The organism is Chryseobacterium sp. NRRL B-14798 (assembly GCF_050470705.1).
Taxonomy (GTDB): domain Bacteria; phylum Bacteroidota; class Bacteroidia; order Flavobacteriales; family Weeksellaceae; genus Chryseobacterium; species Chryseobacterium cupriresistens.
Map to the genome: position 1 here is coordinate 4,951,029 of NZ_JBFLUL010000005.1, position 57,671 is coordinate 5,008,699.

The 57,671-nt window shown below is 37.5% G+C and carries 48 protein-coding genes (2 of these 48 cut by a window edge); 27 read left to right on the forward strand and 21 right to left on the reverse strand.

Annotated features, from left to right (window positions below; genetic code table 11):
* The 3 genes from AB1278_RS22690 to AB1278_RS22700 form a co-directional block, all read right to left on the reverse strand.
* Window positions 1-950 carry the 5' portion of a SusD/RagB family nutrient-binding outer membrane lipoprotein gene (locus AB1278_RS22690; protein WP_277693771.1) on the reverse strand. Its footprint begins 676 nt before the window's first position, so only the first 950 of its 1,626 coding nucleotides appear in the window; it begins with the start codon at window positions 948-950; its stop codon lies off the left edge, out of view.
* Window positions 951-967: 17 nt separating this feature from the next.
* A complete protein-coding gene (locus AB1278_RS22695) occupies window positions 968-3,934 on the reverse strand; it encodes a SusC/RagA family TonB-linked outer membrane protein (protein WP_429817155.1) in 2,967 nt (988 codons plus the stop codon).
* Between the two features lie 386 nt (window positions 3,935-4,320).
* The gene (locus AB1278_RS22700) at window positions 4,321-5,199 is read right to left on the reverse strand and encodes an AraC family transcriptional regulator (RefSeq protein WP_202841803.1); all 879 of its coding nucleotides are present in this window, start codon (window positions 5,197-5,199) and stop codon (window positions 4,321-4,323) included.
* 201 nt (window positions 5,200-5,400) lie between these two features.
* Between AB1278_RS22700 and AB1278_RS22705 the strand changes: the two genes are divergently transcribed.
* From AB1278_RS22705 to fabF, 5 genes are all read left to right on the forward strand, one after another.
* Complete coding sequence (locus tag AB1278_RS22705) at window positions 5,401-6,267, forward strand: helix-turn-helix domain-containing protein (protein ID WP_411414180.1); 867 nt, start codon at window positions 5,401-5,403, stop codon at window positions 6,265-6,267.
* An 88-nt stretch (window positions 6,268-6,355) separates the two neighbouring features.
* On the forward strand, window positions 6,356-6,775 hold the full coding sequence (locus AB1278_RS22710) for an OsmC family protein (protein WP_429817159.1): 420 nt from the start codon (window positions 6,356-6,358) through the stop codon (window positions 6,773-6,775).
* A 177-nt stretch (window positions 6,776-6,952) separates the two neighbouring features.
* Window positions 6,953-7,558 (forward strand): TetR/AcrR family transcriptional regulator, encoded by a 606-nt coding sequence (locus AB1278_RS22715; protein WP_429817162.1) that lies wholly within the window; start codon window positions 6,953-6,955, stop codon window positions 7,556-7,558.
* Between the two features lie 10 nt (window positions 7,559-7,568).
* Window positions 7,569-8,837: an acetyl-CoA C-acetyltransferase gene (locus AB1278_RS22720; RefSeq protein ID WP_429817165.1), complete on the forward strand. Its 1,269-nt coding sequence runs from the start codon at window positions 7,569-7,571 to the stop codon at window positions 8,835-8,837.
* Between the two features lie 202 nt (window positions 8,838-9,039).
* On the forward strand, window positions 9,040-10,281 hold the full coding sequence (gene fabF, locus AB1278_RS22725) for a beta-ketoacyl-ACP synthase II (protein ID WP_110008354.1): 1,242 nt from the start codon (window positions 9,040-9,042) through the stop codon (window positions 10,279-10,281).
* A gap of 138 nt (window positions 10,282-10,419) precedes the next feature.
* Here fabF and AB1278_RS22730 read toward each other — a convergent pair whose 3' ends face one another.
* Genes AB1278_RS22730 through AB1278_RS22740 form a run of 3 tightly spaced genes read right to left on the reverse strand, consistent with a single transcriptional unit; the run spans window position 10,420 to window position 12,680 of the window.
* Window positions 10,420-10,899, reverse strand: a complete 480-nt coding sequence (locus tag AB1278_RS22730; RefSeq protein WP_227941155.1) for a hypothetical protein — start codon at window positions 10,897-10,899, stop codon at window positions 10,420-10,422.
* A gap of 21 nt (window positions 10,900-10,920) precedes the next feature.
* Complete coding sequence (locus tag AB1278_RS22735; protein ID WP_429817168.1) at window positions 10,921-11,340, reverse strand: Dabb family protein; 420 nt, start codon at window positions 11,338-11,340, stop codon at window positions 10,921-10,923.
* A gap of 11 nt (window positions 11,341-11,351) precedes the next feature.
* Window positions 11,352-12,680, reverse strand: a complete 1,329-nt coding sequence (locus AB1278_RS22740) for a hypothetical protein (protein ID WP_429817171.1) — start codon at window positions 12,678-12,680, stop codon at window positions 11,352-11,354.
* Window positions 12,681-12,917: 237 nt separating this feature from the next.
* Here AB1278_RS22740 and AB1278_RS22745 point away from each other — a divergent pair, with 237 nt between their 5' ends.
* Window positions 12,918-13,604, forward strand: coding sequence for a response regulator transcription factor (locus tag AB1278_RS22745; protein ID WP_110008607.1), 687 nt, complete (start codon window positions 12,918-12,920; stop codon window positions 13,602-13,604).
* The gene (locus tag AB1278_RS22750; protein ID WP_110008351.1) at window positions 13,601-14,974 is read left to right on the forward strand and encodes a HAMP domain-containing sensor histidine kinase; all 1,374 of its coding nucleotides are present in this window, start codon (window positions 13,601-13,603) and stop codon (window positions 14,972-14,974) included. Before AB1278_RS22745 ends, AB1278_RS22750 begins: the two co-directional genes overlap by 4 nt.
* 29 nt (window positions 14,975-15,003) lie before the next feature.
* On the opposite strand, the gene AB1278_RS22755 is transcribed toward AB1278_RS22750, so the two are convergent.
* Window positions 15,004-15,759, reverse strand: a complete 756-nt coding sequence (locus tag AB1278_RS22755) for a murein L,D-transpeptidase catalytic domain family protein (RefSeq protein ID WP_411414179.1) — start codon at window positions 15,757-15,759, stop codon at window positions 15,004-15,006.
* Between the two features lie 127 nt (window positions 15,760-15,886).
* Window positions 15,887-16,333 (reverse strand): peptide-methionine (R)-S-oxide reductase MsrB, encoded by a 447-nt coding sequence (gene msrB / locus AB1278_RS22760; RefSeq protein WP_238349664.1) that lies wholly within the window; start codon window positions 16,331-16,333, stop codon window positions 15,887-15,889.
* A 142-nt stretch (window positions 16,334-16,475) separates the two neighbouring features.
* Between msrB and AB1278_RS22765 the strand changes: the two genes are divergently transcribed.
* Together AB1278_RS22765 and AB1278_RS22770 are read left to right on the forward strand one after the other, a co-directional pair.
* A complete protein-coding gene (locus AB1278_RS22765; protein ID WP_429817175.1) occupies window positions 16,476-17,720 on the forward strand; it encodes a DUF445 domain-containing protein in 1,245 nt (414 codons plus the stop codon).
* Between the two features lie 27 nt (window positions 17,721-17,747).
* Window positions 17,748-18,638: a hypothetical protein gene (locus AB1278_RS22770; RefSeq protein ID WP_429817178.1), complete on the forward strand. Its 891-nt coding sequence runs from the start codon at window positions 17,748-17,750 to the stop codon at window positions 18,636-18,638.
* Window positions 18,639-18,668: 30 nt separating this feature from the next.
* Here the strand turns inward: AB1278_RS22770 and AB1278_RS22775 are convergent, their stop codons facing one another.
* Entirely contained in the window at window positions 18,669-19,706 is a 1,038-nt protein-coding gene (locus tag AB1278_RS22775) for a quinone-dependent dihydroorotate dehydrogenase (RefSeq protein ID WP_429817181.1), read from the reverse strand.
* 300 nt (window positions 19,707-20,006) lie between these two features.
* Window positions 20,007-20,705, reverse strand: coding sequence for a pseudouridine synthase (locus tag AB1278_RS22780; protein WP_343640780.1), 699 nt, complete (start codon window positions 20,703-20,705; stop codon window positions 20,007-20,009).
* A gap of 285 nt (window positions 20,706-20,990) precedes the next feature.
* Here AB1278_RS22780 and AB1278_RS22785 point away from each other — a divergent pair, with 285 nt between their 5' ends.
* Both AB1278_RS22785 and AB1278_RS22790 read left to right on the forward strand, forming a co-directional pair.
* Complete coding sequence (locus tag AB1278_RS22785) at window positions 20,991-22,532, forward strand: glycine--tRNA ligase (protein ID WP_110008346.1); 1,542 nt, start codon at window positions 20,991-20,993, stop codon at window positions 22,530-22,532.
* Window positions 22,533-22,614: 82 nt separating this feature from the next.
* Window positions 22,615-24,144 carry a hypothetical protein gene (locus AB1278_RS22790; protein ID WP_202841819.1) on the forward strand — a complete coding sequence of 510 codons (1,530 nt, stop codon included), beginning with the start codon at window positions 22,615-22,617 and terminating at the stop codon, window positions 24,142-24,144.
* Window positions 24,145-24,296: 152 nt separating this feature from the next.
* Here AB1278_RS22790 and AB1278_RS22795 read toward each other — a convergent pair whose 3' ends face one another.
* Window positions 24,297-25,625 carry a M48 family metalloprotease gene (locus tag AB1278_RS22795; RefSeq protein ID WP_429817184.1) on the reverse strand — a complete coding sequence of 443 codons (1,329 nt, stop codon included), beginning with the start codon at window positions 25,623-25,625 and terminating at the stop codon, window positions 24,297-24,299.
* A 98-nt stretch (window positions 25,626-25,723) separates the two neighbouring features.
* Between AB1278_RS22795 and AB1278_RS22800 the strand changes: the two genes are divergently transcribed.
* Genes AB1278_RS22800 through AB1278_RS22810 form a run of 3 tightly spaced genes read left to right on the forward strand, consistent with a single transcriptional unit; the run spans window position 25,724 to window position 29,046 of the window.
* The gene (locus tag AB1278_RS22800; RefSeq protein WP_429817187.1) at window positions 25,724-26,854 is read left to right on the forward strand and encodes a serine hydrolase domain-containing protein; all 1,131 of its coding nucleotides are present in this window, start codon (window positions 25,724-25,726) and stop codon (window positions 26,852-26,854) included.
* Window positions 26,855-26,862: 8 nt separating this feature from the next.
* The gene (locus AB1278_RS22805; RefSeq protein ID WP_202841824.1) at window positions 26,863-27,474 is read left to right on the forward strand and encodes a YdeI/OmpD-associated family protein; all 612 of its coding nucleotides are present in this window, start codon (window positions 26,863-26,865) and stop codon (window positions 27,472-27,474) included.
* Window positions 27,475-27,486: 12 nt separating this feature from the next.
* On the forward strand, window positions 27,487-29,046 hold the full coding sequence (locus tag AB1278_RS22810) for a tetratricopeptide repeat protein (RefSeq protein WP_429817190.1): 1,560 nt from the start codon (window positions 27,487-27,489) through the stop codon (window positions 29,044-29,046).
* On the opposite strand, the gene AB1278_RS22815 is transcribed toward AB1278_RS22810, so the two are convergent.
* The 6 genes from AB1278_RS22815 to dinB all read right to left on the reverse strand — a co-directional run bounded on the left by AB1278_RS22815 (window position 29,047) and on the right by dinB (window position 36,460).
* Window positions 29,047-29,961 (reverse strand): hypothetical protein, encoded by a 915-nt coding sequence (locus tag AB1278_RS22815; protein WP_429817193.1) that lies wholly within the window; start codon window positions 29,959-29,961, stop codon window positions 29,047-29,049.
* Between the two features lie 8 nt (window positions 29,962-29,969).
* Window positions 29,970-30,782, reverse strand: a complete 813-nt coding sequence (locus AB1278_RS22820) for a hypothetical protein (protein ID WP_429817196.1) — start codon at window positions 30,780-30,782, stop codon at window positions 29,970-29,972.
* Between the two features lie 9 nt (window positions 30,783-30,791).
* The gene (locus AB1278_RS22825) at window positions 30,792-31,652 is read right to left on the reverse strand and encodes a hypothetical protein (protein WP_429817199.1); all 861 of its coding nucleotides are present in this window, start codon (window positions 31,650-31,652) and stop codon (window positions 30,792-30,794) included.
* 224 nt (window positions 31,653-31,876) lie between these two features.
* Window positions 31,877-32,152 carry a hypothetical protein gene (locus AB1278_RS22830; RefSeq protein WP_202841834.1) on the reverse strand — a complete coding sequence of 92 codons (276 nt, stop codon included), beginning with the start codon at window positions 32,150-32,152 and terminating at the stop codon, window positions 31,877-31,879.
* A gap of 86 nt (window positions 32,153-32,238) precedes the next feature.
* The gene (locus AB1278_RS22835) at window positions 32,239-35,295 is read right to left on the reverse strand and encodes a DNA polymerase III subunit alpha (RefSeq protein ID WP_429817202.1); all 3,057 of its coding nucleotides are present in this window, start codon (window positions 35,293-35,295) and stop codon (window positions 32,239-32,241) included.
* Window positions 35,296-35,311: 16 nt separating this feature from the next.
* The gene (gene dinB / locus AB1278_RS22840) at window positions 35,312-36,460 is read right to left on the reverse strand and encodes a DNA polymerase IV (protein ID WP_227941173.1); all 1,149 of its coding nucleotides are present in this window, start codon (window positions 36,458-36,460) and stop codon (window positions 35,312-35,314) included.
* A gap of 61 nt (window positions 36,461-36,521) precedes the next feature.
* Here dinB and AB1278_RS22845 point away from each other — a divergent pair, with 61 nt between their 5' ends.
* Entirely contained in the window at window positions 36,522-37,313 is a 792-nt protein-coding gene (locus tag AB1278_RS22845; RefSeq protein ID WP_429817206.1) for an XRE family transcriptional regulator, read from the forward strand.
* An 11-nt stretch (window positions 37,314-37,324) separates the two neighbouring features.
* Here AB1278_RS22845 and AB1278_RS22850 read toward each other — a convergent pair whose 3' ends face one another.
* Entirely contained in the window at window positions 37,325-38,908 is a 1,584-nt protein-coding gene (locus AB1278_RS22850; protein WP_343640819.1) for a Na+/H+ antiporter, read from the reverse strand.
* Between the two features lie 223 nt (window positions 38,909-39,131).
* Between AB1278_RS22850 and AB1278_RS22855 the strand changes: the two genes are divergently transcribed.
* The 11 genes from AB1278_RS22855 to AB1278_RS22905 all read left to right on the forward strand — a co-directional run bounded on the left by AB1278_RS22855 (window position 39,132) and on the right by AB1278_RS22905 (window position 53,371).
* Entirely contained in the window at window positions 39,132-39,632 is a 501-nt protein-coding gene (locus AB1278_RS22855; protein WP_202841850.1) for a M15 family metallopeptidase, read from the forward strand.
* Between the two features lie 191 nt (window positions 39,633-39,823).
* Window positions 39,824-40,861 (forward strand): patatin-like phospholipase family protein, encoded by a 1,038-nt coding sequence (locus AB1278_RS22860; RefSeq protein WP_110008331.1) that lies wholly within the window; start codon window positions 39,824-39,826, stop codon window positions 40,859-40,861.
* Window positions 40,862-41,095: 234 nt separating this feature from the next.
* A complete protein-coding gene (locus AB1278_RS22865; protein ID WP_167497887.1) occupies window positions 41,096-41,266 on the forward strand; it encodes a hypothetical protein in 171 nt (56 codons plus the stop codon).
* A gap of 229 nt (window positions 41,267-41,495) precedes the next feature.
* The gene (locus AB1278_RS22870) at window positions 41,496-42,254 is read left to right on the forward strand and encodes a leucine-rich repeat domain-containing protein (RefSeq protein ID WP_429817210.1); all 759 of its coding nucleotides are present in this window, start codon (window positions 41,496-41,498) and stop codon (window positions 42,252-42,254) included.
* Between the two features lie 13 nt (window positions 42,255-42,267).
* The gene (locus AB1278_RS22875) at window positions 42,268-44,451 is read left to right on the forward strand and encodes a hypothetical protein (RefSeq protein ID WP_429817213.1); all 2,184 of its coding nucleotides are present in this window, start codon (window positions 42,268-42,270) and stop codon (window positions 44,449-44,451) included.
* A gap of 6 nt (window positions 44,452-44,457) precedes the next feature.
* Complete coding sequence (locus tag AB1278_RS22880) at window positions 44,458-48,267, forward strand: hypothetical protein (RefSeq protein ID WP_429817216.1); 3,810 nt, start codon at window positions 44,458-44,460, stop codon at window positions 48,265-48,267.
* A 65-nt stretch (window positions 48,268-48,332) separates the two neighbouring features.
* Window positions 48,333-50,909 (forward strand): hypothetical protein, encoded by a 2,577-nt coding sequence (locus AB1278_RS22885; protein ID WP_202841858.1) that lies wholly within the window; start codon window positions 48,333-48,335, stop codon window positions 50,907-50,909.
* Between the two features lie 31 nt (window positions 50,910-50,940).
* Window positions 50,941-51,231: a hypothetical protein gene (locus AB1278_RS22890; RefSeq protein WP_034691694.1), complete on the forward strand. Its 291-nt coding sequence runs from the start codon at window positions 50,941-50,943 to the stop codon at window positions 51,229-51,231.
* A gap of 117 nt (window positions 51,232-51,348) precedes the next feature.
* Window positions 51,349-52,269, forward strand: a complete 921-nt coding sequence (locus AB1278_RS22895; RefSeq protein ID WP_137904446.1) for a helix-turn-helix transcriptional regulator — start codon at window positions 51,349-51,351, stop codon at window positions 52,267-52,269.
* Between the two features lie 53 nt (window positions 52,270-52,322).
* Entirely contained in the window at window positions 52,323-52,940 is a 618-nt protein-coding gene (locus tag AB1278_RS22900) for a hypothetical protein (RefSeq protein ID WP_238349667.1), read from the forward strand.
* Window positions 52,940-53,371: a nucleoside deaminase gene (locus tag AB1278_RS22905; protein ID WP_114822261.1), complete on the forward strand. Its 432-nt coding sequence runs from the start codon at window positions 52,940-52,942 to the stop codon at window positions 53,369-53,371. Before AB1278_RS22900 ends, AB1278_RS22905 begins: the two co-directional genes overlap by 1 nt.
* Before the next feature lie 68 nt (window positions 53,372-53,439).
* Here AB1278_RS22905 and AB1278_RS22910 read toward each other — a convergent pair whose 3' ends face one another.
* Window positions 53,440-53,967, reverse strand: a complete 528-nt coding sequence (locus tag AB1278_RS22910) for a GNAT family N-acetyltransferase (protein ID WP_202841861.1) — start codon at window positions 53,965-53,967, stop codon at window positions 53,440-53,442.
* Window positions 53,968-54,034: 67 nt separating this feature from the next.
* A complete protein-coding gene (locus AB1278_RS22915; protein ID WP_110009141.1) occupies window positions 54,035-54,793 on the reverse strand; it encodes a type III pantothenate kinase in 759 nt (252 codons plus the stop codon).
* 640 nt (window positions 54,794-55,433) lie between these two features.
* Here AB1278_RS22915 and AB1278_RS22920 point away from each other — a divergent pair.
* The gene (locus AB1278_RS22920; RefSeq protein ID WP_202841863.1) at window positions 55,434-55,892 is read left to right on the forward strand and encodes a hypothetical protein; all 459 of its coding nucleotides are present in this window, start codon (window positions 55,434-55,436) and stop codon (window positions 55,890-55,892) included.
* Window positions 55,893-55,965: 73 nt separating this feature from the next.
* Here the strand turns inward: AB1278_RS22920 and AB1278_RS22925 are convergent, their stop codons facing one another.
* Window positions 55,966-57,671 carry the 3' portion of a M1 family metallopeptidase gene (locus AB1278_RS22925; protein WP_202841865.1) on the reverse strand. 133 nt of this gene lie beyond the right edge of the window, so 1,706 of the gene's 1,839 nt are visible here — the last part of the coding sequence; its start codon lies off the right edge, out of view; its stop codon occupies window positions 55,966-55,968.

Below are 57,671 nucleotides of genomic sequence, written 5' to 3' on the forward strand. Positions count from 1 at the left end.
AAGCTTGGATCAGATGCAGGAATAGCATATGCCGGAAGTCTTGGGTCATTGTATCCGTTCATATATGCCATCAAAGGGGCTCCGATCAGACAATCTCCCCATGAGTAAATAATAAAACTCAATTCTGACTGTCCTACACTGATCAACGCATTATCTGCATTGTCAGTAATCAATCCTGCAGGTGAAGCTAGTGCTTCTTCTGCATATTGTTTAGATTTTGCAGGATCAGCATAGCTCATTCTCATGGCTAACCTCAGCTTTAATGAATTGGCAAATTTTGCCCATTGAGCCATATTTCCGCCATATACTAAATCTGCTTTTTTCAATGCCGATTTATCTTCTACATTCTGTGTTGCTGACATGGCAATTACTTTCTGCAAATCGTTAATAGCTGCAGTAAGATCAGCAATAAAATAGTTGTAGGCTTCCTGTTGAGAATCAAAATCAGTTACTCCATTCGGATTGGGTTTTTCATATTTGCTGTAAACTACAGGGCCATGACTGTCTGAAACTCTTGCGGCTGTAATGACTTTCAAAATCTTTTTTACAGCAAATGTTCCTGTAAAATCTACTCCTTTATAGATTTCCTTAGCCGTATTATCAATAATAAGAGAGTAATTGAAAATATCCTGTTGTCTGGCAATAATTCTGTTATTCCATCCGTCCATCATCGAATAAGTAAGATTATTTACCCCTCCATTAAATGGTGTTGCTGTACTGAACATTCCACTGTACATATCTGCACTAAGGTTAGGGTACAGCTGATAATCTGACTGTAATCCTCTCTGCATGGATTTCATGGGATCAACAACAGCGATGAAATCAGCGTAAAAATTTTCAGGACCTCCTGCTTTTTCCTGATTATACTGTTCAAAGTCATTTGTACATCCTGAAGCAGAAAATAACAGTACAGCTCCGAATGCCAATATTTTAATATGATTGATTTTCATTTTCTTAATTGTAAAAGTTAGAAGTTAGCTTTTAATGATAATCCAATAGATCGGGTAACCGGTAATCCGAATGAATCTACCCCTACTCCACCAGGTGTATTTCCTGATACCTGCTCAGGATCAAATGGTGCTTTTTTGTAGAAGAAAAATAAGTTGGTTCCTACTAAGCTTACGGTTGCGTTTCTCATATATTTAGATTGAATATCGAAAGTATATGAAATGGAAGCCTGGCGTAAACGTATTGTTGTAGCACTGTACAGATAGGCTTCATCAATACCTTTTCCAAACCCTTCTGTTGTTCCTACTGCTTTATAGTAATCTTTTGCATTGGTTAAACCCGTGTAAGCCTGTCCCGCATTTGGTGTTCCCGGTGCATATACTGCATTTGGAATAGATACACCTCCAGCATCTCTTGCATCAGCTGTAGACTGACTAACTCCATAGATATCGTTTGCTTTTTCTGTAAGGGAAAGTACCTTCCCTCCAAATTTACCATCAATAAGGAAAGAGATTCCCAGCTTACCAATATTAAAGGAGTTATTGAATCCCATAATAAACTTAGGGTTCGGATTACCCAGATAAGAAGGAGTACCTTCTGCTAATGGGATTCCTTTTTCATTCACTAAAATACGTCCCTGATCGTCTCTTTTAAACTTGATTCCGTAAAGATCACCAAAAGATCCTCCCAATTTCAGTTTGGTGTATTCCCCTCCTCCTGTTAATGAGAAAAGTTGGTTTTCTGATATAGGTAAACTTGGTGGAAACAATTCAACAATAGTATTTTTGTTAGCCGATGCATTTAATGTAGTTGTCCATCCAAATTTTTCTGAACTGAAGATCTTATATGACAATGAAGATTCAAAACCTGTATTTCGGATTTTTCCTGCGTTGATATAATATGATCCAGGAGCTATTCCTCCGAAATAAGAATCTATTTTTGTTTCTAACAATTGATTACTCGTATTGGAGTTGTAGTAAGTAATATCAAAACTTAATTTATTACTAAACATCCTTAGCTCTGTTCCAACTTCAAAAGTTTTATTAAATTCAGGTTTCGGAAACAGGTCTTTATACTTAGGATCAGTAATGAATGAACTCTTTGGAAACACAAGTGTTCCCGCATCTACACCAACAGTATATCCTTTATTATATTCAATCATAGCATTGGAAATATTGGTAGGCAACCCTAATCCTACCGTTGCATAAGATCCTCTTACTTTCCAGAAACTAATGACTTCCGGAAGTTTGAAAACAGAAGATAACACAGCATTAGCTCCTACAGATTCATAGTCAAATCCCGTTCTCCCTGTTAAGGCCAGACTGGAATCCCAGTCATTTCTAAAAGTCATGTCCACATAAAACATATTTTTATACCCTACTGTAGCACTTGCAAATACAGATTGTACCTGCTTCTTCATATTGGTATAGATATTATGATATCCATCACCAGGGGATCTTTTTTTACCCCATTCAAGATTACTCACAGTGAAAAGGTTAGGGTTTGTCAGATATGCGTTATCAATTTGTCCTATTTTATTTCTTGTTGTATTGATACTTCCTCCTAACGTAAAATCTAAAGAGAAAGACTCACTAATTTTAGGACTACCGATAAGCAACACGTCCCCATATGTTGAAGAGTTTTCATAGGTATTCTTAAGAATTCTTCCATTAATTCCTTCCTTAACAGCCAGTAAAGTAGGTGCTGAAAAAGCAGCAATATCACGCTGACTGTCTGAAATATTCCAGCTATAATTTCCTCTCACTCTTGCCGTTAACCAGGGATTGATCTGGTAAGATAATGAAAGCGCTCCATAGGTATTTTTATTGCTTACAGTAACCGGATTACGGTTTAAAATCCAATAAGGGTTCTGTGTTGGTGGGTTTCCTTTAAAACTTCCATCCGGATTAACCTCCCACCAGTTTTGAGCAGGTAAAAATCTTTCTTTATTTAAATAAGTGTAATTATCTGGACCATACTGATCAAAATCTACTCCTCTTGGCAACCAGTACAAACTCGTCAAAGGAGAAAAAGATGCTCCGGGAGTCTGTCTGTTCTTACTTTCCTGTAATGAACCGATGAAGTTGGCATCTAATGTTAACTTATCATCCAGAAACTTACTTGAATTTCTGAAAGAAACGTTATACTGATCAAAATAAGACATGGGAACCACTCCTTTGTTGGTGGTATTTCCGATTGAGAAATAACTTGTTGATCTCTCATTTCCTGACTGGAAAGAAAGGCTATTTACCCAAGTTGTTCCTGTCTGAAGGAAGTCTTTAAGATAATCTTTAGAAGATCCTTTTGCGCCCCAGCTTTCTATTGACTGTCCCGGCTGTGATCCCGATACAGAAGGGTCATAAGACAGATAACTGTGCTGCAGTTTTGGAAGACTGTATGCTCTGTCCACCGTAAGGCTGGAACTGTAAGTAATTGAGCTTTTCCCTGCACGTCCTTTTTTAGTTGTAATCAAAATAGCACCATTCCCTCCGGCAGAACCGTACAATGCAGAAGCAGAAGCTCCTTTCAGGAAGTTGATGCTTTCAATATCATCAGGATTGATGGAGCTCAATACATCCCCCGGATCCGGCATATTGGAATACTGTCCGATATCTGCTGATTTTCCTGTTCCGTTGATAATAGGAATACCATCAATCACATACAGTGGCTGTGCACTGTTGACAGACTTATCTCCTCTCATGACCACCCTTACGGAGCTACCTACACCATTGGTTCTGTTGATCTGTACATTGGAAACTTTTCCGTTGATCGAATTTAATAGATTGGGAGTTTTCACTTCTGTAAGCTCATCCCCGCCAATCTGCTGACTGGAATACGTCAAAGAGCGGGCCTGCCTTTTTATCCCCAAAGAGGTGACCACGACCTCCTCAATACTGGTTGTCTTCGTAGTATCAGCTGTTTTTTTCTCCTGTGCATTCGCAGTGAGTGAAAAAACAAACAGAACGGGTATAACTGCTTTTCTCATAAGGTATAGATTCGTTAGATTTAATTGAGAATCAATGACATTACTTTATTTTTTAATACAAAAAAAATTATTGTTCTTTCAGCAAAATTTTGCCGTTTATGTATTAAATTATTTAAAGTTTTGTTAAGATTTAATTCACATTCACAAATCTAAATTTTGTAACCAGTCTGATATAATACTATTTTATCATAAAACGATATTATTTTTTCAGCAATTAATTTTAAAAGACATTAAAACCCTATATATCAACATAATACAACACTCTCCAAACATTAAAAAAAAGAGGATTTATTCTGATATTCTGACAAAATAAAAGAAGATTTTTGCACAGAATTTTAGTGCAAAAAATAGTATGTTAAAAAGAAAAAATAAATTTTTAAAACGTATTATTCAATCTTTTTAACTCCTTTGAACTGTTCTCTAAATTCGGTTGGAGTTGTCTTTTTGATCGACTTAAATACTTTATTAAAGTTGGCGATATTATTAAAGCCAGCCTCAAAAGCAATTTCAAAAACAGTCAGATTCTTTTCCATCAACCAGCGTGCAGCATAGCTGATTCTTATCTCGTTAAGATAATTGATAAAGGTTTTTCCTGTTCTTTTTTTAATAAACCTATTGAACGTCACATTGCTCATATTCACCAATGATGCTGCATTATCCAGTGTAATTTTGTTTTCAAAATTTTTATGGACAAAATCATGAACCACTTTCATTTTATCATTATCTGCGAAAGTTTCAAGTTCAATACTATACGAAGATAAAAGTGTTTTATCCTCTGCCACAGCCAGTTCATTCAGAATCTTCATAATTTCTATGAAAGATTCAAAGCTGTTCATCTTTGAAAGATTGAGAAACGAATCTTTTAGTTTCTCGGCAGTTTCTGTAGAAAAAAGAATTCCCCGGATGGAATCTTTCATAAGATTATTGATAGGTTTCAGGATATTTTTCTCCATCAGTGACTGATTAAAGAAATCCTGATTGAATTGTATGGTAATTTCGTGGGTCTTTCTGTTCTTACATCTGTAATTAGCCCAGCAATGCGGTAAATTTGGACCTACCAACACCAATTCTATATTTCCGATCTCTCCGGTATGATCTCCCACCATTCTTTTGTAGCCCTTCCCCTTATAAACAAAATTGATTTCTATTTCCGGGTGGTAATGATATGGAAAGTCGAAGGAGGCCTTAATCCTGTCAAACACGAGAAAACTATCCTCAGGAGATAGTGGAGTTATTTCTCTCAGAATATTTTCTAATTCGCTCATACAGGCAGTTATGAAAAAAAGTTAATACTTTTAGGTTACAATACAAATCTTTGTAAAAATGATAAAATAATATCAATGTAAAAACATATTTCCAATTTATTTTTATTTCAATTTTATATATCAAACATAAGAAATCATAGGTTGGATAATTTAATACGGATCAAATCATGCTTTTTTGTATCTTTAAACTAAAGTTAAAGGATGCCGCAACAGCTTATTTTTGAAGACCACTATAAAAGACTCGGACTGGAAGTATTTTCAGAAGAAAATCTGGAAAACTTCAACGGAAATCATTTCAAAACTGATATCAAGGTGTTTTTTATTCCTCCCGGATATGAGCTTACGGTAGACTTTAATCATTATAGAACAAAGAAACCCTCTCTGTTTTTTCTGACCAACCAGCATCTAAGCATACAAAAAGGACAGGACGAATCAATCCTTCTTTTTTATAACAGAGATTTCTACTGTATCCAGATCCATGATAAGGAAGTGGCGTGTGACGGGCTTCTTTTTCATAATGTATTTGAAATTCCTTTTGTGGAACTTGACAACTCAGAAGCCATTCTTATAAAAAGTTTGTTCCAGAATATCCAGGATGAACTTGAATGGAGAGATTCTTCTGCAGAGGAAATGATCAGAACGTATGTAAAACAGATCATCATACGGGCTACCCGCAAATGGAAGAAACAAAACTTAGACAATGATACCATCAGAATTCCTGGCAGCGAACTTGATATTTTCCGGGATTTCAGCAGACACCTGGAAATTCATTTCAGAGAAAAACATAATGTCGCAGATTATGCAGAACTTCTTCACATTGCTCCAAAAACTTTAACTCATAAATTTAAAAACTTAAAGCTGGAGTCTCCCAACCAGTTTATCATTAACAGAATTTTATTAGAAGCAAAAAGATTACTATTCTATACGGATAAACCTGTAAAAGAAATTGCCTATGATCTCGGATATGAAGATCCGGCTTATTTCAACCGTCTTTTCACCAATAAAACAGGAAGCACTCCCGCAAATTTTAAAAAAAATTACTCTACGGGAAAAAAGTACAATATTTAAGTCATTTTATCTATTGAAAGATCCTTATCGCAGACATACCTTTGTAACATCAAAATCAAACAATACTAAATACAAAAAAACAAACATTATGAGACGTAACGCAACAGCCGTTTGGAACGGTACTATTAAAGAAGGAAAAGGACATTTAACGACTCAGAGTACAACTTTAAACCAGACTCAATATTCTTTCAACAGCCGTTTTGCAGACGGTGTAGGTACCAACCCTGAAGAATTGCTGGCAGCTGCCCACGCAGGATGTTTCACCATGAAACTTGATGCCGAATTATCTCAGGCAGGGTACAATCCTGAAGAATTAAAAACAACTTCTGTTATTACCCTGGATCCAAACATCGGAAAGATTACAAAATCTGAACTGACATTAACCGCTAAAGTGCCGGCAATCTCAGAAGAAGAATTCCAGAAGTTTGCGAAAATTGCAGAAGAAGGATGCCCTGTAAGCGCCGCATTCAACTTTGAAATCACATTGAATGCTACTTTGGAAAACTAATTTAAGTATTCATTCAATATCAATAGAAACGGGCTAAAGCCCGTTTTTTTAATTTAAAAGAATCCGTTGGCTTCAGCCAAAACTTAAATCCAAAACATTGAAATTAATTATTCTTTTTCAATAAAATATACCGAGTGGTATATTTTTGTATATTTGCATCATATTTAAACATTTATAATGTCGAAGGCAGAAAAAACAAAACAGCACATCATTGAGAAAACAGCAACTCTTTTTAATACCAAGGGTTATATTTCCACTTCGCTGTCAGACATTACCCAGGCAACCGGACTGACGAAAGGCAGCATTTATGGAAATTTTGAAAACAAAGATGAAGTAGCCATTGAAGTTTATAAATACAATGCCGCCGTGTTGAGTAAAACCCTCAGCCGCTCCTTTGGCAATGAATTTCCTACTTCATTGGATAAACTCCATGCATTTGTAGATTTTTACCGAAAAAACTGGACGTTTGTCTTTGCCAACGGCGGCTGTCCGCTGATGAATGCTGCTACGGAAGCTGATGACTCTTTTCCTGCTTTAAAAACTCAGGTGAAAAGGTCTTTTACACAATGGATGACAAAAATATCAACTACTATCGCTGAGGGCCAAAACAAAGGTGAAATTGATCAAAAAGTCAATGCTGAGCAATATGCTTCTCTGTTCATCATGCTTATTGAAGGCGGAATCCTGCTTTCAAAAACAATGGGTGATCAAAGTTATCTCAACCATGCCTTAGATAAGGTGGCCCAAATGATTGATCATGAACTCAATATTCTTCCATCATAAATAATACCATATGGAAACAAAAAAAGTGGCTATTGTAGGATACAACAGAATTCCTTTTGCCAGAATGAATACCGCTTATTCAGAGCAGGGAAACCAGGATCTTCTGCTTGCTTCTCTGAACGGATTAATAGACCGTTATCACTTAAAAGGAAAACGACTCGGAGAGGTTGCCGGCGGCGCAGTCATTAAACACATTTCCGAAAGCAACCTCATCAGGGAAACGGTGATGAATACAACGCTGGATCCCGCTACTCCTGCCTGTGATCTTCAGCAGGCATGTGATACAGGAATTGAAGCAGCTGTTTATATTGGGAATAAAATTGCCCTGGGTCAGATAGACTGTGGTATTGCATGCGGTGTGGAAGCCATGAGCAACATTCCTTTTGAATCTTCACCAAGGTTAAGAAAAGCACTGCTCAAAGCCAATAAAGAAAAATCAGCGTTTGGAAAAATAAAACAACTGCTAAGCCCGAAGCTGAAAGACTGGATGCCCATTCCTTATAAAGGGCAGGAACCCAAAACAGGTCTTGTGATGGGTGAACATACAGAAATCACTGCCCAATATTACAATATACCAAGAGAAGAACAGGATCAACTGGCATTAAAAAGCCATCAGAACATGGCAAAAGCTTATGATGAGGGATTTTTTGATGATATGATCACTCCAGCTTTTGGGCTGGATAAAGATAATAATCTGAGACGTGACAGCAGTATTGAAAAATTATCACAGCTGAAACCTGCTTTTGATAAGCAGAACGGAACCTTAACGGCAGGAAATTCAACTCCATTTACAGATGGTGCTTCTGCAGTTTTGCTTGCCAGCGAAGAATGGGCGATAGCCAATAACCTTCCCGTCTTAGCTTATATCACTTTTTCAGAACTGGCAGGAATAGAATATGTTGAAAATAAACAGGATTTACTTCTAGCTCCTGTTTTTGCAGCAGAGAGAATGCTTAAAAAAGCAGGCATGAATTTGTCAGACTTTGATTACTACGAAATTCATGAAGCATTTGCAGCACAGGTCCTGGCTACCATAAAAATCTGGGAAAATGATGAGCTGGCCAAAAAGTTCGGATTGGAAAAAGCGCTGGGAAAAATAGACAGAAATAAACTGAATGTAAAAGGAGGAAGCCTTGCAGCCGCCCATCCTTTTGCTGCAACCGGAGGAAGAATTATCGCAACACTGGCAAAATTACTTCATGAAAAAGGCAGTGGAAAAGGGTTTATATCCATTTGTGCAGCCCGTGGGCAGGGAGTAACGATGATTTTGGAAAAGTAATAAAAGCCTCATCCTATATTCAAAAGAGCAGATTCTTTTATTATGCAGTAAATAATATGATTGATTATTCGTCTGCAGAGAAAGAAAATTGATAATATTGCAGTGCAAAAATTAGCTGATAAAAGAAGTAATTAAAATAAAACATGGGATAAACAGGGTTTATCTTATGAAAGTCTAATCTATTAAAAAATAGTAACTACATATGAAGAGAGTTGTCATTACAGGATTAGGTGCTGTGACACCTTTGGGAAATAATGTTGAAGATTTTTGGCAAAACAGTATTAAAGGAGTCAGCGGAGCAGGACTCATTACCCATTTCGATACGGAAAAATTTAAAGTACATTTTGCCTGTGAGGTAAAAGGCTTTGATCCAAAAGTATATCTGAATCATAACGAAATCAAGAGAAGTGATCTGTTTACACAATATGCCATGTATGCTTCTGCGGAAGCGATTCAGGATTCAGGCCTGGAGCTTGAAAAAATGGATCCCTTCGACACAGGAGTCATCTGGGGAACAGGACAGGGCGGAATGTGGACTTTTGAAAAGGAAGTGATGGATTTCGCTGCAGGTGATGGAACGCCACGTTTCAATCCTTTCTTTGTACCGAAGTTTATCGCCAATATGGCTTCGGGAATGATTTCTATGAAATATGGTCTTCAGGGAATCAATTATACAACAGTTTCTGCCTGTGCTACAGGAAATACGGCATTGATGGATGCCTTCAATTATATCCGTTTGGGAAAAGCCAAAGTAATCATCAGCGGTGGTTCTGAAGCAGCTATCACTCCGGCTTCTATCGGAGGGTTCTCTATTATGAAGGCCATGTCGACAAGAAATGATGATTTTACAACGGCCAGCCGACCTTACGATGCAGACAGAGACGGATTTGTAATGGGTGAAGGTGCAGGAGCCCTGGTGCTTGAAGAATATGAACATGCTGTTGCCAGAGGAGCAAAAATTTATGCAGAATTAGCAGGAGCCGCCATGACTGCAGACGCTTACCACATGACAGCACCTCATCCTGATGGCGTTGGAGCTATAAAAGCAATGCAGCTGGCAGTGAAAGAAGCAGGAGCCAATATGGAAGATATTGATTATATTAACCCTCATGCTACTTCCACTCCATTAGGAGATATGGTTGAATTAACAGCCATCAATAAAGCATTTAAGGGAAGTAAAAACCTTGATATCAGTGCCACAAAATCCATGACCGGCCACTTATTGGGTGCTGCAGGAGCGGTGGAAGCCATTCTTTCAATCAAAGCGATTCAGAATGGAATTATTCCTCCAACGATTAATCTTCACAATATTGATGAAAGTATTCCTAAGGATATCAATATCGTTTTCGGAGAAGCGAAAGAAAAGAACATCAATTTTGCGTTGAGTAATGCCTTTGGATTCGGAGGACATAATGCCACTGTAGTATTTAAGAAATTCAGCTAATCAGATTAAATAATTGAAAATCCCTGTATGAGAACCATGCAGGGATTTTTTATTTATTTTAAAATTTAAAAAGCAGCCAAAACTGACTGCTTCAAACATAACGAATTATATACCCCTTATAAAGAGATTGACTTGTAACTATTGAGCATCCGGGATAAAAAAATCATCGGCATTTTCAGCAATCGGAATATAGAGTCTCTCCCATTCTTTGCTTTTCACCATATCCCAGCTGTGGCCGGTTCCTTTAAGGTCTTCTGCAAGAAGAACTACTCCCGGTTTAATCATAAAAGTAGAACCATCTGTTACTTTAAATCGTATATTGCCCTTGATGGTAATCACATATTGTCTTCTGGGAGCCGGATGTGCATTTTTTTCCCACTCCTCCGTTTTATTGCTCATCCAGAATGTTGTGGTATTCATATGTTTAAGAGTAGGTATTTTCCCTTTCTCAAAAGAGCATGAGCCGTCAGGATTATTAATTAATCTTATGGCAGGAATAAACTCAGTGGAGCTCTCCGCAGTAACGCTCACATGGTTGTGTTTTTTATGTTGTGCATTCATAAATCCTACAGTACTTACTACTAAAACAAGGCTTAAGCCCTTAATGATGTTTTTCATTATAAATTTAAATTTTTATTTTTAATTATAAACAGTATCGTAAACCAGCATTCTGTCAAAGAATGGTTTATATTTCTGAACCAGAGCAAGATGTTCAGGAAGTTTCCCATACGCTTCAAGCTCTTCCAGACTATCGAATTCCATAGAAGCATTATAAGTAAATGTGCTGTCTAAAACGCTTCTCGGGCTGGAAGCTGCCGGCTTTCCGTAACGGAGATTCTTCTGATAAGGAAGCTTTTTAAGGCCTTCAAAAAAGTTTTCAAATTCTTTTACTTCGGATTCTGAAAGGTCTTTTCTAAGCCAGAACAACAAATAATGGAAGTACACTTTTTTCTTTTTTTTAGGATTAAACATGGGTAAAGCAGACGCAAACATATTTCCTGAGATCAGCAGCAAAGCAGAAGCCTGGACTGAGCGGAATAAAAATTTTCTTCTTTCCATTGCCATTTATTTTAATTAAAATCTATTCTGTATTTAAGGACGAACTGCCATTTCCGGTCAGAAACTACGGCATTGTTTGAAGGGTCATTGGTATAAACAGGTCTGTTCTGAGCGTCAAAGGTTAAACGGGAAGACATTCCGTTCATCAGCAGAGATATTCCTGCATCATAGATCACAGCATTATCATGAAGCCCTTTCAGATCTGACAGCTGCATTCCTACGGCAGGCTGAAGCTGCAGGTTTTTCTTTTCTTTATCCAGATAAGGCAGGGTTCCTCCCAGTTGTACATAATACGTATTTCCGGTTCCGATAACAGGCATTGCATTTCCTGCTCCATTCAGACTCGCTTGTGTAACATCTACAGAAGTTGCAGGATTATTGGTACCTACATACCGGATATAATTGGGTCCGTAGTCGTTATGCATGGCCATCCCATAAGCGCTTATTGACGTTCCTTTTTCTTTATTCAGTGGTGCATCATAAAATAAATCTACTGCAAAGCTTTTCATATCATCATTCACTGTATTCTTACCGGAATCCAGATGCCATAATGCATTGTGAATATAATCAAACCCGGCTCCCAGACTCAGTACATTCTTCTTCCCTACATAAGTTCCTGCATTAAAGGGAGTGGAAATATTTTCCTTGTCCAAAAAAGCATATCTGAAATATCCTGAGAAGTCTTTTCCGGGGGAGTTTTTACTAAAGGAAGCTACATTCAGTTTCGGATCAGAAGTTGCCATGGTATAAGGATCAGCCACTACCAGACGGTAATCAAATCTTCCGAGCTGTCCTTTAATATAGGCACTCAATTCCCTTACGGTATAATCTGTTGCTCCCGCATTGGAGGTTGCATAAGCCGGCAGGTCGTATAACAGCGTATTCAAAGGTCCTGTAGTAAATCTTGAAAGGCCGCGCCATGTAGAACGTCCTGCCCCAAAAGCAATTTTATCATTAAAAGCGTATTCAGCATAAGCATCCAAAAGGTCAAAATAGTTACTTCCTTTTGCATTGACATTCACGTTGGTAGTTCCACCCTGCAATACAAACATCAGCTTTTCTGTTGGTTTATAAGTCATTTTTACACGAACCCTTCTAAGCGAAAGGTCAGACAGGTCTGATTTTGCTTCGTTATTGACAAGGCTTCCAGGGTTAAGCTGGGTATATCTGGCCCACAATTCTGCATATCCGCTAAAGGAAATATATCTTGAGTGATCTTCATTGAAATAATGAGTCAATCCGGGATTATTAAAATCATTTTTTTTCTGGGCTTCTAATTTCCCCATAAGTCCTAATAAGGAAAACAACGCAATTGCTGTTTTGAAAGAGGTAGTCTTCATATTTTTCTATTCTTATCTTTTGTTGATTTCAACGGGACAAAATTAGATTGCTAAAAGGCCAACAGGTATTAGAAATCTATTAGAAACCTTATAGAAAACTATTAAAAGGGGGAATGTTTTCTGATAAAAGAAAAATATAAAATACCTTTGTACAGTGCTTTGGGAATAAATGAAAGTCAGGCTTTTAAAATCAAAAAAACGCTTGAAAACCAACACCCTTATTCATCGTATTTCTTTATGAAAATTTTAATTGTAGAAGATAATTCACGCGTTTCAAGCCTTTTGAAAAGAGGGCTGGAAAGCCAGCAATATCAGGTTTATATTTCGGAAGACGCAGAAGATGCGATTGTCCTGCTGAATAAAATAACATTTGATCTGGCCATTACGGATATTATGCTCCCGAAAATGAGTGGTATTGATCTGTGCAAACTGATCAAACAGCAATATCCTGACCTCCCCATCATCATGCTTACCGCTCTTGGAACGATTGATGAAAAAATTGAAGGATTTGACGCCGGGGCAGATGACTATATGGTGAAACCTTTTGAGATTAGGGAGCTCTATGTGAGAATCAAAGCCATTCTGCAGAGAAGATCAATTAAAAATAAAGAAGCCTATCTGAACGATCTGGAATATTATGACCTGAAAATTGATAAGAAATTTAACAGGGTTTTCAGAAACGGAGTGGAAATAGAACTCACTCCCAAAGAATTTAAACTCCTGGTATTTCTGGTAAGCAATGCCGAAAGAATTCTTACCCGTGAAGAAATTGCCGAAAATGTGTGGGGAAATCATTTCGACACAGGAACCAATTATATTGATGTCTATATTGCTTATTTACGAAAAAAGATTGATAAAAATTTTGATCATAAACTGATTCATACCAAACCCGGAGTAGGATTCATTTTTGCTTCACAATTATGAAAATAGCAACCCGAACAGCACTCATTTATTCCATCCTTACGGCAGGCATCCTATTTTTGTTTGCCTACGTTCTTTATTTTGTTTCTGAAAAAAACAGAGAAGATGAATTCAATGACCGGCTGGGATACAAAGTGATCTGGCGTTCAGAATTTATATTTGATGCCAGAATCAGTGATGAAAAAATCCGTGAACTTCACCAGCGTAACCAAAAACTTCTGAATGAAGCAGACATCAGTGTTTATAACAGCAAAAAAGAGCTTACCTTCACAGATGTTCCTCCTCTCAAAAGCAATGAAAAATACCTGAACAAAATTACCCGGTCCCATAAAAACAGAATATTCTGGCAGCAGGGTGACCGTCAGTATATTGCCATGCAGTTTCCATCCAACGGAGAAAAATATTATATCATCGGAAGCGCAGTTGATGTTACGGGAAAAGCCCATATTTCTGAGTTTAAAAAAGATATTATCATCATCTACATCAGCTCCATTGTTATCATCTTTATTATAGGATTTCTTTTTTCCTATTATACGCTTAAGCCTTTAAAGGATATCATTCTCCAGATCCGTGATATTTCAGAGCACAACCTTAATAAACGGCTGGATATTCCCAAAGCAAAAGATGAGATTTATGAACTAACGGAAACTTTTAATTCTACCTTCAACAGACTTGAAAAATCCTTCAACAATCATAAGCAATTCGTCACCACTATTTCCCATGAGTTCCGGACACCTCTTTCTACCTTAATTGCTGAGCTTGAGCTTGCCAAGGAACTTAACGTGACCCTGGATGACTATAAGCTTTCTATTGACAATGCCCTGCAGGATGCGAATGATGCTTCGGAACTATCTTCTGCTCTTTTGGATTTTGCCAGAGCCAGCTATGATGTATCACAAATCAGTTTTACCAATCTACGTCTGGATGAGATTTTGGCAGAAGCCAAACTTGCATTGCTGCAGAAAAATGCCAGTTACAAAATCGGGATCAATTATATGAGCAATGCCTCAGATGATGATGAAAACAATTATGATTTTTATGGCAACCCTTACCTGCTGCAGGTTGCTTTTTCCAACTTAATAGAGAATGCCTGTAAATATTCGGCAGATAAAAGCTGTCATATCGAGATAGAAACCCAACAGGAACATATTAAAATCCATTTTATTGATCATGGGATCGGTATTTCAGAAAAGGATCTTTCAAAAATTTTTGATCTTTTTTACCGCGGTTCCAATAAGAGCTTCGAAAAAGGAAACGGAATCGGTCTTTCCATTGTAAAAAGAATTGTAGAAATACATGAAGGAAAATTGACTATCAATTCTGAAGTATCCAAAGGAAGTGTATTTACTGTAGAATTTCCCTCCAAAAATTAAAAAGCAGTCAAAAATGACTGCTTTTTAATTTATGCTTTCAACCATTCTGAGGAAGAAAGATAATTCTGATCAGGATAATAGATGAACAGACAGTTTTTGCCTTTAATCGTATTGATTATAGATTGTGTCAGTTCTCTTGGGACGGCAGGACATCCCCAGCTTCTTCCGATTCTTTTGTGCATCGCAGCAAATGCATCACTTACATAATCCGCACCATGCATTACAATTGCTCTTCTGTATGCAGCATCATTAAAGCCCTTATCCATTCCCAATAATTTCAGAGAGTATCCGTTATCACCCTGATAGGTTGCATCCGTGATATAAAATCCCAGGCTGCTCTGCAGCGAACTTTCCCTGTTAGAAAAATTCGTCGCAAATTCTTCACCGGTATTTTTTCCGTGTGCTACTAGAGAGTTGAACAGAACTTTTTTGTCTTCAAGGTCAATGATCCAAAGTCTTTTTGTGTTAGAAGACATAGAAAAATCGCAGATAGTTAATAAATGCGAGTCCTGGGTAAGCAATCCTGCTTTTTTTAAATTTTCATAGCCAGTCAATGCTTTTGAGAACACATCATAATTCAGTTCATGCCCCGGCTCAAATGCAATAGATTGGTACAGTGCTTCTGATGAAGACACTGCTGCAGTGTTCTTCTCAGATTTCGTTTCAGCTACTTTTTCAGTTTTCGTTGTTTTCACATTCTCACTTTTCGCCACCACTTTTGGGGAAATGTAGAATGAAGTCGTCACCATGTAAACAAGGCCTAATACGCTATAAAATCCTTTCATTCAATACTATATAAATCCAAATTAGTGGGGCAAAATTATAAAAACATAATTACCAAGGGGTTATAACTCTACAAAGTTTAACGCTATTTAAGAAACTTTAACGTCCTGATTTTGTGAATTAAAGTGGTTATTTTTGAGAATCCGGAACAAATTCCAGACTTATAGAATTCATACAATATCTTAATCCTGTAGGCTTCGGACCGTCATCAAAAACATGTCCCAGATGGGAATCACATCTTTTACAAAGTACCTCTACTCTATCCATACCGTACGACTGATCTCTTACATAATAGACTCCTTCTTTATCAGCTTCAAAGAAACTCGGCCAGCCGCAGCTGCTGGAAAATTTTGATGTCGAACGGAACAGATGATTTCCACATACCGCACAATAATATTCTCCTACCTCATCAAATTCGTTATATTTTCCTGTAAAAGCTCTTTCTGTTGCCGCTTCTCTGGCTATTGCGTATAGATCCGGAGCAAGGATTTTTTTCCATTCTTCATTGGAAACATTGAGTTTTGAAGTATCTGTTCTGGAGTAGTATGGATTGCTTTTTGCTTGTGTATTTTCCATAGGAGTTTTTTTAATAGGTTCATATTTCTGCGTACATGCCTGCAGAATAATTAATAGGGTTATTGAAATTAAAAATTTCATAGTAAATTTTAATTCTTTAACCACGAATGGTTTCATAACCAAATTTAGTAAATTTGAGAATATGAATGACGAAGCAAAAAGAAAACAACTTAGAAAATATAAAGCATTTGCCACCGGATTATTTATCCTGATGGCTGTTATTTTCATTGTTACCACTATTTTACAGAAGTCTGATAACTCTCACTGGATTGGCTATGTCCGGGCCTTTGCTGAAGCCGCTATGGTGGGTGCGCTTGCGGACTGGTTTGCGGTAACGGCCTTATTCCGGCATCCTCTCGGGCTTCCTATTCCCCATACCAACCTGATTGAAAACAGTAAGCAGAGACTGGGAGACAACCTTGGAAATTTCGTGGTGGGAAACTTCCTTTCACCTCAGAATATCCGCCCTTACATCCAAAAGCTTAAAGTATCCAATTTTGTGGGAGAATGGCTGGCCAAGGAAAAAAGCCAGGACATTTTGATTAAAAACCTTTCGGATATTGTTCTTGATATTCTCAATAAACTGGATGATTCTACGGTAAGCCAGTTTATCAGCAAAAAGGTTTCTGAAATGACAGATGATGTCAAGCTTAATAAAGTAGTAGGAAACGGAATCGGTTATATACTGGAAAAAAATGATCACCAGAGAATCATCACCAATCTTTCAAAACAGATCAAAGAATACATCATTGAAAACGATGAAATGATCCAGGAGAGAGTAAAAAAAGGCAGTTATTCGTTCATTCCATCTTTTGTAGATAACAAAATTGCTGATAAAATTGCCGACGGACTTTCTGATTTTTTCAAAGAAATAGAAGAAGATCCTCAGCATGAAGTAAGAGCATTGATCACTCAGAAGATTCATGAATTTTCCGTTGATCTGAAAGAAGATCCGAAATGGGATGAAGAATTTAAAACGATTAAAAACGGTCTTCTCAAAAATGATAAACTGGATGAATATTCCAATGATATCTGGGTTTCCATTAAAAAAACGTTGATGAAAGAACTTCACGAGGAGGATTCTGCTTTGAAAAAGTACCTTTCAAAAAACCTGAATGAGTTTGCCCGGAATTTAAAAACAGATGAAAACTTTCAGAACAAAATTGACCATTGGGTTCGTGTGACGGCTTATAAGTACATCCTGAAAAACACTCATCAATTCGGAAACCTCATCAGTACTACCGTTGGGAACTGGCAGGGAAAAGAGCTCAGTGAAAAACTGGAACTGGAAGTAGGGAAAGACCTGCAGTTTATCCGGGTCAACGGAACGCTGGTAGGAGGCCTGGTCGGTCTGATTATCTATACCATCGCACACTTCTTCATTTAAAAAACTAAAATCCACGATCACTCAGCCATGAAAAAAATTTTCAGTGTCTTCTTTTTTTGTTTTCTCACATTTGCCCTGTGTCAAAAAGTTGAATTAAAGAAAGTAACGGATTCTTCCCAAACGTTTACGGGAAAAATCGGAGGAATACCGATTACCATTGAACTCAACTATACTGGAATAGTAGATTGTGACCAGTATCAGCATTATGTGGATGGATGGTATTATTATGACAAATACAAAAAGAAAATCCCGCTTACCGGAATATATGACTATTATGGAAATTTGTCGCTGTATAATTTTGGGACGAAACAAAAACAGAATTCGAAGCTTTTGAAAGAGCAGATCACTTCTCTTCAGAAAGTGGAAAAGACGGATGAAATAGCCCAGAAATTAGCCCCAAAGGAATCTATTGTATTTGAAAATAGCAGCCTGAATACCAACCCTGTTCCAGGACATTTTTATCTGGATGGAAAAGCTCAGCCTGCAAAATTGTTTACAGGCAATATGATGATCTACCGTCTCAACAATTATCTGTATTTACCCAATAATAAGAAAATCAATACCTATGATTTCATCAATAAAGCAGGCGGAAACGAGCTAATTTCCTATTCCTCAGGAGAAAATGGGAACAGGATTTTACTGTATTTTGAGGAAATATCAAATTTTAATGCCTGCGGGCAATGCGGGGCAAGCAATGGAGAGAAAGGCTACCGTGTTCTTTACTTTACAAAAGACTGGAATTATAAAAACTATGAAGAATTCCTGACTGAGAGCTGCCGCGAAAATATATATGACGTTACCAAAACGAAATCCAAAGACAAACAAACGATTATCTATAAAATAGGGAAAACCGAAAGCACTCCGCCCCATACGCTTACATTAAATATTAAAAACGCATCCGTTGTAAAGTCAAAATAAAAAAGAGAGTCATATCAACTCTCTTTTATTTTATCTCGGTAATCTGCTGGCTCTTTTTAGTAATTCCTGATTGATGTCGTTGATCAGTTGCGGACCTTCATAAATAAATCCGGTATACAACTGAACCAGTGTAGCCCCTGCATCCAGCTTCTCCATCGCATCCTTAGCAGAGTGAATTCCTCCTACTCCAATGATTGGAAATGCCCTGTTGCTTTTATCGGAAAGGTATTTGATCATTTTTGTACTTCTCTCACGGATGGGCTTTCCGCTTAATCCACCATTTCCTATCTGTGCTAAAACTTCCGGAGAGGTTTTCAGGCCTTCTCTGTTCACGGATGTATTGGAAACTACAATACCATCTATTTTTGTTTCAGCGATCAGATCAATGATTTCGTCTAACTGATTGTTATTCAAATCCGGTGCAATTTTCAGTAATATAGGTTTCTGTACAGATTTTGACTGGTTTATTTTTTTCACTTCCGTAATCAGTTCTCTCAGATAGTCTACATCTTCCAGTTTCGCGTGGCTTCCTACGTTCGGGCAGCTCACATTCAATACAAAGTAATCTACATGAGGATGAAGACCTTCAAAACAGTCTAAGTAATCCTGCGTATAATTTTCCGGACTTGTATCTGTATTTTTCCCGATGTTTCCACCGATGATTATTTTTCCTTTATTGGATTTCAGTTTTTCAATAGCTGCTTCAAGACCATCATTATTGAATCCCATTCTGTTGATGATCCCACCATCTTCAATCAAACGGAACAATCTTTTCTTAGGATTTCCGGCTTGCGCTCTCGGGGTAACGGTTCCTATTTCTACAAATCCGAAACCAAGATCTCCCAATTCGTTAAATAACACTGCATTTTTATCGAAACCGGCAGCCAGTCCTACAGGATTTTTAAATTTCAATCCAAAGACTTCTCTTTCCAGACGTTTGTCTTCAATAGGTTTTGGTAAAAACAGTTTGGTAAGAAATCCAAAATTTTTAAGCATTGAAAATGTAAAATGATGAACTTCTTCAGGATCAAATTTGAAAAGGATCGGACGAATGAGCGATTTGTACATTGAAAAAAAGTTTTACAAAATTACTCATTTTAAAATTAATGCTAGATTGATGTATGATATTTTATCGAAATATCTCATATACAGCATCTATAAGATATAAATATTGATGAGATCATTTTTTTCTAAACGCTACGATCGAAAAGAAAATAAAAGCTATTTATCAATAACTTTGCTAGCATTGCGTTAAAACAATATGTACAGAGAAATCTGTGTTATCTGTTAAATGGAATGGGATACTTAGAAATCCCATCCTTGTCAAGGTTTAAAACCTTGACAAGGATATTAAAAATCTTAAGGTTTTCATGAAGAGTATGCACTCAGATCAAATTTCAGAATATCTCCTACTCTTTTAAACTCTTCATCTATAGTAGCATTTACGGTGATTCTTTCGTTAGAAATGGGATGATTAAAAATCAATTGATGGGCATGAAGCGTCATTTTGTTGATGTCAAATGTTTGAAGCCACAACTTATTTTGTTTGTTGCAGCCATGTTTCCGGCAACCTAAAATAGGATGGAGAATATGTTTAAAATGTTTTCTCAGCTGATGAAATCTTCCCGTTTCAGGAATAGCTTCTACCAAAGAATATCTCGAAGTCTGGTGTTTTAAAAAAGGCAAATCTATTTCTGAAGTCTGCAAACGGCGATAGTTTGTAACGGCATTTTGCTTAACTTCATTTTCATTAACCAAGTCATAATCAATCGTTTCTTCTTCTTTTGTCCAACCCCGAAGAATGGCCAGATATTTCTTCTCTACATCGCGTGATGCAAACTGCTCGCTCATGATTCTAAGAGTATCTTTATCCAGAGTAAAAAGCAGAACCCCCGAAGTTTTCCGGTCTAACCGATGTACGGGATACACTTTTTGCCCGATCTGTTTCTTCAACTCCTGAATAGCATATGTATCAGCTTCTCCGGCATAAAAAGATTTATGAACCAGTAATCCGCTGGGTTTGTTGATGGCAATAAGATGCTCGTCACGATAAAGAATTTCTAACATCCGGCAAAAGTAAAGATTTTTCGATTGATATTATATGCTGCCATCTTTGTAAACCTAACAGGTTTAGACATTCCTTTATCAATAGCCCCGATCTGAGAGAAAATCCCGCAGTGAGGCGGCGGCGCGAAGCAGAGCCGCCGAGCGAGGAATTGCAACGGAGAGCGGGTTCCCGGCTCCTGAAAAATTAAATTGTCAATATTTATCTGTTTATTAACTGCTTTTTTTATTGAATCTCATGATTTTGGATCCAAATTGCTATTTTTGCATTTCAGACGTAAAAAAATTATGGCAAAGCAAGAAGATGTTTTCAAGAAAGTGATTTCTCACGCTAAAGAATATGGTTTTATTTTCCCATCGAGTGAGATCTATGATGGTTTATCCGCTGTTTATGATTATGGACAGAACGGTGCCGAACTAAAAAATAATATCAAACAATATTGGTGGAAAGCTATGGTACAGCTTAACGAAAATATTGTCGGCATTGATTCGGCGATCCTTATGCATCCTACAACCTGGAAGGCATCGGGCCACGTAGACGCTTTCAACGATCCATTGATTGATAATAAAGATTCTAAGAAACGTTTCAGAGCAGACGTTTTGGTGGAAGATTATTGTGCTAAAATTGAAGATAAAGAGAATAAGGAAATCGAAAAGGCAGCTAAAAGATTCGGTGAGGCTTTCGATAAAGATCAGTTTGTATCTACCAATCCAAAAATTATTGAATACAGAGCAAAAAGAGAGGCTATTCTTTCAAGACTGGCAAAATCTCTGGAAAATGAAGACCTTGCTGATGTAAAAGCTTTAATTGAGGAGCTTGAAATTGCAGATCCTGATACAGGTTCTAAAAACTGGACGGAAGTAAGACAGTTCAACCTGATGTTCGGGACAAAGCTTGGTGCTTCTGCTGACAGTGCTATGGATCTTTATCTGAGACCTGAAACGGCTCAGGGTATTTTCGTTAACTTCTTAAACGTACAGAAAACTTCACGTCACAAGCTTCCTTTCGGTATTGCACAGATCGGTAAAGCATTCAGAAATGAGATTGTTGCGAGACAGTTCATTTTCAGAATGCGTGAATTCGAACAGATGGAAATGCAGTTCTTTGTAGCTCCGGGAACAGAACTTGAATTCTACGAACAGTGGAAGCAGAAACGTCTGAACTGGCACAGAGCTTTAGGTTTGGGAGATGAGAACTACAGATTCCACGATCACGAAAAGCTTGCTCACTATGCTAATGCTGCGGCTGATATTGAGTTTAACTTCCCATTCGGATTTAAAGAACTGGAAGGTATTCACTCAAGAACAGATTTCGACTTAAAAGCTCATGAGAAACATTCCGGCAGAAAGTTACAGTTCTTCGATCCTGAAAGAAACGAAAATTATGTTCCTTATGTAGTGGAAACTTCAGTAGGTTTAGACAGATTATTCCTTTCCATATTCTCTCATTGTTTAAGAGACGAAGTGTTGGAAGACGGTTCAGAAAGAACGGTTTTATCTTTACCTCCGGCATTGGCACCCATTAAAGCAGCTATTCTTCCATTGATGAAGAGAGATGGTTTAGCAGAATATGCTGAAAAGATCTTCAATGATCTGAAATATGATTTCAACCTGTTCTATGAAGAGAAAGATGCCATCGGAAAACGTTACAGAAGACAGGATGCCATTGGTACTCCATACTGTATCACTGTGGATCACGATTCTCTTACAGATCACACGGTAACCATCAGAGACAGAGATACGATGCAGCAGGAAAGAGTTCCTGTTTCAGAGCTGAGAAGAATCATTGATGAAAAAACGAACTTCAGAAATTTACTTTCTCAATTATAGTTACAAAGCCCTGGTTTCAGGGCTTTTTTATTTTTCGCAACATATGGGTTAATTTATTATTTTTATCCCTCAAATTTTAACCATGAAAAAAATAACGCTGATGATGTTTGGTCTGATCCAGACATTTGCTTTTTCCCAAACTCAGGACCTGACAACTCTCGCTGCCGGCGACCATGTGGGGATGAATGCTCTATTCGATGATAAAGACAATCTGTACGGTTACGTTTCTCTCTATTCTTATGGTAAATCCGGTGACAAGACCAAGAAATTTGAGTATGTAATTCTTGATAAAAACCTCAACCCTGTTGCCAATAAAGAGTTTGAGGGAGATATCACGGCTGCTTCTTATCTGGGATATGTTGATTTTAAAGGTCAGATTATTTTAAAGCCTTCCATGATGGATTATTCTCTTGTGAAGAGCAAAGAAGTCTTTACTCCGGTTTCTATGGTAATCGATCCGAAAACCAACTCTATTACCCGAAAAATATATTATGATTATCTGGAAAACGGCACTTTCAAAGAGATCAACGAACCGAAGAGCTGGAAAGAACAACGTAAGGAAAACCGTGATGAGAAAAAAGAGAAAGGCTATAACTACGTTTCTGCGGTAGGAGAACTGAAAGAAGGCGGTTATTTTGCTGTTGAATACAAAGATTACGGCAAGTATGAAAACAGCAACAGCCTCATGAGGTTTGATGAAAACAAAAAGGAAATCTGGAGGTATCAATACAACACAGACGGCAGCAAAAAACTGTACACTACCCTTTCTGTTCTGGAAAGGGATGAGAACAATATGTACTGCATTATGAAAAAAGTGAATGACAAGCAGAAAACATTCAGCCTCATGGTTCTTGATATGAAAACCGGAAAAGAGAAATCCAGCAAACCCATCACCGGATTATCTGATGATACCATAGACAATATTGAATCTTTCTACTCCAATTACAGAAAGCTTGATAATGATAAAACCTTTGATGATAAAGTAGTTTTGCTGGGAAGAAACTATGATAACTCAGAATCAGTAGGGTTTGCGAGAATGCTCCTCAACAAATCCGATTTCTCTGTAGATACGAAAACAATTAATTATGAGCCCAACATCTCTGCTTTTCTCCCGAAGCTCAATAAAAATGGTATGGTAGAAAGCGGATACATGCTTCAGACTAAAGACATGTACTTTATGAATGATGGAAGTGTGGGTATTTTATCAGAAAAGTATAAGCCGGCCGGTCAGTATAACGCACCAAAGACGACTGATCTTGTGTACATCTACACGGATAAGGATTTTAAAGTGAAAAATGTTCAGGTTTTTGAAAAGGAAAAATCAAAATGGGTGAACAGCGATTATCTTTTTTCACAGTACCTTAACGGAGGAAAAGATGTGGTGTTTTTCTATCGTGACTATCAAAAAGATGAAGTCACCAAACAAAAAAGATGGAATCTGTTTATCAATACTATTATTGACGGAAAATTCAAACAGGAGATTATTCCGATCTCTGAAAAAGATAATTATGCAGTAACGCCATATGTAGGAAAAGAAGGCTATATCCTGCTCAGGGAGTATAACGAGAAAGAGAAATTCAATAAAATCCGTTTGGAAAAATTAAATTATTAAAATAATAAGAACCCTGACAAAACATCAGGGTTCTTTCTTTTGTGTTTAGGCTAAAGCCAGCGGAATTTTATTATTTCAAAAACAGGCTCCCTTCTACTAAGCTCAGGACAATAGCCCATTCCTATCGATATTTCAATCATTTATAATTAAAATCAGTTTGCTTTTGCCAGCGTCTCATTCGTCTGATAAAAGTCTGCTATATTCTTTATTTCATCAAGACTTAAATTCCACATAAAGTTCAGAAACTGCTGGTAGCTTTCACTTTGATTTTTAGGTTCTATTCTATCCAGATACCGGTTGAGATTATAATTTTTTCTCGCCTCATATATTTTGGTAAAGCATCTTCCCAACCAGCTTTTATAGTATTTTTCCTCCTCTTCATCCTGCAAAAACTGCATGGCAGCGTAGATTCCCAGTCCATAATCTTCCGAATGGAAATAATTGGGTAAAATCTCCATCCTTGCAGTTTTTCTTAATGTTAAAAAAAGGTCTGAAGGTTTTTCCGGACTGACAGGAGTTTTAAGTTCTGTAAAAGTCCTTTTAAGCGCTTCTATTCTTCTGGAAACTTCAGGATGCGATGCCAGAGAATCTTTGTTCAGCTTTTCTTTATAAAAGTTATAATTGTACAGGGAAAAATCTTCCTTTTTCATCCATTTCTCATTGAATGCCTGCCTGGGAAGATTAAACAGTTTTTTATAGGTTTCCACCTTTAATTCCCGTGGAGAGATCGTATCAAAATCCTGTAACCTCTGAAGAGCATTGACAAATTCTGTTTTCCTGAAATCACTGTTTTTAAAAATAACATACCCTAAAGAATCTGCCTGTATTTCATTTTGTCTTCTTTCCACGCTTTTCTTGTAGACTCTGTTTTTAAAAATATCGAAAGCCTTCTGGTTCTGGCTCTGGCTTCTGCTTGTCGTAGTGGATTTGATATTCTCAACCACCAGTTTATCCTGTTTATCCTGTTCTATAATTTTCAAAAAAATCTTCAGGGAGTGCTCCTCTATTTTATGCCCAAGCTCATGGGAAATCACTGCAGCAATCTGTTCCTCGTTATTCAGCCAGCTGTAAAGCCCCATATTGATGACAAAAGTTCCGTCAGCAAGGCAATAGGCATTGGGAGTGTTGTCTTTGGCAATCAGAATTTTAAGATCCTGGGGAATTGCTGGGTTGTTCTTTTTAAGACGTTGAATCATGGACTGTATGCTGGTTTCAAATTCAGATTTAAAAATAAAATCCTTATTCTTCACCTGCTTTTCAAAGTCTGTTCCGAATTCTTTATAAATTTTGGATAATTCAGAGCCTGTTTTCCCTGAATATTGGGACTTTAATCTCTTTACAGTTGCTTCATTATTCCCTTCAAAACTCTTTAAAAATGCTTTTCTCTGTATATAATCTGCAGTATCTATCGGTTTATAAATCTGGGCTGTTCCCAGGATTGAAAACAGGAAGTACCCCAATACAAAAATTTTTCTGGTCATAGTTTTCATCAATAAGAACAAAAATAACTTATTTGCTGATTCATTTTAAATTTTATAACCAAATTATTTTAAATTTGTTAAAGACCCATTCATAAACAATGAGAATACTAAAATATATGATAGGCGGGGCTGTAGCCGGTGCGGCAGCAGCTTATTTTCTGGGATATGATTATTTATTCAATGGCATTTCCAAAACCTATCTGAAAGGAAAATCAAGCGCCCATATTGATGATGGAAATCTTTTCCCGAGCAATCCTGTTGCAACAGAAGAACCCAAACTCTGGGAGGAAGATTCGGACTACAATAAAACAGAATTACCTAAACATTTAGTTGAAAACTTAAAACACTCCCGAACAGCTGCTTTGGTAGTGATAAGGAATGGAAAAATTCTTCATGAACAGTACTGGGATGGCTACAACCAGCTATCACAAACCAATTCTTTTTCTATGGCAAAAGCAGTGACGGTGATGCTTCTTGGAAAGGCATTGGAAGAAGGAATTATTCCAACTCTAGATGAAAAGTTCTCAGATTTTTATCCCGAATTTAAAAACAAACCCTTTGGAAATCAGGTTACCCTTAAGAATTTGGCCGAGATGGAAGCCGGACTGGACTGGAATGAAGATTACAACAATCCTTTTCTGCCCAATGCTAAAGCCTATTATGGAAAAAGCCTTGTAAAAGCTGTATTTTCCCGGAGATTTAAAGAAGAACCCGGTGTCAGATTTGAGTATCAAAGCGGCTCGACACAGCTTCTTGGTTTTGCACTCCGAAAAGCATTGAATCAATCACTGGCCACCTATTTATCCGAAAAATTCTGGATTCCTCTGGGAATGGAACAGAATGCCAAATGGAGTACAGATGATCACGGTATGGAAAAAGCCTATTGCTGCATTCATTCCAATGCAAGAGATTTTGCCAAACTTGGACAGCTTTTTCTGGATGATGGGAAAGCCGGAGATCATCAGATTCTCAATGCAGACTTCATTGAAGAGATGAGAACTCCTACAGCAAAGTCTGAAAACATTTATGGAATGGGACTTTGGATCAATCATGACAATCCTGTCAAACATTATTATTTCCTCGGATTACAGGGACAGTATATTATCATGGTTCCGGAGCATAATATGGTTATTGTAAAAACCGGAAGCTACTCCAACAATCCTAAGAATGACAGAGGAAGACCTGATCAGGTAAAATTCCTTGTGAATGAAATTGTAGAACTATTCTGATAAACAGTATGGAAAAACATAGCGTAAAAGTTGATGAATACATTGAAAAATCTCCCGATTTTGCAAAACCTATCTTAAATTATCTTCGTGAAATCATTCATGAAGCCTGCCCCGATGCGGAAGAAGCCATCAAATGGAAGTTTCCCACTTTCATGTATAAAGGGAAGATTTTATGTTCCATCACCGCTTTCAAGCAATATTGCAGCCTGGGATTCTGGCTGCATCAGGAAATGAAAACTTTACAGGAAATAGAAACAAATACTGAAAAAAGTTCAATGTTCAGTTTGGGAAAAATAACCCGTCTTGAAGATCTTCCATCCCAACCTCAGCTTAAAAGAGCGATTAAAGAAGCCATGGAGCTTACAGATATGGGCGTAACGATGAAAAAAGCACCCCCATCCAGGATAGAAATGGAAATTCCTGATTATTTTCAATCTGCTCTGGATGCCCAGCCGAAAGCAAAAGAAATTTTTGAAAAAGCTTCACCATCTTTCAGAAAAGAGTATATTGCATGGCTTACAGAAGCCAAAACAGAAGCTACCAGAAATAAAAGATTGGAACAGTCTTTGGAATGGATAGCCGAAGGTAAAGGCCGCAACTGGAAGTACCAGAAAAAATAAAAAACACACACAATGAAGAAAAAAATTATTCTCTTTTTCTTCCTGATTATTTCAATTTTTACATTCGCTCAGGAATTTGATTTTGAGGGACAATATAAGTATGCCCGTACACTATCGTCCAAAAATCCGGACAGCTCAGAAATTGTTCTGAATAAGATTATAGATTCTGCACGGAAAAGAAATCTCCCGGAATTTTTAGCAAAAGCTTATTATTTAAAGTCTTTCAACAGCTATCTGAGATCTGATGCTGAGAAAAGTCTTGATTTTGCAGATAAGGCGCTTACAATAGCGACCCAAAGCGATTACAGCATCGGAAAGGCGCTCGCATACAGAATGCAGGGAACTCAGTACGCAAAGCTCGGCCTGCTTAAAGAGTCTTCTGCCAGCCTCCGAAATGCACTCACTGAAGTAAAAAATAATAATACCGAGGAAGGACATGAGCTGAAAGGAATGATCTATAATTCTTTTTTGATCCTTCTTAACAAGGAACAGTATAAAGAGAAAGCGTATTATTCCAAAAGTGCCATCCAGGAATTTCAGAAGCTTAAAAATGTCAGCAGAAGAAATGAACTGTTGATTTCCGCTTATACCAATATGGGATATAATTTATCTGAGGTAAAAAAATTCAGGGAGGCTAAACCTTATTTTGTAAAAGCCCTTTCGCTGGTAGGGGAAAACAATTATTATCTTCGGGCAAACATCCTGAATGATATCGGATTTTCTTTTTCAAAACAGAATAAACCGGACAGTGCGGTGCTTTATTATCAGAAATCGCTGGCCATTGTAGATCGGTATGGATTCAATGAAAAAAAGATTGAGGTTACTAAAAATCTTGAAGAAGCCTACGCCCAGCTTCACGACGATACCAATACCGAAAAATATAAAATTGAAAATCTTACATTAAAAGACAGCATTGCTTATAACAAGGCCATGGCCGTCAACAAAACACTTTCTAAAAAAGAAGAGAGTTTTCATCAGCAGCTCAATGAAAGCCATTCTGTCTCAAAAGGGCTTATTATTGCGTGCCTTGCATTGTTAATTGTTTTAGGAGCTGTGATTTTCAATACCCTCCGTCTCCGTAAAAAACATAAAGAAGTTGTTGCCAGAATTTACAGAGAAGGCATTTCTCCTGTTATTTATGAGGAAGATCCACAGGAAATTTCTGAGGATATTCAGGCAAAAAATACCTCTACTCCAACAGAAATAAAAATTTCGCCGGAAGTAGAGGAAAACATATTACAAGGATTAAAAATATTTGAAGAAAACCTTGAGTTTAACAACAAAAACATTTCGCGTTACAATCTTGCCAACACATTGAATATCAATACAAAATACCTTTCAACGGTTATTAAGAAACATAAGAAATTCAATTTCAACCAATACATTAATCATCTGAGGATCAATTACATTGTTAACCAGTTGAAAAATGAACCTCAATACAGAAAGTATAAGATCAATCACCTTGCAGAAATTACGGGATATTCCTCCCACAGTGCTTTTTCTCTTGAGTTCAAAAAGATTACAGGACTTCACCCGTCTGCTTTTATCAAAACCCTTGATGAAATCTCCTGATTACTGTTCTGCTATGGTAAGATTATTATAGCCGCCCGTATTGTTGAGCGAAAAATTAGCGAGGTTTGAATTATTTAAATTAAACCAGATGTAAGGCATCAGCCTCTGCCCTGCTGTCATGTAGAATGAAGCGGTACAGTTACTTCCTGCATCAATATTTCCTACGCTGTTTGAGGACATGGTATTGGCACATTTCACGGTGTTGATAATATTGGTGACAGCCAGTCCGGCCGTATTATCATAAAGCTGCCAGATGGCTTCTATCTGAATAGGATTTAAAGGATCTGTTGTATAATTAATGGCCAGCGGAGCCAGATCTGTAGTGAAAGTGGCTACATAAATTCCATTTCTGGGAGCTGTAAAAATACCTGTCGCAGCATTAAAGCTCGTCCCGGAATTGCTTTCAAAAGTTTTACTCCAGTCTACAAGATAATTGCTCGCTCTGTTCTGTAAACCCGCAGTTATAGTGGGAGCAGCAGGAGTTGCCAGCTTTACATTATTTGTCGTTTTGGCTGCAATAACGATTACTTTGTTACTGGCAGGCTGTGCTGTGAGCAAAGGAAGCCATTCATTTCCATTGGAATATTCCACACCGTTATTATACCGTATGGCACCCTCATCTGCGGCTGCGGCTGTGAGGGCAGATGTTCCAAAACCAATGGCGCCGTTTCCGGAATTTCTGGCATCCACTTTTACGGCTGGAACCAAAGTTCCAACTCCTATTTTCCCAGCACTGTTCACAAGGATATCATTACTCTGCTGGGCTGGAGTAAATACAGACCCTGAAGCAGGATTATCTTTTTGTCCGTCAATATGCAAAATGCCCTGCGGATTTGGAGTATTGATTCCAATTTGTGAAAATGCACACTGGAAGCTTAACGTCATTAAAATCAGTAAACAATTTTTTTTCATCATGTATGTTTTTATAATCCGAAAATACTTAAAGAGGTAAGCGTAGAATCGGTATCCAGGGTTTTTGAACTTCCCAGTTTCTGATTCAGGCTTACGGTAATATTATCACCCTGGTTCAGGTTGAAAATACCTGAGCAGTTTCCTGCGACGCGGTTTCCAATGGTATTGTTTCCGGGATAACTTCCTACACATTTGAAAACTTTACCGGTTGCGGAAGAGGTAGAATTGGTATGAATAAGCGTTTCATATCTTGAATCGTCTGCAATACTTCCGGAAGCCAGTGAAAAGGTAAAGGATACAATATATACACCTGTTTTTGAAGCTGTAAAAGTTCCTGTACCGGCATTGAAACTGCTGTTCACATCTGTTTTTTTAGTCCAACCTGTAACGGCAGTCTGTACTCCATTGCTGAAACTTTGTATGGAAGCATTTTCGGCATCCACAAAATCATTGGGAGCCTTATGAGCCAGTGCTACCCAAGCTGTTCCGTTGGAATAGCTCAGATCCTGAGTTCCGGAATTATACCTCATCGCTCCTGCCTTTGCTGCAGATGCAGATTGTGAAGTTCCTCCGATTCCAATAGCATTCAGGCGTTCCCCTGATCTCAGATCCAGTCTTGTTTTGGGAGTTTTTTTTCCTACTCCTACATTTCCGGAAGAAGTAATGACTACATCATCATAATAACTGGAAAGTATTGAGGTATTTGTATTTTTCTGTCCGTCAATATGTACTGCTCCTTCCGGGGAAGACATATTGATTCCTATCTGGGCCTTCATCGCTATGCTGATGCAAATGACCAGGGCCAGTCCTAATTTTTTTATCATATCAATGTGTTATTGTTCTAAAATAGAAAGATTTACAAAGCCATACTCATTGCTTGCCGAAGAAACATCAGTTCTCAGACTCAGGTTGCCATTATAGACAGACTGATAGATATAGGGCTGAAGCGTGTCTCCCTTATTGAGCTGAACTCCTGCAACGCAAGATCCTGCCACCTGTGCCTGTTTTGAGATATTGGAGTAAGATTTCACACATTTTTTTACCGTATTGCTTCCATTTACAACATATCTCGCTTCTGAAAAATAGCCTGAAACAATAGGAATTCTTACAAAGTCATACGTAAAAGAAACAAGATATACTCCTGTTCTGGGCGCTGTAAAAATACCTGTTCCGGGAGTAAAGTTTCCTGTCGGATCGGAAACTTCTGTCCAGCCTGTAATACCTGTAGCAGTCTGATAGGGAATTTTAACGGCAAAGTTCGCTGCCTGAAGGTTGGCTACCACTACTGCCTTTGTTGGGGAAGAAATAAGATCCTGCCATACAATACCATCCGAATACTGCATCTTTCCACCATTCAGCGGATTATACCGTACAGCACCTCCGCCTGCAGCTGATGCTGTCTGACTGGTTTCTCCTATTCCGATGGCATTATCAGTATTGGTGGCTGAGCGCGTATCGATTCTGGTGGCCGGCGTTAAAGTTCCGATTCCTATTTCTCCGGCAGAAGTGATGACAAAATCATTGGAAATTTGGGTAGAGGATGGAGCTCCGGATGAGGGATTATCTTTTGCCCCATCCACATGGAAAATAGTTTGAGGGCTTGAAGTATTAATACCTACTTGAGCTTTTGAATAGCTTATGGTAAAACATAAGGGAACCAGAATTCCCTTCATCAAAATACTTAGATTTTTCATTTAATTTGTGGTTTTAAAACGAGTATATTTCTTGGTCAAAGATAAATGTAAAAGCACATCCCACACAATAGCCCCGCTTAAGACACAAATACTTAAAATATTGATAATAAGCAAAATAGAACATTATTTTACATTATCAAAATACGGAATTTTATTATTTTACCATAAAACTGAACCTTATTTCGTAAGAAATTTTAAGGATTTATGTTTTTTGATGAAAAAGATTATTTCAGAAAAGATTGGATGTCATTAATAAGTTCATCATATGATCTCCTATACTCCGATCTCAATATTGTTCCTGTTTCAGATTCCTCAATAATGACATCATAGCCATTGGTTTTAGAATAGTCGTATGCTGAAATATAAATAAGAACATTTCCCTTCTTCAGTCCTAAAACTGTAGTATCTGCGTCCCAGTAATCTACAAATTCATATCCGGAAAAGTCTTCCAGTTCAAGTTTATGTACTAAATTATTGATTTCAGGTATTTTATTTTCCATTCAATAAGAAATAATAAGGGGGGAAATAAACAGAGTTTTTGAATTAAAATAATGTCAATGAAAATTTAAAGTTAATATAAGAGATACTATTTAACTATTCTATGTCTTGGCAGCCCAATCTCATGTGCCTGTGGATAAGGTTTTCGAAAAGTCATACTCACATCTTCCTTAATCTGTCTGTGGATATCATATTGTTTTTCTTTATCATAAGCATATCTTGGGTCTGGGATCATTGGCATTTTGGCCATCTTATGAATCGTTACAGTTGGAAAATGAAAATCTACTTCTACTGTTCCCAGTAATAAATAGCAGCCGCCACCCTGAAAGTCATAATTTTTCAGGCTATCCGGAAAATGGGCTGTATCAAAGTAATCTCCATTTGCATCAATCCAGGTTCCGAAATACATCGTCCCTTTTTTGGTTGGAACATGTTTTCTTGAAATAAGATAGGCGAGCATCTTTACCTGTTTTTTATGATATTGCAGCAGATCTTTAACAAAAACAGAACCTCTGTATTGGGTCTGCAGTAAATCAAAAGGGCTGCATGAAACCGGAAAACCAATCAGTTCGATTTCATCGAAAGCATCTTCAAACTGTTCTCTTTTTAATTGCGGAAGTTTAAATTCCTGCACAGGTTCTTCAATCAGCATAAGTACTCTCTGTTCCGGTTTAAAATTGACTAATAGTAATCGGGCTTCCACCAACAGTTCATTTTTAGGTTTACCTGTGAATCTGAACGCGCCAATAAAAATAAGAATCTGTATTGTTTCAATACCAATGGGAATTCGTCTGATAAAATCTTCCAGCGATTTGTATACTCCGTTTTTTTCGCGTTCTTCAACAATACCATGTGCGACTCTTGTTTCGAGCCCTTCCAAAAGCATCAGCCCCAGGTAAATATCTGTTCCTTTAAGCGTTGTCTTATATTCACTGGTATTCACACACGGAGTCTGAATATTTCCTCCGGACATTTTTGCTTCATGAATATATACTTCGGTACGATAAAATCCACCTTGATTGTTAATCACAGAAACCATAAACTCCAACGGATAATATACTTTCAGATAAAGACTTTGGTAACTTTCCACGGCATAAGAAGCGGAGTGAGCTTTGCAGAAAGAATATCCGGCAAAAGACTCAATCTGTCTGTAAGCTTCAGCTGTCATTAGCTCCGAATGACCTTTCGTTTTACATGATGCAAAGAAATTCGCTTTTACCTCCTGAAGCTTTTTGATTGATCTTCCTTTTCCGCTCATTGCCCTACGTAAAATATCACCGTCTGCAAGAGACAGCCCTCCAAAATACTGGGCAATCTTCAGCACATCTTCCTGATAGACCATAATGCCATAAGTTTCCTTTAAGTGCTCTTCAAATATGGGATGAAAATATTCAAACTGCTCAGGATGATTATGTCTGAATATATACTCCCGCATCATACCGCTTTGTGCTACTCCAGGTCTGATAATAGAGGACGCGGCAACCAATATTCTGTAATTATCACATTTTAATCTTCTTAAGAGTCCTCTCATGGCCGGAGATTCAATATAGAAGCATCCGATAGTTCTTCCTATTGCCAAATATTCGTTAGCTTTCTGTTCATCTTTGGAAATCGTTGTATCCCAGATATTAATATCAATTCCTCTTGTTTTTTTTACAAGGTCTACGGTGTCTTTAATAGTACCCAGCCCACGTTGTGAGAGAATATCCAGTTTTTCCATTTTTATATCTTCTGCCACGTTCATATCAAACTGGGCAATCGGAAAACCTTTGGGGGGCATTTCTAATGCTGTGTAATGGGTAATGGGCTCTTCCGAAATAAGGATTCCACAGGCGTGCATACTTCTTTGATTAGGAAACTTTTCCAATAACTTACCATATTTCTGCACCTGTTCCACTACTGAATTCCGGTCATGAACTTCCATTGATTTACCTGCCAGATCATCCAACTCTTCCTTGGGCAGACCAAATACCTTTCCAACTTCCCTGAAAATTGATTTGTATTTGAATTCAACATTAGTTCCGCAAAAGGCGACATGGTCTTTTCCATACCTGTTGAAGATATACTCCAATATAGCATCTCTGTTCTGCCAGCTCCAGTCGATATCAAAATCGGGTGGTACCTGGCGGTTAAGATTAAGGAATCTTTCAAAATAAAGGTCAAGCTCCAAAGGGCAAATGTCTGTAATTCCCAGGCAGTAGCTTACAATGGAATTCGCTCCGCTTCCCCTGCCAACATGCATAAACCCCATGCTATTGCTGTAACGGATAATATCCCAGGTGATCAGAAAATGGGCGCAGAAATTCAGTTCATCAATAACTTTCAGCTCTTTTTCAACTCTTTCTTTTGCCGTCTCATGATCTTTTCCGTAACGTTTTTTCAATCCTAAATAGGCTAATCTTCTGAGAAGTTTTACATCAGACTCTTTGGATTTTTTATAGTGTTGCTTATTCTTTACTTTTCCAAAATCAAATTCAAAGTTACATTGTTCGAGGATACTTCTCGTATTTTCAATAATCCGGGGATATCTTTCAAATGCCTTTATAATCTCCTGTTCGGAAATAAAATACTCAGATCTGCGGCAAACTTCTCTTTTGGTCAGCTTAGACAATAAGGTATTGTGGTCAATAGCCCGCAGAATTTTATGCAATTCGTATTCTTCATCAGAACTAAAGGTAACAGGATGAAAAATAACCATTTTAGCGATGTGTTTTTCATATTCGGGACGTATCAGAAAATTTAATTCTTCTATTCTTACTCCTATAAATTCATTGTCTTTCAATTTCGGAGGAATATTACTCATGGGATAAACAATAAATACATCTTTGAATTCAGGAGCAGCTTCAGTCAGTTCTTTACCATTACAATTATGATCTGTAATCATTTTGTTGATCTCACCAATTCCTGAAAATTTTCTGGCTATGCCTACATAAAGAAGTTTCCCCTCGTTTCTGACCTCAACACCGGGAATAGGTTTTATTCCCAGGTCTTCACATGTTTTTTTAAAATCATAAATTCCCGTCACGGTATTGATATCAGTAAGCACCAGCTCTTTGATCCCTAAAGCCTGGGCTTGTTCTGCTACTTTCTGTATGGATAATGTTCCATAACGAAGGCTGTGGAAAGAATGACAATTAATAAACATGTTGAAAGATTTAAAATTATTTCCCGAAGTCAAAACCGGAGGCACGCCCTACCGCATCAGACCCGAAGCGGTTTTTTATATCATCCATTGTCTGATATAAACTCATTTGTTCCTCGGTGTCTTCAAATAGATTCATCTGATGGTTTCCGTGTACTAACCCTGTAAATCTCAGCCCTACCAAACGAAGCCTCATTCTTCTAGTATATGCTTTATTGAACAATTCTAAAGCAACTCTTGACAAGGTGTGATCTGCAGAAGTATAAGATACTTTACATTGCCTGGTCTCGGTATCGAAATTGGCATATCTTATTTTTACCACCACTGTAGATGTCAGCCATTTTTCCTGTCTCAACTGATAGGCCAGCTGCTCTGCCATTCCCGATATCAGCCGTTTTAACTCGATAATATCCATGGTATCATTGGTAAAAGTTCTTTCGGTTGAGATAGACTTTCTTTCGGAATAAGGAACAACAGGATTTTCATCAATTCCATTGGCCTTTTTCCAGAGTTCCTTTCCGTTAACGCCGATCATTTGCTGCAGAACCAGTACCGGCATTTCAGATAAGGTATGAATCGTCCGGATTCCGATTCTTGATAATAACTGAAAGGTCTTGTCACCCACCATTGGAATTTTTTTGATGGATAAAGGGTTTAAAAATGGCTTCACTTCCATTTCTCTGATTTCTAGCCTTCCAACAGGCTTTGCTTCTCCGGTACCAATTTTTGAAACGGTCTTATTGGTTGACAGCGCAAAACTGATCGGAAGTCCTGTTTCTTTGGTAATTGTCTCTGCAATTTCTTTGGTCCATTGATAGCAGCCAAAAAACTTATCCATTCCTGATAAATCCAGATAAAATTCATCAATACTTGCTTTCTCCATCAGTGGAACTTTTTCCTGAATAATTTCGGTTACAGTATGTGATAAATTGGAATACATTTCATGATCGCCTTTAATAACTTTTGCATCAGGGCAAAGCCTCAGTGCCATACGAATTGGCATGGCTGAACGAACCCCAAACTTTCTTGCTTCATAGGAACACGATGCCACGACTCCACGGTCTCCACCTCCTATAATAAGAGGAATACCCTGAAGCTGCGAGTTATTACGTCTCTCGCAGGATACAAAAAATGCATCAAGGTCCATATGTACAATTGAACGATTCACGTTACAAAATTAGAGACTATTTGTCCCAAAATTATTATATTTGCTGGTACAATTTGTCCCAATGTCAACTTTTGCAGATAATATAAGGTTTTTGAGAGTTAAGCGAGGATTATCCCAACATGCTTTTGCCAATGATATTCTTATCATCAGCAGAGATCGCTACTCCAAATATGAAAGTGGCCGTTCAGAAGCTCCTTACGAAGTTTTAATAAAGATTTCGAAGTACTTCAATATAAGCATTGATTTACTTCTGACAGTTGATATCCGAAAGTACCCGTTGGAAGATATTCTGAAGCTTCCTGACAATCGAATTGTTTTACCCGTTGTTGTAGATCAATTGGGAAACAACAGTATTGAGATCGTTCCGCAGAAAGCATCCATGGGATATTTATCAGGTTATAGTGACCCGGAATACATTGAAAGTCTGCAAAGAATCACACTTCCTTTTTTAACCAATGGAAAATACCGAGCTTTTCCAGCGCAAGGAGATTCAATGCCTCCTTTTAAAGATGGTTCTTATATTATCGGGAAATATGTTGAAAATATTGATGACCTGAAACCGAATAAAAGTTATGTTTTTGTGACTTTGAATGATGGTATTTCTTACAAGAGATTGAAGACTAAAAAGAAAAAATCAATCACAGTAGTTTCTGATAATTCGTTTTATGAGCCTTATGATATTCCTTTAAGTGAAATTATAGAGATATGGCAGTATGCATCAGGTATATTTCCTCAAGATTTTGATTCCATCAATTTTGAAAATTATGATCTTCAAGAGGTGTTTTCAGAACTAAGAAATACTATTACGGAATTAGAAAATAAGGTTCTTGCTATAAAAAATCAAACCATGTAACTAATTATAGATTAAATCATCCTCAGCCGTTCTTCCTCAAGGTCGAGCTGGTACAGCTGATGGCGGATAATTTCTTCATTAACGGAAATATCTTTATTCAGTTCTGAAAGAAACTGTCTCTGGCTTTCCAGCATTTCAAAAAAGATATCTTTGGTCTTTTCATTCATCCATTCGGTATTATTGGTCTGTATTTTTTCTTCCCATTGTTTCAGCATTCTTTCCAATCCTGCATGGCTGTTCAGTTCAGTTTCATGCTTGGCTTTAAGAAAATGGTAGACATGCTGCTTTAGTTTATATTTTATTTCTTCCCGTGTCTTTTTATCTTTTTCTTCATCTGTGAAATCATCAAATACATGTCCATATTTTATAAAGTAAGGCAAAGTAAGTCCCTGTACGAGTAAGGTAAGCAAGATTACCACGAAAGTAATGAACAGGATAAGGTTTCTGTTGGGAAAAGGAAGTCCGTTTTCAAGGGTAATCGGAATGGCCAGGGCAGCAGCCAGTGAGACAACACCTCTCATTCCTGTCCATCCAAGCATCAAAGGCATCAGGAGACGTCTTCTTGCAGAAGAAGCACGGGGAGCAACACTTGGCCGGAAAATCAATGTAGCCAGCATGGCGGCATAAGAACTTATGATTCTGGCGGCAATCAGAATACCGGTCACCAACACTCCATATTGGATAGCAATTCTCAAAGGAATTCCTTCTGACCGCAGCCCTCCGACAATTTCAGGAAGCTCGAGCCCTATTATTAAGAATACGATGCCATTCAGAATAAATACGAAGCTTTCCCATACGCTATACCCCATGATACGGCTGGTACTGTTTAGAAATATCATTCGTTTTCCAGACATATACAACCCACCACAAACTACAGCTAAAACTCCGGAACAGTGAAACTGCTCTGCGACCCAATACATCAGATACGGTTCAATAAGGGTCAGGGCAATATCAGAAGCAGCTTCTGTAGGAAGCCGTTTGTGAGCCTGTACAAAAATCCATGCCAGTACTAACCCGATTCCTGCGCCTCCGATTACCATCCATAAAAAATCCAGAGAAGCTTCCTGCCATACGAACTGTCCGGTTCCTACAGCAATCAGAGCAAAACGGAATATAATAAGAGAGGAAGCGTCATTCAACAGACTCTCTCCTTCCAGAATCGCAGATGTAGTGGATGGTATTTTTACAAATTTCATAATGGCTCCTGTACTCACAGCATCCGGTGGAGACACAATACCTCCCAGCAAAAACCCGAGAGCAAGTGTAAATCCGGGAATAAAATAATTCGCTGTCACCGCTACTGCCAGCGCTGTAAAAAAGACCACTAAAAAAGCAAAACTTCCGATAATACGCCACCATCTTTTCATTTCTTTAAAGGAAATTGACCATGCAGCCTCAAACAAAAGAGGAGGCAAAAAGATAAAAAAGATAAGATCCGGATTGATCTTTACCACCGGAAGACCTGGCACAAAACTAACAAGCAGTCCGAATACAACGAGTAAAACAGGATAAGCAATTTTTAATTTTGTAGCCCACATATTGAGCAGCACAATAGCCATAATCATGGCCAATAAAAAAGGTAGGATGGTATGCATTGATATTGTGTTTTATCCGTCATATTTACTACTTCTATTTGATTTTTAAAAATTTAAAAACAATTTTTTCTTATTTTTTTGTGTACGGATGAATTTATCTCCTTCTAAATCTTTTTACTTTATGTTTTTCACCTCAGGTTGAATACTTATAGAATTTTAAATAAAACACGTCAAGTTTCGTCGCATCCGCGCTATACTTTTGTTCTACAAGAAAATAAGAAATATGGACAAAGTAACCTTAGAACGGATTCAGAAACTTCACCCGTTGGTAAGAGATGAAGTGAAGCAAATTATACAGGAATGTGATGAAGCACTTACCGGAAGAGCCAAAGTGCGGATCACTCAGGGATTAAGATCTTTTGAAGAGCAGGAAAAGCTTTATGCAATCGGAAGAATTACTTCAGGAAAAAAAGTAACCAATGCCAAGGCAGGGCAAAGCATTCACAACTATGGCCTTGCAGTAGATATCTGTCTTATGATTGACGGAAAAACAGCAAGCTGGGATACGGCAAAAGACTGGGATAATGACAACGTTGCAGACTGGTACGAATGTGTAAAAATCTTTGCCCGCCACGGCTGGGATTGGGGCGGAAACTGGAAAACATTTAAAGACCTTCCCCACTTTGAAAAAAAGACAATTCCCTCTAAAAAAGGACCTGTAAAAATCAGCTGGAGAACGCTTTTGAAGATGCCAAAAGACCAGCAGAATTACGTTATTTTTTAGTCTCATTTATTTGAAATTAAATATAATACGACACGTTCTGTCGCTTCCCCAGACTACCTTTGCTTTATAAGAAAACAACAAAAAAAGCAATGAAATCTAAGTATGGAATCTCCACAATTTTTAAAATATTAAACAGATTCTGTAGATGTAAGATTGCATGTGTCCTTTTAACAAACCATTAAAAATATCACATGAAAAAGACAACCATTCTTTCTTTGGACGGAGGTGGAATAAGGGGAATTGTAACCTGCATTATTCTGCGTTACATAGAAGAACAGCTCCAGTATTATGATAAGCCTTCCGCCAAGCTGGGAGATTATTTTGATCTGGTAGCTGGCAGCAGCACCGGAGGTCTGATTGCTTCTATTATTCTCTCTCCTGATGAAACCCGAAAAGCAAAATATTCTATTCAGAAAGGATTGGAATTATATGCTGAAAAGGGCGGCGACATCTTCCAGGTTTCCTTTTGGGAAAAACTGGTTAATCCATTCGGATTATTGAATGAAAAAATTTCCCAGGAAGCTCTGGAAAAAAATTTACATGATTTCTTTGGAAATTTAGAATTAAAAGAATTAATAAAACCATGTTTGATAACAAGTTATGATATAGAAAACAGAAGAGCAAAGCTTTTCAACTCATGGAAAGCCAACCTCAGCACAGACAATTTCTATGTGAGGGATATCTGCAGAGCGACTTCAGCGGCTCCTACATATTTCAGTCCTGTTCAAATTAAATCAATGTATGGCCAGATTTTCAGTCTGATTGATGGCGGTATGTTTGCCAATAATCCCGCATTGTGCGCTTATGCAGAGGCCAGAAAGATTCCTTTTGCAGAAGTTTTAAAAAATCATCAGAAAGCTAACCGTCCCACGGTCAACGATATGATAATGGTTTCTATCGGAACAGGGATCGAAGCAAGGCCTTACTCTTTTAAAAGACTGGAAAAAGCAGGAAAAATTGGCTGGGTAAGCCCTATTGTTGACATTCTGATGTCTGCCAATGCAGAAACAGTGGATTACCAGCTGGAACAGATGTTTCAGACACTGGGACTTAGAAATCAAAAAAATTATTACCGTTTGAATCCTTCACTGAAAAATGCTTCTCCCGCCATGGATAATGTAAGAAGATCCAATATTGAGAATCTGATACAGGCCGGACTGAGCTATATTGATGATAACCGAGAAACTTTGAACCAGATTGTTCAGAAACTCATCAAAAATAAAATATAAGCTTTTTACCTTATAACTACCTTATATAAGTTATTAAGATTATATTTAAAAATTAAAAAATCTTTTTTAAACACGTCAAGTTTTGTCGTTTCGCTCCACTACCTTTGGAGTATCAAAAAGACACAGAACAACAATCTAAAAAAACTTTAAAAAGCCTTTGAATTCAACATTTCCCTATGCTGAACAGCCTGAAATATGTTCAAAAAATATAACCAACACCTTATCACACAAAACATGGAAACACCAGATCACAATACAGATATACTCATCGATGAAGATCTCTATACGATAGAATGGAGTGATATCGAAAATGCTGAGATGGATTATGAAAACTATCTCAACGACATTGAAAACTTCTTCAGAGAAGATTTTGAAAAAGGAATACCTGAAGAAGATATTTTTTAAATAAAATTAAAAAAACACGACAAGTTCTGACGCTGTCCGACATTACCTTTAAATCTCTGTAATATACGCACAGCAATCTCATTAAACAACCTCGAACACCTTTGAATTCACCATTCACAAAATGCTGGACAGCCAGAACTATGTCTTAAAATATAGCAATCATAGGCCTGTTATACCAAAATACAGGACATATAATCAATTTATTAACCAACAAATCACACAACGTTTTATGAAAACAAAAGAAGAACTCAGGCTCTATTTCGAAAATGGAGATATTCCAAAACAGGAAGACTTTTGGGAATGGCAGGACGCTTACTGGCATAAAGATGAAAAAATTGACATGCAGAAAGTTGCAGGTCTGGAGAATGGTACATTCAACATACTCTATGCTGAAATAGATGCTGATAAAAATGCTTCATTAGCCTTCTTTTCAAAAAGAAAAATTGTGATAAAAGAAGGAACACTCACTATTCCCAAAAATTTCACCGCAGGTCTGCAGGTAACTGACGTAGAAATCCCTGACTCTGTAACAACTATCCAGGAAAGCGCATTTAGTAACGGCGGCTTAACAACCTTTACAATTCCTCCAAAGGTAACCGAAATCCCTAACTGGGCTTTTTACAATAACAGATTAACGTCTTTACTTATTCCGGACAGCGTTATCAATATTGGAATACAAGCATTTACAGCCAATCAACTGAAAGAACTTCGTCTTCCTAAAGGAATAACGATTATCTCACAAGGTGCCTTCTCTGCTAATAAGCTGACATCTGTTGAGATTCCCGATGGAGTAACAGAAATTCACTCGGATGCTTTTGTCAGTAATCAACTCACCTCAGTGACAATTCCGGCCAGTGTACTCAAAATTGAAAACAATGCTTTCAGAGTTAACCAGCTTACAAAAGTAACATTAGGCCCTGAAACGACCTATTTACCTTATTCTTTTGACAGCACAGTGGAAATCGTGGGAGGAAAACTCATCAATTAAAATTTTTAGAAAAATGAAAACAAAAGAAGAATTAAAAAAATATTTCGAAAACGGAGATATCCCGGTACAGGAAGAATTCTGGGAATGGCATGATTCATACTGGCACAAAGATGAAAAGATTCCTGCAGCTCAATTAGATTATGATCTGTCACAAAAAGCAGATGCAAATGCATCCAATATAAATCCGCAGAATGCTCAGCTTTGGAAAGAAAAAATTGAAACGCAGACAGCTATTCAGGCTCCGCAATTAAATGGAAATATCTTAACGGTATTTTATACAGGTGAGAATGGTGTCCAGCAAAGTAAATCGGTAGATTTAAGCAGTTTGGTAACCCGTGATATCAGTATTCAAAACGCAGTATATGACGCCTCTCAAAATATTATTACCATTACCCAGAATGACGGCTCTGCCTTTCAGATTAATCTTTCGGAATTCAGTATCACTCCCACCACCAATGCAGATGGAAGTGTTACATTGTCACAGGAAGGACAGGAAAAAGTTATCCTGAAAAAAGTAGCTGTAACAGGCAGTTATAATGACCTTTCTGACAAACCCACTTTTAGCGGGAATGATAATTTACAAAATGTCATCGACAGAGGTAACGGAACAACCAAGCCTATTATTTTTCAGCCAAGCCAGGGCAGAGCAGGCGAAATCAATTTCAGTCCTACAACGTATTCCTTCTGGTTTGGAAATTTGAACACGGATCACACCGGAGCTTACGGACTGGGAATTGGTTATAATACATTATCAAAATTAACCACCGGAGCAAATAACGTAGCACTTGGTTCTTATGCTTTAAATGAAACCACAACAGGAAGATGGAATACCGCAACCGGTGTTTCAAGCGGAGCTAAACTTACCACGGGTAATTTCAATGCTTTTTTCGGAACACAGGCGGGAACTGAAACAACAACAGGAAACGGAAATACGTATATCGGAGATGAGGCAGGAAACAAAAATATTGCCGGAACCAATAACACCGCGCTGGGTCTTGGAGCTGCTTATTCCTTAACTAATGGAACCCAGAATACTTTTTTAGGTGCTTTTGCAGGGTATATTCATGGAAAAGCGACGACTTCAGGTGCATGGGGTTCCAATACTTTCATCGGATACAATGCAGCGTCTACTACTCATGCAATGGGTGTTTGGGGAGATAACAACGTCGTTATCGGCTGTAATGCCCCGTTAGGAGGTTCAATATTTAACAAGCTGGTGATTGAATCCAATCCGGTAGCAAGACGTCACGATCTTGTCACTCCATTAATTGGTGGAGATTTTGCCGCAAGAACATTGGATTTTGATGCTGTAATCAGTGCAAGAAGAACTCCACTGGCCGATAATACCTATACAAAAGTAGCGGTCCTGAATGCCGGTAATGTATTGGGATATAAAAACCTTTCCGACTTCCAGAACTGCATTCCTCTCACAGGAACAGAAGTGAACAATCCCGTTTCCGGTCATATTCAGTTTGAGAATGCCGAAGCACCGGAAATTGAATCTCTTCTTTATAAAATCAATACTCAGGACGGAATTAAAAACCAGGTAGGTTTCTTTCCAAGCGGAGTTTTGATCACATCAGGCAGTGTAGATAATTCTATACAATCGAATTTAGATGTCAGTAAAGATTACGGTGTATTGGCAAGAGCTTATGGTGCAAAACTTAGTTTAAGTAATGCCGGAGCTTCTTTAACGAGCTTTACCGATCATTCTGACGGAAAAGGAATCATGGTAAGCAATTATCCAGATGAACCTGTTATGGTAGAGCATCAGGTATCAAATGCCAGAGGATTAAGTTCTAAAACTTATTTTGGAGACAATGCCCAGGAAAATGATTACATCCAGAAACAATATGCAGACAAACAGCATTCCTACAGCACCAAAGAAGAACTGACAGGCGGAAAATGGATTAACGGTAAGCCTGTTTATAAAAAGACCCTGTATCTGAATCAGATTCCGAGAACAGGTGAAATCGATTTGAGACCTGAATTCCCGGACCTTGAAACCATTATCTCCAATGAAATGTTTACAGAATGGGATGATCTTAAAGCTGCATTTGCAGGTAACCAATGGAGAACAAAAGCCTATATCACAATCGAAAGAGAAAGAGCCATTATTGAGCTGCTGAATGTAACTGATTACAATTATTCTCTTATCAATTCATTTACCCTAACCCTTGAATACACAAAAAAATAATCAACCATGTCAACAAATAATACATCAACAGTAAAATCAGCATTTACTGTCGGAAAATCCCTAATAGGAGAAGGAATTATTAACTACAAAGAAACAAACCCTATGAATACCAATAACGCATCACAATCACTTTTCAGATTTGTAAGTCTGAGAAACCCGCAATTAACAGAAATTAAAGACAAAAACTTAGGATTTATCCACAGACCTAAAGGAGTCACCGGTGTCTTTGATACAGCAGTCGTTGGAAGACCTGCCAAAACTTTAAAATTTACAGCTATGAAAAGGGCTGCCGGTGAGTTTAACAATTCCGGATTCGAAAGCGAGAAGAAAATCGAAGAAGGAGCATTTAAAGACCTTCTGATGATCGGAAGAAAGCTTTCTAAAAAAGAAACATTAGAAAGCGCTGACTGGACGTTCGTTACGGATTATTACAAAAGCCTTATTAATACCAACAGACAGCTGAACGCAGAAGGAATTGCTATATTTTCCCAGCTTTGGAATAATTATATTTATCAGATTGTTACCCAGGGAGATTTCTATATTAAAGAAGCCATCAGCCACATTTTAATGGCTATTCAGCTTGGCTTTGCCAGCAATCAGGACCTTACTGATCAGGAAATCATCAAAATTAATGGAGAAAAACCATTGGAGAAGGCAATGGATGGAAAAATTATACTTCCTACCATTCTATTTTCAGAGGATACGGAAACGGCATCTTTAGTTTCATCTGCAAACGCTGAAGGTTCCGAGCCTGCTTTGGCAGCAAGAACGGTTCAAAGATTAGAATCTGAAGCAAGAGCTTCTTTTGTATCCAGCAAAGCGATCCACAGAAAGGAATCTCTGAACACACTGAATTCCGAACTGGAAAAACTTCAGAAAAAGTTCCATAAATCCAGATATCAGGCCTATCAAGATGAGTATTCCAAATATATGGCAGAAAACAAAGAGCGTTTGGAACTGTATGACAGAAAGCTGGCAGAAGTAGACAGTAAAATCACTCCGGACATGTCCGAAGAAGAAAAAGAACGCCTTTACAGCACTTTGAAAGAATATGAAGTTGCTCCTTTCGTATTTACGTACAAAAATGAAATCAATTTGGAAGATTTGCAGGCAAAGCTTTCTCCGGAATCTTTCGACCTTTTTGTAGAACTTTTCGGTGAATCTACAACCAGCTTAACTTCTGTGGCAGAAGATACAGACAACCTTCAGATCCTTTCGCACGACACCTTAAGAATGGGTGCTCAGACCATTGTTCTTGATGATGAGATTGAAAGCTATGCTGATGCTTTACTTGTTGTAAGAAACAATATCTCTGCTTCCATGGAGACGGCACTTCAAAACAGCCCTCTTCCGGAACAGCAGTATGCCAATATCGGCGGAGCTTCAATACCTCTTATTCAGAATACAGCCAGAACACCGATGGCATACAGCTTATATGCTCACAGTGCTTACGTAGTAGCAGGCAGCAGAGGATTTGTTAATTTTTCTTTTGAGGTTGAAGATGTTTCGTGGAGCGTTGCCAATGCTAAAATTACGGCTACAACAGATGCTGCCGGAACTTTCGAAGAAAATTACAGCAATATTTCTGTAGTTGATAATAAAATTACCTTACCTGCGGCTTTGGTAAACAGATTCAGAACCAGCTTTAGTTTCAAAATAGAAATTATTTTTGATAACGGAAGCCAGGCCTATGGAGAAATTGCCACACAATATCTGAAAGAAGACTTAAATCTTACCGGAATGCTGACTTTAAAACGTGCAGCAGTTGAAAACCCAGGTACACCTGAACCAGGTACAACCCAAAAACGTAAAAACTTCGGGATCAAAAGATTGGGAGTAGCAGATTATATGAAGGTCGTGCAAAGTGTTCACGCTTATGTTCCGGGAGAGGTTTCCAATATTGAGAACGTTATGGCAAGCGAACTGAGACATAAGTCTTCCGTTTCCAGAGAGTACTCTGAAATTACGGATACAACTTCCAAATCTCAGGAAACAGAGAAGATGTCAGACACTTCCAAAACTTCCAGAACGGATATGCAGACCGAAGTTGCGAAAGAAATTGAAAAGCAGCAGAGTATTTCTGCCTACACAAGATTCAGCTATGGAAATGACAGTGCCATGAAGTTTGAAATCGGAGCAGATTATGCCAATAACTCAGCACAGCACGACAGTACAAGACAAGCCGTAATGAAATCTCAGGAAATTACAGAAAGAGCAATGGAAAGAGTTCTTACTAAAATTTCAGAAGAAAGAGTTCAGAAAATCATCAAGGAATATACGGAAACCAATGTTCATGAATATGATAACAGAGGAAAGGTAACCAACACTGATAATGCTGAAGCTGCACAGCCTAAACACATTACCGGAGTTTACAGATGGATCGACAAGAAAATGAAAAACCAGATCTACAACTATGGTAAGCGTACGATGTTTGAATTTATGGTTCCTGAACCTTCAAGATTACACCGTCTGGCTCTTACTGTTGCCAAAGCTCAGGTACTTAAAGCTCCTGTAGATCCAAGAAAAGCACCGGAACCATGGTTAATGGCAGATCCAAAATCTGCAACGATTGTACAGATCCAGCATTGGGCTCAGGAATACGGAGTAACTTTAGAGGCATTCCCGGAAGCAACCAAACAAGTAATTCATACTGCTTCCAGCGTTCCTCAGACAAATGATGATTTTGGAATTGACTATACACAGTTTACCATCCCGGACAATTATGCCGGAAAAAATGCAAGCTTTGCCTGCAGATCAACCAGAAACAGAGGTGGTGGATGGTCAGGGTCACGTTATTCTGAAGTGATGTTCTCTAACTTAAAAGGAGATATGATTGGCCGTTCTGAACGTGGTGGAGACCTTAATTTTGACGACGGGTCATCTGGTTTCAATATCACAGGTAATGTATCTTTTCAGGTGAAGGGCCACAACGTAAGAAGTTATACCATCAAAGTTGTTGTGAACTGTGAGCTGAGCGATGCCTTTATCAACAAGTGGAAAACAGACAGTTTTAATGATATTATTAAAGCCTATGAAGCTGCTTATGCCAAATTCCAGGAAGATCAGGCAAGGCTGGATGCAGAGCAAAAAGAAAAAGAAGCTCAGCTTAAAGAAAGACAGGATACTTTCTACCGTTATATGGAACATGATGTCTTAAAGCACAACTGTATCGCTTATTTATTACAGGATTACCTTTATACATTAGGTCAGGAAACAACCAATGGTGCTGATGAGAAAACAACCATGGATAATTTCCAGGTATACCTGAATGAAAATCTGGACAGATATACAGCCCTTGCCAAGTTCATGGAGCAGGCATTTGAATGGGAAATCATGGATTACACCTTCTATCCTTACTATTGGGCCAACCGTAAGAGCTGGCAGGAATTCTATATCAGCGAAAGTATGGACCCATTGTTCAGAAGTTTCCTACAGGCAGGTATGGCAAGGATTATCGTTACCGTAAAACCAGGTTTCGAAGCAGCTGTTCAGTTCTTCCTTGAAACAGGATTGATCTGGAATGGCGGTTCTGTTCCGGTAATCGGAGATCCAATGTACATGAGTATCGTGGACGAAATGAGACAGCCAACCGGAGAGCCTCAGGGTAAATACTGGATTACCAGAATCCCTACTACCCTAACGATCCTTCAGGATAAATCTACAGGACTTCCGGTAAATCAGCCATTACCGATTTTCCCTGAAAATGCCCCTGAGAATTGTGAAAACCCATCAGAACTGGAGTTTGAAACAAGTTTCAGATTAGATGAAGATGCACAGTTACAGCATGGAGAAAAAGACACCAGCACTTTAGGCTAATATTTATTCAACAAAATGGCGGTTAATCCGCCATTTTATTTCTCATAACATTAAAAACTAAAAAGATGAGCACAATAAAAGCATTAAAAGTTCCAAAAATACAGGATATTTCCTCTCCATCTCAAATCATAAAAGCAATTCCTCCGCTAGGGCTACCCCCAAAAAAAACTGGTAAATATTCAGAAGATTTTTATGGATTAGAAAGAAATGAAAAAATTGATTTTTCTAAGATAGTTAAATACTTGAAGACTGGCACAGAAGAACCTTTAGACTGGACTAACTTTATTGCCCCAACAAAAATAATTAATGAAAGTGTTGTAATTGGTACAGATGGTGTGGTTGATGTAAAGAGAAAAGTTAATGAGACAATTCCTTTTTCTTATATCAACTCTTATAAACAGAAAATTACAACATCGATTAGCTGTGGTATCAATAGAAAAATAGATAATATTGACAGTACAATATCAATATCTTTTCAAATTGACAGCAACCAAGAACAAATTAAGTGTAAGGCAGCATACTTTTATAAAAATACAGAACATTATCGGAATTCTGTACAGTCAACAACTTCAGAAAATGCATTTAGCATTAATGATAAATATGTTGGCATTATGTTTTTCAGTGAAAACATTACGGATATATATTACTTAATCAAAGAGATCCAAGGAGATACCCCTGAATGGTTTCAACAATTAATTAACAACAAATATATTCCATTAATTGAAAGGACTACAGATATTAAACAACTTATTTGGTTATATGAAAACGCCCCTGATTTCACATTATCCAGCTTAAAACCTGAAGTCTTATGGAAAAACATTTGTTCTTTTTACAGCTATGATGTAAACGGTTTTTTCAGCTTTGTAAGAGATGCCAGTCCTGCGTTAATGAAAGCATTATTTGCATTTAACACTCCTCAACGAATCTCATTTTTGATGCAACAATTCAATAAAAACCAAAGTTTTGTAGTTAACCTCTATCATGCTTTGGATGATGAGATAGCTTTTATGGGCCAGGAGGTTCCTTGTAGAATGGCCTTTATAAGTATCATTAATTCATTCTCTCATATCGCAAAAGATAATTTCACTTTTACTAATCATCTTTTTTCAGTTGGAAAAAAATCTTTTGTAAGTCTGGAAAAAATAGAGTCCAATCTAAAAGAGGATAAAAACAAATACTATGTTCAACAAAAATATATTACAGACGAACAATTAATAGATACCGGAAGTGTTATCATGGATATTGGTAGTAATACCATTACAACAAGAGCAATAAAACTAAATCCACTTGATATTGTTATTGTTATAGAAGAAGAAACTCAAAGTCTCTTATTTGTACCTGCATTGTTTCTCTATGATAAACAGCATCAGAAAAACATGGAAGGACTGGCCAGTGCAATCAGAATTGGAATAAACATGCTGGCGATTGCATTAGCTGTAGAAACCCTTGGAACAAGTTTATTAGCTGCTGAAGGAGCCAGCTCTATTACATTTTGGGGAATGTTAGTAGCTGTAGACGGAGCCATCGCCTTAGGAGATTTGGGAATTCAATTAGCCAAAGATAACCTAACGAAAGAATTTCTGGATATATGGGAGAAAATTTATAAAACAGCAGGTTATGCAACAGCTACAACAGCCGTAGTACAACAATTATACAAAATAGGGGGAAAGATATTAGCCGAAGAAACCAGAGCAGAAGTAAAGAATTTTGTAATGAGCTGCATGGTAAAAGTAATGCTTGAAAGAGAAATTTCTAACTTTACCAAAAATACATTTAAGGTACTCCTGACAAACAAGGAATTAATAGATGCAACAAGAGGTCTTGTAAACGAAGCTAAATCAAAAATGCTAAATAAATATGGCATGTTCCTTATAGAAGGACAGTTCAAGACTCAAAGAATTGTAAAAAATAAGGTTGTAGAAGAAGTTAATAACGAGATTGCTATAGTATATAAAGGTGAAATAATTACAAGAGCTCAAAAATCCGAGTTTTATAAAGAGGCCAACAAGCTGTTGAAGCACCTTAATAACCCAAAGGAATTTATTAAAGCAGCTGAAGAACTTCTTACATATGGTAAAATATATCCTACAAGTAATTTAAAAGATTTACTTACTGAAGCAGAAGCTTATAATAAATATGGGGATTGGGGTAGAAGCCTCGTAGAAAAGGTGAATATAGATGCTGCCAAAATTCTTTCTACTTTCGATGCTGGTGTTATTTTCGAAAAAACAATGATAAGTGGTTTCATTTATGTAAAAAATGGAATAAGGTATATTTCAACTGAAACCAATTTTTTGAAAGCAGAAATAGGAAAAGGAAAAGGTGAAGTATATAAAAACTTCATTGATAATATCCACCCTACTCTTAAAATAAGGTTGGAAAAGCATATTGCCCGTTTAAAAATGAAAGGGGTTCCTGCTGAAGAAATTGACATATTAAGGGCTGGTGCAATGGGGTCTCATGGAGAGATCAGAGCATTAGATAGGCTGTTAACTACTATTGATCCTGAAGGAAAACTGGGAGAAGCAGTCTTTCATGATATTATCGGATACAACAGATATTTAAGAATTGCCGATAAATTACAACCTCCATGTGTCCATTGTTATTATTTAACCTCAGGAATTAGATTCATGGGATTTTAATAAATTTGTTTAATACATTAATCGAATAATCATGGCATTAAAAATAAAAGAAAGCGAGTTAACATGTAACCGTTTAGACGGCGGAGGAGTTCCTATATATTATCACAATGGCAGCCCTTTTACAGGTATTGTTTTACGATACTATGACACTGGCGAGCTTTTTTGCGAAGAGGAATATAAAGATGGCTATCAGGAAGGATGGTTCAGATCTTATCATAAAAACGGTAAAAAATACACAGAATACAAAGCCCATAACAACGTAGAATACGACGGCACTTATAAAAAATGGGATGAAAATGGTAATTTGACGGCATCCTTCTAATAAAAATAGAATAAATAAAAAATAAAACACGACACGTTTTGTCGCATGAACCGCATATATTTGTCTTATAAAACTTTACCATGAATGCAGCGTTGCTGCACCCTAAAAAATAGAGAAATGAAGAAAGATTTTTATCTGACAAGATATGCCTTAATTATTAAAAGATTAGAAAGTTCTCCGGCTACCTATTCACAGCTGGAGGACTATCTTTTAAACTCTTTTGAATTCCAGGATGCGGGAATCAAGAGCTACTCTATCCGTACCCTGCAGAGGGATATCCGGGAGATTTCCGATCTTTTTAACCTCTCTATTCACAACAAAAAAAAGGGTGACAACCGGTATTATATCGAGAGCCGCCCGATTATGGAAGTAGATGAATACAATCAAAAACTTCTTGAATCTTTCCAGGTAAGCAACGCCCTGAATCTTCATCCGGACTTTTCAGATTTTATCTTTTTTGAAAGCCGCAAACCAACCGGTGTGGAACATTTTTATGACCTGTTCTTTGCGATCAGAAATAAAAGAGTTGTGAGTTTTGAACACTACAATTACAAGAACAAACTGATGACCTCCAGAAAAGTGCATCCTTTGGCTTTAAAAGAATCTAAAGACCGATGGTATCTTATTGCTATTGATACCAAAGACAAAGTTTTAAAATCATTCGGGCTTGACAGGATCAATTATCTTGATGTGGCTAAAAATCAGTTCAGGGAAAAATACAAATACAACTTCAGAGAGCACTTTAAAAATGCATTCGGAGTGATGAACCTGACAGAACAGAATCCGCAGAACATTGTATTGAAATGCAGCCGCCATCAGGGAGAGTACATCAGAAGTTTCCCACTTCATCAGTCACAGAAAGAAACCAAAGAAACGCCGGAAGAGATCTATTTTGAGTTCTTCCTCCACCCTACTTATGATTTCATGCAGGAAATTCTTTCTTACGGAAAAGAAGTAACCGTTCTGGAACCGAAAACCTTAGTTGAAGAGATCCGCAATCATTTACAGGAATCTTTGAACCGTTATCTTGAAAGCTGATCATCAGGAATATATTTCATATTTTTTGTTATATTTACATAAATATACCCTTATTGAAAACTTTATTCATTGGCATCAGCTGCTTTATCTCTTCCTTTTTTCTCGCACAGCAGAAAGAAGAGTTCAGGCTTGTAAAGAGTTATTATAACCAGCACAGAAATATGCTGAATAAAGAGTTTAAAAAGAAATTTGATGCAGAATCCAATACGGTAAAAAAAGCTGCGATAAAGGGAGACTTCCTTTTCTTCATGAAAAAAATGGATAGCATTGAAAACAATGCTCTGATCGGAGCTTTATTAAAAGTCAGGAATCTGGAGGACCTTCAAACCATCAAAAATCCCAGGCTCACCTCATCTGAAAAGTTTGCAGATGCTGAAAAGATTGCGGATTATCCCGGAGGTATCAATTCTTTAAGGCAGGAAGTCGCCAATCTGCTGTATGTTGACGGAGTATATTCTAAAGAGAAGATGATAAAAACGGATGTGGATTTTATTGTTGAAAAAGATGGAACAGTCAGCAATGTTCATGCACAGGGAGATAATTTTACCTTTAACAGACAGGCAGAAATTGCTTTATATTCTCTGGTGGAAAAATTTTCCCCGGCAATGCTGAAGGGCGACCCTACTATTTACCGCTTTAAACTTCCTTTAACTTTAACGATAACAGATTAATGTTTACCGACGAATATTATATGAAAATGGCGCTGCAGGAGGCAGAGGCCGCTTTAGAAAAAGATGAGGTCCCTATCGGATGTGTAGTGGTTTCCAACAACCGGATTATTGCAAGGGCCCATAATCTTACTGAAACACTGAACGATGTGACTGCCCATGCAGAAATGCAGGCCATCACCTCTGCTGCCAACTTTCTGGGAGGGAAATACCTGAAAGACTGTACGCTTTACGTAACGATGGAACCGTGTGTGATGTGCTCAGGAGCGCTTTCCTGGTCTCAGATTTCCAAGGTTGTTATTGGAGCGCGTGATGAGCAGAGAGGTTTTATCAACAAACATCTTTCTCTCCACCCTAAAACAGAAGTTATTACGGGAATCATGGAGACGGAATGCTCTTCTATTGTTAAAGAATTTTTTAAAAGTAAAAGATAATTAAAAACAAAAGCCGGAGGATAGTGATATTCTCCGGCTTTCAATTTTATAATAGTAAGACAATCTCTTTAGTCTTTTAAGATACAATATCTCACCAGATCAAAATATTCTCCGTCCTTTTTCACTTCTTTTATCAGAACAGCCTCCTGCTCCATTCCTACTTTCTCCATAATTCTTCCGGAAGCAGGATTGTGAGGAAAATGAGTAGCAAAAATTTTATTCAGCTTCAATTCATTAAAGCCAAAATCTATTATTGCTTTTGCAGCCTCGGTTACATACCCTTTGTTCCAGTAAGGAATTCCTATCCAGTAGCCAAGTTCAGCTTTGTCATCATCTCTGTCATGCAGCCCGATAGCTCCTATGATCTGATCCTCTTTATTCCGGATAGCAAACGTATACCCTGTATTATTTTCAAAAGCTTCTTTTGACATTTTCACCCAGGATCTGGCATCATTTTCCACGTATGGATAAGGAATATTGGAAGTAAGATCAGAAAAAATCCTATGCTGAAGAAGTTCAACGATAAAAGGAATATCCTTTTCTTCCAGCTGTGAAAGGATCAGTCTTTCGGTTTGTAGTACGGGAAATTTTTCCATTATATTAATTGTAAGATTGAGGAACTAAAGTATCAGCTGGATCCAACCTCAACCTTAATCATTTAATTTATAAATCTTTTCCGAGGAAATACAGACCTTTCAACGTATGAAGCCTGTCCATCACATGGATCTTATCCGTAAGGGGTTTGTAAACATGGGAAACACCTCCCGTTGCTACTACAAAACAATCGTCATTCACTTCTTCGTTGATACGGCTGACAAAGCCTTCTACCATTCCAAGAAAGCCATATACCATACCACTCTGCATACAGGTTACCGTATCCAGTCCCAAAACAGATTTGGGTTTCTTCAGTTCGATATCCGGGAGCTGTGCAGTCTGGTTGATCAGCGAATTCAGAGACGTAACAATTCCCGGTGCAATAATTACCCCTAAAGTTTCTCCTGTTTCAGCTACACAGCTTGCTGTAAGGGCTGTTCCGAAATCTATGACAATTTTCTTTCTGTTCGGGTACAGATTGTGTGCAGCTACAAGGTTGGCATAGATATCTGTTCCCATCTGCTTAGATTTTGCTTGTACTCCGGAAGGAGTATTTCTGTCAACAATCACAGGATTTGTTCCATGAATTTTTTTGATCCCTGAGCTCATTACTTTGGTAAGCTGAGGTACTACGGATCCGATAATTACCTTATCAATCTCTTTCGGATCAATTTTATAGGTTTGATAGAGCATCAGCATCTGTACATAAAGTTCATCTGCTGTTCTGTAAGGTTTTGTATTGATGACCCACGAAATATCACAATTATCGCCATTGAAAAGACCAAATCTGATATTGCTGTTTCCTACGTTTATTACGATTGAATTCATTGACATATTTTTCAGAAGAAATTCATTATGTATAATTGAAATTCCTACTAGAGTTTGAGGGACTAAATTTAATCATTTTTATAAAAACTACCCCCAATCTCCCATAAATTACAATGAACTTAATAATATCATTCATAGAATTCTCGGGGATCCGAAACAAACCTGTTTATAATCTGCACAACTCATTAGGAAGTTACAAATACTAGTGTTTTAGTCTTCCTGAGACTTCGGGAGGTTTAAAACAAGCTTGGGGGAGACTTCCGGAGATATCCGAAATGTTCCTGCAAGCTGCGGGAAACCAAATGAGGTTTCCAAAAATCTCTCGAAGGTCTGTTTGTAGCAAGACGAGATACATTTTAATTACTATGAGACACTTTGCTATCCACAGCATTCGTGGGCTTAAAAATATTTTAAAAAGTGTATTGTTAATTGATCAAAAAAAATTATTCTTGTAATAAGAATTTAAAAACACAAAAATGTATAGAAATTCAAAAGTGATAATATATTTTTTATTTCTGCTAATTGGCTTTAGTATGAAGGCACAGTCAAATTATACATTTGATTATAAATTTCTAATAAAAAGCAGTCTTAGCCCAATAAATCACAATTCCTCATAAGCTCTGAAAATCAAAACCATATCATGTATCAATATCAAGACAAAACAGCAAAGATATTTGATAATGAAAATAATAAATTTATAGAACTTCATCACAAAACAGAGTTTGACAAGAATATTTATCAATTCATTTCATCTCAAAAACTTACTGGAAGTCATTTTATAATTGATAATATTACCGTTGAAAAAATCGGAGAAAATAAATATTTAATAAAATGTTTCCGCAGTTTTGAAAATATTAAACAAGTGATTAAAATAACTGTAAAGTTAAAACCTTGGGATAAGGATTTAATCCGATTTTATTATTCAGACTTGGGTGGTGATGTTGATAAAAGACTTATCTCAAGTTTAAAAGAAAAACTGAATGGAAATTATCATTACATTATAGAAAGTCATACTATAGATTATAAAAATGGATTTAAGATGACTAATTCAATAAAAGAGATAGAGAAAATTAAATTGCAAATAGCACTTCAAAATTAGAACAAAAGTGCAGAATATGCTATAGTCAAAACAAAAAGAGCTATCTCAAAATGAAACAGCTCTTTTTTATTGATTATTTTACTTCAACAAAATTATTTTCCATATTCACATCAGCAATTCTCTGGCTGAAATCGATTCCCAGGACAGACAATTGAGATTTTGTGTAAGGAATAGTAAGGGTATATTCTTTCTGAGTCCATGGCCAGTAAGGCATTGTTTTAAACTCACCATAGATATCTTTTTCTTTCCATGTATGGGTCATATTCATCGGAATCTGATAGGTAACGACTTTCTTATCGGTCGTCATCACACCAAAATCAATCGGCATCGGAACCTGGCCATTATTAACCAGGGTAATGGTGGTAGATTTCGCATCATACTTTACATCCTTAATTCCGTAATCGATAGTTTTTGTCGTATTGATCCAGTAATTATGGAACCATTTCAGATCCATCCCTGAAACTTTCTGTGCAATGTGAAGGAAATCCCTGTCTGAAGGATGCTTCATACTCCACAGGTCATAATATTGCTTTAAGGTTTCGGCAAGATTCTGCTCTCCCATAATATATCCAAGCTGCACCAGATACAATTCACCTTTTACATAGGATGCATAAGTGTAAGACGTTCCGTTATCATGATGATCTCCCAACCAAACGGCAGGTTCTTCAATTCCTTTTTTAACGAAGTTTCTGTAGGCATCCAATCTTTCAACAAAAGGATTCGGAAGATCTTCAGGGAATAACTGATACATGGTATAGCCTTCCGCATAGCTTGTAAAGCCTTCATCCATCCACGGACGTACAGATTCGTTAGTGGCAAGCATCTGCTGATACCATGAGTGAGCTCCCTCATGAGCCATTAATCCCATCAAATCTTTAACACTTTTAGCTTCCCCTAAAATCATAGTACACATCCCGTATTCCATTCCGCCGTCTCCTCCCTGGATAAATGCATAGGTAGGATATACATATTTCCCGAAGTGAGCATTCATGATCTGGAAATATTTCGTGATATAAGGCTGAGATTCACCCCATGCTTTCGTTTTATCATTTTTCTGATACACCAGGTATACTTTCGGGCCTTCCGGAACATTGAAGCTTTCTACAGAATAATCTCTGTCTGCACTCCATGCGAAATCAAGGATATTTTTTGCGGTCCATTTCCAGACCACTTTTTTGTCTTTTTCTGTTTTTATTTTGGCATTGGCATCGTAGCCTTTTACTTCTGTTGGATTTTCCAGAATTCCTCCTGCTCCTACGACATAATCTTTGTTGATTTTAATGGTAACATCAAAATCGGAGAAAGGTGCATGAAATTCTCTTCCCAGATAATCGAAAGTGGCCCAGCCATCATAATCGTATTCAGCAATTTTCGGATACCACTGCGTCATGGTCATGTCTACTCCTTCTCTGTTGTTTCTTCCGCTTCTTCTGATCTGCATAGGAATCACAGCATCCCAATCCATTGTAAAGGTAGTCGTAGAATTAGGTTTGATAGGTTCTGCCAGATACACTTTCATAATGGTTTCCTGAACTTCAAACTTAAGGTCTTTCCCGTTTTGCTTAATCCAGTGGATATTCTGAGCTCCTTCCTGATCTTTTGGAATGGAAGCGAGTCTTGAAATACCATCTTTCTGCAGTCTCCCGTCCCCATTTTTTCCCTGGGAAGCCACTCTCTGATCCATCATGGAATTAGGTTTGAAAGCATTCCAGTATAAGTGGAAATAAACCACATTCAGCTCATCGGGTGAATTATTGGTGTATTCTAAAGTTTGTTTTC

Excerpts from the sequence above, each read along its gene's own strand:
- AB1278_RS22755 (WP_411414179.1), bottom strand. The coding sequence starts at position 15,759 with ATGAAAGGATTTTATAGCGTATTAGGCCTTGTTTACATGGTGACGACT.
- AB1278_RS22795 (WP_429817184.1), bottom strand. The coding sequence starts at position 25,625 with ATGACCAGAAAAATTTTTGTATTGGGGTACTTCCTGTTTTCAATCCTG.
- AB1278_RS22890 (WP_034691694.1), top strand. The coding sequence starts at position 50,941 with ATGGCATTAAAAATAAAAGAAAGCGAGTTAACATGTAACCGTTTAGAC.
- AB1278_RS22805 (WP_202841824.1), top strand. The coding sequence starts at position 26,863 with ATGGAAAAACATAGCGTAAAAGTTGATGAATACATTGAAAAATCTCCC.
- AB1278_RS22745 (WP_110008607.1), top strand. The coding sequence starts at position 12,918 with ATGAAAATTTTAATTGTAGAAGATAATTCACGCGTTTCAAGCCTTTTG.
- AB1278_RS22835 (WP_429817202.1), bottom strand. The coding sequence starts at position 35,295 with ATGTTTATTAATTGTCATTCTTTCCACAGCCTTCGTTATGGAACATTA.
- AB1278_RS22855 (WP_202841850.1), top strand. The coding sequence starts at position 39,132 with ATGGACAAAGTAACCTTAGAACGGATTCAGAAACTTCACCCGTTGGTA.
- AB1278_RS22875 (WP_429817213.1), top strand. The coding sequence starts at position 42,268 with ATGAAAACAAAAGAAGAATTAAAAAAATATTTCGAAAACGGAGATATC.
- AB1278_RS22820 (WP_429817196.1), bottom strand. The coding sequence starts at position 30,782 with ATGATAAAAAAATTAGGACTGGCCCTGGTCATTTGCATCAGCATAGCG.
- AB1278_RS22790 (WP_202841819.1), top strand. The coding sequence starts at position 22,615 with ATGAAAAAAATAACGCTGATGATGTTTGGTCTGATCCAGACATTTGCT.
- AB1278_RS22780 (WP_343640780.1), bottom strand. The coding sequence starts at position 20,705 with ATGTTAGAAATTCTTTATCGTGACGAGCATCTTATTGCCATCAACAAA.
- AB1278_RS22885 (WP_202841858.1), top strand. The coding sequence starts at position 48,333 with ATGAGCACAATAAAAGCATTAAAAGTTCCAAAAATACAGGATATTTCC.
- AB1278_RS22740 (WP_429817171.1), bottom strand. The coding sequence starts at position 12,680 with ATGAAGACTACCTCTTTCAAAACAGCAATTGCGTTGTTTTCCTTATTA.
- AB1278_RS22850 (WP_343640819.1), bottom strand. The coding sequence starts at position 38,908 with ATGCATACCATCCTACCTTTTTTATTGGCCATGATTATGGCTATTGTG.
- AB1278_RS22720 (WP_429817165.1), top strand. The coding sequence starts at position 7,569 with ATGGAAACAAAAAAAGTGGCTATTGTAGGATACAACAGAATTCCTTTT.
- AB1278_RS22800 (WP_429817187.1), top strand. The coding sequence starts at position 25,724 with ATGAGAATACTAAAATATATGATAGGCGGGGCTGTAGCCGGTGCGGCA.
- AB1278_RS22860 (WP_110008331.1), top strand. The coding sequence starts at position 39,824 with ATGAAAAAGACAACCATTCTTTCTTTGGACGGAGGTGGAATAAGGGGA.
- AB1278_RS22865 (WP_167497887.1), top strand. The coding sequence starts at position 41,096 with ATGGAAACACCAGATCACAATACAGATATACTCATCGATGAAGATCTC.
- AB1278_RS22705 (WP_411414180.1), top strand. The coding sequence starts at position 5,401 with ATGCCGCAACAGCTTATTTTTGAAGACCACTATAAAAGACTCGGACTG.
- msrB (WP_238349664.1), bottom strand. The coding sequence starts at position 16,333 with ATGGAAAATACACAAGCAAAAAGCAATCCATACTACTCCAGAACAGAT.
- AB1278_RS22770 (WP_429817178.1), top strand. The coding sequence starts at position 17,748 with ATGAAAAAAATTTTCAGTGTCTTCTTTTTTTGTTTTCTCACATTTGCC.
- AB1278_RS22775 (WP_429817181.1), bottom strand. The coding sequence starts at position 19,706 with ATGTACAAATCGCTCATTCGTCCGATCCTTTTCAAATTTGATCCTGAA.
- AB1278_RS22825 (WP_429817199.1), bottom strand. The coding sequence starts at position 31,652 with ATGAAAAATCTAAGTATTTTGATGAAGGGAATTCTGGTTCCCTTATGT.
- AB1278_RS22910 (WP_202841861.1), bottom strand. The coding sequence starts at position 53,967 with ATGGAAAAATTTCCCGTACTACAAACCGAAAGACTGATCCTTTCACAG.
- AB1278_RS22880 (WP_429817216.1), top strand. The coding sequence starts at position 44,458 with ATGTCAACAAATAATACATCAACAGTAAAATCAGCATTTACTGTCGGA.
- AB1278_RS22710 (WP_429817159.1), top strand. The coding sequence starts at position 6,356 with ATGAGACGTAACGCAACAGCCGTTTGGAACGGTACTATTAAAGAAGGA.
- AB1278_RS22905 (WP_114822261.1), top strand. The coding sequence starts at position 52,940 with ATGTTTACCGACGAATATTATATGAAAATGGCGCTGCAGGAGGCAGAG.
- AB1278_RS22870 (WP_429817210.1), top strand. The coding sequence starts at position 41,496 with ATGAAAACAAAAGAAGAACTCAGGCTCTATTTCGAAAATGGAGATATT.
- fabF (WP_110008354.1), top strand. The coding sequence starts at position 9,040 with ATGAAGAGAGTTGTCATTACAGGATTAGGTGCTGTGACACCTTTGGGA.
- AB1278_RS22735 (WP_429817168.1), bottom strand. The coding sequence starts at position 11,340 with ATGGAAAGAAGAAAATTTTTATTCCGCTCAGTCCAGGCTTCTGCTTTG.
- AB1278_RS22730 (WP_227941155.1), bottom strand. The coding sequence starts at position 10,899 with ATGAAAAACATCATTAAGGGCTTAAGCCTTGTTTTAGTAGTAAGTACT.
- AB1278_RS22810 (WP_429817190.1), top strand. The coding sequence starts at position 27,487 with ATGAAGAAAAAAATTATTCTCTTTTTCTTCCTGATTATTTCAATTTTT.
- AB1278_RS22695 (WP_429817155.1), bottom strand. The coding sequence starts at position 3,934 with ATGAGAAAAGCAGTTATACCCGTTCTGTTTGTTTTTTCACTCACTGCG.
- AB1278_RS22765 (WP_429817175.1), top strand. The coding sequence starts at position 16,476 with ATGAATGACGAAGCAAAAAGAAAACAACTTAGAAAATATAAAGCATTT.
- AB1278_RS22920 (WP_202841863.1), top strand. The coding sequence starts at position 55,434 with ATGTATCAATATCAAGACAAAACAGCAAAGATATTTGATAATGAAAAT.
- AB1278_RS22700 (WP_202841803.1), bottom strand. The coding sequence starts at position 5,199 with ATGAGCGAATTAGAAAATATTCTGAGAGAAATAACTCCACTATCTCCT.
- AB1278_RS22815 (WP_429817193.1), bottom strand. The coding sequence starts at position 29,961 with ATGATGAAAAAAAATTGTTTACTGATTTTAATGACGTTAAGCTTCCAG.
- AB1278_RS22830 (WP_202841834.1), bottom strand. The coding sequence starts at position 32,152 with ATGGAAAATAAAATACCTGAAATCAATAATTTAGTACATAAACTTGAA.
- AB1278_RS22785 (WP_110008346.1), top strand. The coding sequence starts at position 20,991 with ATGGCAAAGCAAGAAGATGTTTTCAAGAAAGTGATTTCTCACGCTAAA.
- AB1278_RS22750 (WP_110008351.1), top strand. The coding sequence starts at position 13,601 with ATGAAAATAGCAACCCGAACAGCACTCATTTATTCCATCCTTACGGCA.
- AB1278_RS22915 (WP_110009141.1), bottom strand. The coding sequence starts at position 54,793 with ATGAATTCAATCGTAATAAACGTAGGAAACAGCAATATCAGATTTGGT.
- AB1278_RS22895 (WP_137904446.1), top strand. The coding sequence starts at position 51,349 with ATGAAGAAAGATTTTTATCTGACAAGATATGCCTTAATTATTAAAAGA.
- AB1278_RS22715 (WP_429817162.1), top strand. The coding sequence starts at position 6,953 with ATGTCGAAGGCAGAAAAAACAAAACAGCACATCATTGAGAAAACAGCA.
- AB1278_RS22845 (WP_429817206.1), top strand. The coding sequence starts at position 36,522 with ATGTCAACTTTTGCAGATAATATAAGGTTTTTGAGAGTTAAGCGAGGA.